General features: G+C 60.5%; 44 protein-coding genes (2 of these 44 running past the window's edge). 12 read left to right on the top strand and 32 right to left on the bottom strand.

Annotated features, from left to right (window positions below; genetic code table 11):
• On the top strand, nt 1–793 hold the 3' portion of the coding sequence (locus ABIA90_RS30290; protein ID WP_354119083.1) for an AAA family ATPase. The gene continues 371 nt to the left of window position 1, outside the view; only the last 793 of its 1,164 coding nucleotides appear in the window; the start codon falls outside the window, past its left edge; its stop codon occupies nt 791–793.
• Between the two features lie 4 nt (nt 794–797).
• Complete coding sequence (locus ABIA90_RS30285) at nt 798–2,255, top strand: hypothetical protein (protein ID WP_354119082.1); 1,458 nt, start codon at nt 798–800, stop codon at nt 2,253–2,255.
• A 220-nt stretch (nt 2,256–2,475) separates the two neighbouring features.
• Here ABIA90_RS30285 and ABIA90_RS30280 read toward each other — a convergent pair whose 3' ends face one another.
• The 7 genes from ABIA90_RS30280 to ABIA90_RS30250 all read right to left on the bottom strand — a co-directional run bounded on the left by ABIA90_RS30280 (nt 2,476) and on the right by ABIA90_RS30250 (nt 14,296).
• Entirely contained in the window at nt 2,476–3,294 is an 819-nt protein-coding gene (locus ABIA90_RS30280; protein WP_354119081.1) for a hypothetical protein, read from the bottom strand.
• A gap of 433 nt (nt 3,295–3,727) precedes the next feature.
• The gene (locus tag ABIA90_RS30275; protein WP_354119080.1) at nt 3,728–7,147 is read right to left on the bottom strand and encodes a DEAD/DEAH box helicase family protein; all 3,420 of its coding nucleotides are present in this window, start codon (nt 7,145–7,147) and stop codon (nt 3,728–3,730) included.
• 12 nt (nt 7,148–7,159) lie between these two features.
• Nucleotides 7,160–8,347, bottom strand: a complete 1,188-nt coding sequence (locus ABIA90_RS30270) for a restriction endonuclease subunit S (protein ID WP_354119079.1) — start codon at nt 8,345–8,347, stop codon at nt 7,160–7,162.
• Nucleotides 8,344–9,885: a type I restriction-modification system subunit M gene (locus ABIA90_RS30265; RefSeq protein WP_354119078.1), complete on the bottom strand. Its 1,542-nt coding sequence runs from the start codon at nt 9,883–9,885 to the stop codon at nt 8,344–8,346. Before ABIA90_RS30265 ends, ABIA90_RS30270 begins: the two co-directional genes overlap by 4 nt.
• Before the next feature lie 1,606 nt (nt 9,886–11,491).
• Nucleotides 11,492–12,460: a hypothetical protein gene (locus tag ABIA90_RS30260; protein ID WP_354119077.1), complete on the bottom strand. Its 969-nt coding sequence runs from the start codon at nt 12,458–12,460 to the stop codon at nt 11,492–11,494.
• Nucleotides 12,461–12,880: 420 nt separating this feature from the next.
• Complete coding sequence (locus ABIA90_RS30255; protein WP_354119076.1) at nt 12,881–13,261, bottom strand: hypothetical protein; 381 nt, start codon at nt 13,259–13,261, stop codon at nt 12,881–12,883.
• A 45-nt stretch (nt 13,262–13,306) separates the two neighbouring features.
• Nucleotides 13,307–14,296 carry a site-specific integrase gene (locus ABIA90_RS30250; protein ID WP_354119075.1) on the bottom strand — a complete coding sequence of 330 codons (990 nt, stop codon included), beginning with the start codon at nt 14,294–14,296 and terminating at the stop codon, nt 13,307–13,309.
• 318 nt (nt 14,297–14,614) lie between these two features.
• On the opposite strand from ABIA90_RS30250, the gene ABIA90_RS30245 reads away from it, so the two are divergent.
• The gene (locus ABIA90_RS30245) at nt 14,615–17,230 is read left to right on the top strand and encodes an NB-ARC domain-containing protein (RefSeq protein WP_354119074.1); all 2,616 of its coding nucleotides are present in this window, start codon (nt 14,615–14,617) and stop codon (nt 17,228–17,230) included.
• 343 nt (nt 17,231–17,573) lie between these two features.
• On the opposite strand, the gene ABIA90_RS30240 is transcribed toward ABIA90_RS30245, so the two are convergent.
• From ABIA90_RS30240 to ABIA90_RS30225, 4 genes are all read right to left on the bottom strand, one after another.
• Entirely contained in the window at nt 17,574–19,394 is a 1,821-nt protein-coding gene (locus tag ABIA90_RS30240) for an AAA family ATPase (RefSeq protein WP_354119073.1), read from the bottom strand.
• Nucleotides 19,395–19,985: 591 nt separating this feature from the next.
• Nucleotides 19,986–20,885 carry a plasmid partitioning protein RepB C-terminal domain-containing protein gene (locus ABIA90_RS30235; protein ID WP_354119072.1) on the bottom strand — a complete coding sequence of 300 codons (900 nt, stop codon included), beginning with the start codon at nt 20,883–20,885 and terminating at the stop codon, nt 19,986–19,988.
• Nucleotides 20,882–21,796: a plasmid partitioning protein RepB C-terminal domain-containing protein gene (locus tag ABIA90_RS30230; RefSeq protein ID WP_354119071.1), complete on the bottom strand. Its 915-nt coding sequence runs from the start codon at nt 21,794–21,796 to the stop codon at nt 20,882–20,884. Before ABIA90_RS30230 ends, ABIA90_RS30235 begins: the two co-directional genes overlap by 4 nt.
• A complete protein-coding gene (locus ABIA90_RS30225) occupies nt 21,793–23,361 on the bottom strand; it encodes a recombinase family protein (RefSeq protein WP_354119070.1) in 1,569 nt (522 codons plus the stop codon). Before ABIA90_RS30225 ends, ABIA90_RS30230 begins: the two co-directional genes overlap by 4 nt.
• A gap of 68 nt (nt 23,362–23,429) precedes the next feature.
• Between ABIA90_RS30225 and ABIA90_RS30220 the strand changes: the two genes are divergently transcribed.
• Both ABIA90_RS30220 and ABIA90_RS30215 read left to right on the top strand, forming a co-directional pair.
• Nucleotides 23,430–23,801, top strand: coding sequence for a hypothetical protein (locus tag ABIA90_RS30220; RefSeq protein WP_354119069.1), 372 nt, complete (start codon nt 23,430–23,432; stop codon nt 23,799–23,801).
• An 87-nt stretch (nt 23,802–23,888) separates the two neighbouring features.
• Entirely contained in the window at nt 23,889–24,677 is a 789-nt protein-coding gene (locus tag ABIA90_RS30215; protein WP_354119068.1) for a CBS domain-containing protein, read from the top strand.
• Between the two features lie 27 nt (nt 24,678–24,704).
• Here the strand turns inward: ABIA90_RS30215 and ABIA90_RS30210 are convergent, their stop codons facing one another.
• The 4 genes from ABIA90_RS30210 to ABIA90_RS30195 form a co-directional block, all read right to left on the bottom strand.
• Nucleotides 24,705–25,631 carry an HNH endonuclease gene (locus ABIA90_RS30210; RefSeq protein ID WP_354119067.1) on the bottom strand — a complete coding sequence of 309 codons (927 nt, stop codon included), beginning with the start codon at nt 25,629–25,631 and terminating at the stop codon, nt 24,705–24,707.
• A 323-nt stretch (nt 25,632–25,954) separates the two neighbouring features.
• Entirely contained in the window at nt 25,955–26,674 is a 720-nt protein-coding gene (locus ABIA90_RS30205) for a metallophosphoesterase family protein (protein WP_354119066.1), read from the bottom strand.
• A 25-nt stretch (nt 26,675–26,699) separates the two neighbouring features.
• Nucleotides 26,700–27,611: a hypothetical protein gene (locus ABIA90_RS30200; RefSeq protein ID WP_354119065.1), complete on the bottom strand. Its 912-nt coding sequence runs from the start codon at nt 27,609–27,611 to the stop codon at nt 26,700–26,702.
• 1 nt (nt 27,612) lies between these two features.
• Nucleotides 27,613–28,755 carry an MBL fold metallo-hydrolase gene (locus tag ABIA90_RS30195; protein ID WP_354119234.1) on the bottom strand — a complete coding sequence of 381 codons (1,143 nt, stop codon included), beginning with the start codon at nt 28,753–28,755 and terminating at the stop codon, nt 27,613–27,615.
• Here ABIA90_RS30195 and ABIA90_RS30190 point away from each other — a divergent pair.
• On the top strand, nt 28,648–29,097 hold the full coding sequence (locus ABIA90_RS30190; RefSeq protein WP_354119244.1) for a hypothetical protein: 450 nt from the start codon (nt 28,648–28,650) through the stop codon (nt 29,095–29,097). The two genes, ABIA90_RS30195 and ABIA90_RS30190, sit on opposite strands and share 108 nt — an antisense overlap.
• A 35-nt stretch (nt 29,098–29,132) precedes the next feature.
• Here ABIA90_RS30190 and ABIA90_RS30185 read toward each other — a convergent pair whose 3' ends face one another.
• The 10 genes from ABIA90_RS30185 to ABIA90_RS30140 all read right to left on the bottom strand — a co-directional run bounded on the left by ABIA90_RS30185 (nt 29,133) and on the right by ABIA90_RS30140 (nt 43,254).
• Entirely contained in the window at nt 29,133–30,194 is a 1,062-nt protein-coding gene (locus tag ABIA90_RS30185) for a sensor domain-containing diguanylate cyclase (protein WP_354119064.1), read from the bottom strand.
• Nucleotide 30,195: 1 nt separating this feature from the next.
• Nucleotides 30,196–33,306: a bifunctional diguanylate cyclase/phosphodiesterase gene (locus ABIA90_RS30180; protein WP_354119063.1), complete on the bottom strand. Its 3,111-nt coding sequence runs from the start codon at nt 33,304–33,306 to the stop codon at nt 30,196–30,198.
• 174 nt (nt 33,307–33,480) lie between these two features.
• Nucleotides 33,481–34,566, bottom strand: coding sequence for a branched-chain amino acid ABC transporter permease (locus ABIA90_RS30175; RefSeq protein ID WP_028149341.1), 1,086 nt, complete (start codon nt 34,564–34,566; stop codon nt 33,481–33,483).
• Nucleotides 34,563–35,573 (bottom strand): branched-chain amino acid ABC transporter permease, encoded by a 1,011-nt coding sequence (locus ABIA90_RS30170; RefSeq protein ID WP_354119062.1) that lies wholly within the window; start codon nt 35,571–35,573, stop codon nt 34,563–34,565. Before ABIA90_RS30170 ends, ABIA90_RS30175 begins: the two co-directional genes overlap by 4 nt.
• A complete protein-coding gene (locus ABIA90_RS30165) occupies nt 35,570–36,292 on the bottom strand; it encodes an ABC transporter ATP-binding protein (protein WP_354119061.1) in 723 nt (240 codons plus the stop codon). The genes ABIA90_RS30170 and ABIA90_RS30165 overlap by 4 nt, the downstream gene beginning before the upstream one ends.
• On the bottom strand, nt 36,289–37,053 hold the full coding sequence (locus tag ABIA90_RS30160) for an ABC transporter ATP-binding protein (protein ID WP_028155337.1): 765 nt from the start codon (nt 37,051–37,053) through the stop codon (nt 36,289–36,291). Before ABIA90_RS30160 ends, ABIA90_RS30165 begins: the two co-directional genes overlap by 4 nt.
• A 64-nt stretch (nt 37,054–37,117) precedes the next feature.
• A complete protein-coding gene (locus ABIA90_RS30155; RefSeq protein ID WP_014491078.1) occupies nt 37,118–38,302 on the bottom strand; it encodes a substrate-binding domain-containing protein in 1,185 nt (394 codons plus the stop codon).
• Nucleotides 38,303–38,648: 346 nt separating this feature from the next.
• Complete coding sequence (locus ABIA90_RS30150) at nt 38,649–40,088, bottom strand: sigma-54 interaction domain-containing protein (protein WP_071908991.1); 1,440 nt, start codon at nt 40,086–40,088, stop codon at nt 38,649–38,651.
• A gap of 257 nt (nt 40,089–40,345) precedes the next feature.
• On the bottom strand, nt 40,346–42,082 hold the full coding sequence (locus ABIA90_RS30145) for a putative bifunctional diguanylate cyclase/phosphodiesterase (protein WP_354119060.1): 1,737 nt from the start codon (nt 42,080–42,082) through the stop codon (nt 40,346–40,348).
• A gap of 206 nt (nt 42,083–42,288) precedes the next feature.
• The gene (locus tag ABIA90_RS30140) at nt 42,289–43,254 is read right to left on the bottom strand and encodes a sensor histidine kinase (protein WP_071908993.1); all 966 of its coding nucleotides are present in this window, start codon (nt 43,252–43,254) and stop codon (nt 42,289–42,291) included.
• Nucleotides 43,255–43,433: 179 nt separating this feature from the next.
• Here ABIA90_RS30140 and ABIA90_RS30135 point away from each other — a divergent pair, with 179 nt between their 5' ends.
• On the top strand, nt 43,434–44,273 hold the full coding sequence (locus ABIA90_RS30135) for an SDR family NAD(P)-dependent oxidoreductase (protein WP_354119059.1): 840 nt from the start codon (nt 43,434–43,436) through the stop codon (nt 44,271–44,273).
• A 118-nt stretch (nt 44,274–44,391) separates the two neighbouring features.
• Here the strand turns inward: ABIA90_RS30135 and ABIA90_RS30130 are convergent, their stop codons facing one another.
• The 3 genes from ABIA90_RS30130 to sthA form a co-directional block, all read right to left on the bottom strand.
• Nucleotides 44,392–45,765: a cytochrome P450 gene (locus ABIA90_RS30130; protein WP_085404075.1), complete on the bottom strand. Its 1,374-nt coding sequence runs from the start codon at nt 45,763–45,765 to the stop codon at nt 44,392–44,394.
• Nucleotides 45,766–45,904: 139 nt separating this feature from the next.
• The gene (locus ABIA90_RS30125) at nt 45,905–47,140 is read right to left on the bottom strand and encodes an LLM class flavin-dependent oxidoreductase (RefSeq protein ID WP_014491084.1); all 1,236 of its coding nucleotides are present in this window, start codon (nt 47,138–47,140) and stop codon (nt 45,905–45,907) included.
• A gap of 271 nt (nt 47,141–47,411) precedes the next feature.
• Nucleotides 47,412–48,803 carry a Si-specific NAD(P)(+) transhydrogenase gene (gene sthA, locus ABIA90_RS30120; protein WP_354119233.1) on the bottom strand — a complete coding sequence of 464 codons (1,392 nt, stop codon included), beginning with the start codon at nt 48,801–48,803 and terminating at the stop codon, nt 47,412–47,414.
• A 148-nt stretch (nt 48,804–48,951) separates the two neighbouring features.
• Between sthA and ABIA90_RS30115 the strand changes: the two genes are divergently transcribed.
• Both ABIA90_RS30115 and ABIA90_RS30110 read left to right on the top strand, forming a co-directional pair.
• Complete coding sequence (locus ABIA90_RS30115) at nt 48,952–50,364, top strand: MFS transporter (RefSeq protein ID WP_354119058.1); 1,413 nt, start codon at nt 48,952–48,954, stop codon at nt 50,362–50,364.
• 139 nt (nt 50,365–50,503) lie between these two features.
• Complete coding sequence (locus ABIA90_RS30110) at nt 50,504–51,676, top strand: extracellular catalytic domain type 1 short-chain-length polyhydroxyalkanoate depolymerase (protein ID WP_354119057.1); 1,173 nt, start codon at nt 50,504–50,506, stop codon at nt 51,674–51,676.
• Between the two features lie 22 nt (nt 51,677–51,698).
• Here ABIA90_RS30110 and ABIA90_RS30105 read toward each other — a convergent pair whose 3' ends face one another.
• Entirely contained in the window at nt 51,699–52,001 is a 303-nt protein-coding gene (locus ABIA90_RS30105; RefSeq protein WP_354119056.1) for a hypothetical protein, read from the bottom strand.
• 200 nt (nt 52,002–52,201) lie between these two features.
• On the opposite strand from ABIA90_RS30105, the gene ABIA90_RS30100 reads away from it, so the two are divergent.
• Nucleotides 52,202–52,570, top strand: coding sequence for a winged helix-turn-helix transcriptional regulator (locus ABIA90_RS30100; RefSeq protein ID WP_354119055.1), 369 nt, complete (start codon nt 52,202–52,204; stop codon nt 52,568–52,570).
• A 3-nt stretch (nt 52,571–52,573) separates the two neighbouring features.
• Here the strand turns inward: ABIA90_RS30100 and ABIA90_RS30095 are convergent, their stop codons facing one another.
• Nucleotides 52,574–53,254: an MBL fold metallo-hydrolase gene (locus ABIA90_RS30095; RefSeq protein WP_166347747.1), complete on the bottom strand. Its 681-nt coding sequence runs from the start codon at nt 53,252–53,254 to the stop codon at nt 52,574–52,576.
• A 167-nt stretch (nt 53,255–53,421) separates the two neighbouring features.
• Here ABIA90_RS30095 and ABIA90_RS30090 point away from each other — a divergent pair, with 167 nt between their 5' ends.
• Both ABIA90_RS30090 and ABIA90_RS30085 read left to right on the top strand, forming a co-directional pair.
• Nucleotides 53,422–55,026 (top strand): alpha-amylase family glycosyl hydrolase, encoded by a 1,605-nt coding sequence (locus ABIA90_RS30090; RefSeq protein ID WP_354119232.1) that lies wholly within the window; start codon nt 53,422–53,424, stop codon nt 55,024–55,026.
• Nucleotides 55,027–55,110: 84 nt separating this feature from the next.
• Nucleotides 55,111–55,602, top strand: coding sequence for an MmcB family DNA repair protein (locus ABIA90_RS30085; protein ID WP_354119054.1), 492 nt, complete (start codon nt 55,111–55,113; stop codon nt 55,600–55,602).
• 126 nt (nt 55,603–55,728) lie between these two features.
• Here ABIA90_RS30085 and ABIA90_RS30080 read toward each other — a convergent pair whose 3' ends face one another.
• Both ABIA90_RS30080 and ABIA90_RS30075 read right to left on the bottom strand, forming a co-directional pair.
• Nucleotides 55,729–56,283 carry an ActR/PrrA/RegA family redox response regulator transcription factor gene (locus ABIA90_RS30080; RefSeq protein WP_014491094.1) on the bottom strand — a complete coding sequence of 185 codons (555 nt, stop codon included), beginning with the start codon at nt 56,281–56,283 and terminating at the stop codon, nt 55,729–55,731.
• A gap of 102 nt (nt 56,284–56,385) precedes the next feature.
• A protein-coding gene (locus ABIA90_RS30075; protein ID WP_028149359.1) for an ActS/PrrB/RegB family redox-sensitive histidine kinase crosses the window boundary here: on the bottom strand, nt 56,386–57,671 show its 3' portion. It continues 37 nt past the right edge of the window; the window shows 1,286 of its 1,323 coding nt (coding positions 38–1,323); the start codon falls outside the window, past its right edge — the gene reads right to left on this strand; it ends in the stop codon at nt 56,386–56,388.

Below are 57,671 nucleotides of genomic sequence, written 5' to 3'. Positions count from 1 at the left end.
GCTAGGGTTTTCTGCCGCGGGAAAGCTGCCCAAATATGATACGTTGTTCGTGGACGAAGCCCAAGACTTGGTAGAAGAAGAGGTCGAGCTATTGTCGCAATGGGCAAACACCGTTTTCTACGTCGGGGACGCGAGGCAACAAATCTATAACCATTCGAACGGTTTGACCGCTATCAGAGCGCTTCAGCAGACAAAGGAATCGGCTTTGTCGTTCCACTACAGGTTAGCTCCCGAGATCTGCAGGATGGCTGACCGCATACTCGTTGCCCAAGGCGGAGCCGGGTTGGAAGCAACAAGTCAGTATAGCGGACCACGGCCCGGGCGGATCGGTGTCTATGGACCACTCGCTCGAGACGCGATCGTCGCGGCCGTGAAGAACACCTTGATAGGTCAGCTTCGCGCTTATGCGGACATGATCGCACAAGGAGACCTACTTGGGATTATTGTGGCGCGCAAAGAAGATCGCGACTTTATGCTTATGCAACTCGAAAACGACCCCGATCTGTCAGGGAAATCACAAATTGTAAGGGCGCGCGAGGGTAGCGATGACGATCATGATCCAGCCTTTAGCCGGGATCGTCCGATTTGCATTCTAACGGTCCAGGGCTGCAAGGGCTTGGAGTTTCGTTCCGTCCATTGGCCATTTTGTGAGGAGCTTCAATTTTATCACCACCCTGAACACTACTACACCGTGGTAACTAGAGCGAAGACGTCCCTAGACATCTACCACGTAGATCAGTTGCCGCAGACGCTAGCTCGCGCTTATGCGCCCCCCGATGAGAGACTCTGGTGAACCGATGCTGCCTGTTGTGAATTACAGCCGCGTCACAGATGACGAACTGAATCTTCTCGTTGTGGGAGCTGCGCCCCAACATTCAGTGCCCTGGACCATGCGCGACACGCCGACGCGCCTAGGAAGCAATGAGTTTGGCGTGGTATGGGTAGCCACCCGGTCGGAAATATCGATTGCCCAGCCTCTAGTCATAATCGTTCGCAAAGAAGATCAGCGACGCTTATTTGGTCGCTTTTCACAATTGCGGAGTGACTTATCGCCGCTGTCAGCATGGTGTCACATTACGACGCCAGACCGGATCGACTCTGTTGACGACCTTGTGCGCCCCGCTGATCTAGGCGACTACACAGCTGCGTGGGCTGGCTTAGTTGTGGCCGAAGCAATGCTTCTCGGAGATCGGCCGGTTTCTCGAATAAAAATCGCTGGCTGCATGGCCACTCAGACCTTTAGCGTCGCGCGCACGGCCGCTCTATGGTCTCCGACCTCCATCTCCGACACGATGGAGAAATATGATGCGGCCTACAACTTGTTTCGCTCCGAGACGAGGAAGTCCGCGGGGGTCCGGATCGCGCTTGAACCGATCTGGAGCATACTAACAACGCTCTCCGGCGCCCTTTTGCGGCAGTCTGATAGTCGCCTTCTGCCGTTGGTAGAAGCCATTCATTTGCTTCATCTCGCGCGGCTTCACAAGGACAACCAAGAAGCAGAGGCCTTCCTGAGACCCCTGGCCTACCTAATGCCCGCAGAGTTGAAAGCTGACTTAGAACGCCTTTCCTCTCTATCACCGGAGGACCGGGTTCGAACGTTCGACAAAGTCTTGTCGTATCTCGAAAAAGTGCCACCGACCGAAAGAGAACGTCATATCTTCGCTGCGTTAGCTGGATATTTGGCCACCGTAGCTGCCGGTGGCGCACCGAGCCTGGCCTTACTTTCTGCTAGTGCGCAGCGATGGCCCGAAATTACTGCTTGGGCATACGCTCTGGGGGGCGTGGGCGAACCTGTGTTGTGGACTTCGAGTTTCGACGGATTGGGGCGGCTCGTCGCTAGGGAACTGCTTCGTCCGTTGCGCCTTGACGAACCGCCCACCTCCGATTTTGCTTTAGACGAAGCTACAATTTTGTCGGATCCGCAGTTGGCGGATCCACTCGTTCACTTGCGGCTCAAACAATCACGGATCGCGACCGTCGCTTTACACCCCGGTGTCAATCTTTCCGTGCCGATGAATGATCAGGCGAGCTCCGAGGGTCGGGACACTCCGAAACAAAGCAGCTCGGTGAATCGCGGTGCATCTTCTGCGTCCGTCCAAAACCCTTTAGCTTTATTTGCCGAAGCGATTTGGCCGTATCTAGAGGAAAAGCTCGCGGAACGAGGTGTCGTCGACGCAGGGAGCAGCAAGGGGAGGGCAAGTAGACGCGGGTCAAATCAAGGAAGATTACCATTGAAGCCCCCTCCCAAATACTAGCTGGCGTGAATATGTCCCGATTTCGTCCGCCTAAGCCGGCGCAACAATGAGAGACTGCCGCACCGAAGGCGAACAATCGCGGTCGGTCTTCACGCCGTCAGCTTCGGAAGAACGGGATTCCATTCGAATTGGTGGGCCGATTGATTGCTGACGAGATATTTCGGTCTAATCCAATCCAACTTTCGGAAATTCTTCGATCGCCCGCCGCGCGTTGCCAACGTCAATCAGGCCAAGTGGGTTGCGGTTGATGTCCTCCCGCCCAAGAACTGGCGAGATCCTCCGGCCGTTGTATCCAAGCTTTCTGAAATGACGGAATATCGGCTATTCTTTCAAAAAAGCCGCGCTCCGTGGCCACGATTAGAGCTGGCAAGGCTAGGTAACCGTAGAGCCCGAAGTCGATACCGTCGTTACGCTTTTTCGGAGCGTCTGCGTTATAAGGTTCGCGTTCTTTTTTGCTCCTAACGAACTGACGCCAAAAATATCTTAGCTGAAGATCATAGCGGGTTGAAAGCGGGGGGACCGTATTTGCGTCCGCATTAAAACTCTCTAGCACGCGGCTTAAAAGTGGGTGACTGTATTCGTCAAGCTCGCCAGCATGTTCGCGCGCGGCATAAAGCGCTTCAGTTTTGCGAAATAGGTCAGACCACATGGCTCTATCTTCGTGCAACACATGCTCGATAAGATCATCTGAGCTAATCTCGCATTCACGAAGCATGGACCAGGCCTGGCGTGAAACATCAGAAGCATCGGGTTTGTTGTTTTCTTGAGTTGCGGCACCGATCATCACACGTATGTCTTTAGTGCCCAACATGACCGGCATAGCTGGATCCAGAAAAGTCTCCAAGCAATCGATCATGGCTCCGAAGTCGCGATCGTTAATCGACCCCCTACTCCGCTGGTTGATCAATTCACCGCAAGCGTGATCAGCCAGGGAAAATTGATAACCATGGGCCTTCATCGCCGAGAATGAGGAGACCCAATGTGGGGCCCGAGGGCTATGGGCAAGCTCCCGGACCGGCCCGGTATCGAGCACGACCATGCAGTTTTCTGCCATTTTTGAATTTAACTCGCGCCTAATGCCGCTCAAAAGCGGCTCCAGATAGTTCCAGCTTCGATTCTGACCCACGGGACGCAGACTGACTAGAGCCGATCGCGCTGCGCTGCGAGTATCTAGACAGGCTTCAGATTCCCCTTTCGTGCGACTTCGAGGTCTCCTTTTCGTGATACAGCAAAGGCGCAGCCGATGCCGGTTCCGCGATGACCTGCAGTGAGCAGCTCGCCCCGAAAGGCCCCGACTCTTCCTTTGATTTCGAAATGTTAATGAGCGGTCTCTCGGCACCGCGGACCAATGATTGCGCCAGGAAGGCCAGTGCCGGGTGCGCCGGGAGCGTGCCGCCCCCTCTGAGGGCAGGTCGTCAGCGTGCCCCTTGAGGTTGCTCGCGGGCCGCGCCGCAGGGGATATTCAGACGTAGCTAAGCCACCGCACTCGCGTTGATCGCTTCGATCTTGGCGAAGATCTGCGTGACCCGCGCTTCATCGAAAAGCTGCTCCGGTCCCGTTGGTGCGATGTCGCGGAAGGGCGGCTCGTAGAGCAATGCCGGGTCCATGACGCCCTGGTGGGTCAGGTGCTCGATGATCATTTCGATAAAGGTGATCTGGGTAGCCGAAGCCGTTCCAGATGAAAGGAACACTCCGAAGGCTTCACTAACGGCGGCGCGATCGAGGCCGACCAGCGAGCGGACGAAGCGCCCGAAGCCGCGACTTGCGGATCGGGCGCGCTCGATATCGCCCTGCTCGCCGACACCGGCGTCCAGCAGCATCTTTTCGAGCTCGCTAAGGTCTGTTGGCGTCAGTGGCCGGCCCTGCCGCAATTTGTGCAGCACAATGTGGTCCTCGTGCGCTTTCAGGAAATGCCGGGCCTTAGCCTTGAAGCGGGCGAAGTTGGCTTCGCCAACCTGTGGTAATTCGTGTTCGACGCCCTCGCCGATTTCATCAGCGAAATTCGAATAGACCACCGCCTTCTTCGACTTTTCGATGTGCTGGACCAGATCGCGCAACCGCAGGCGCACCAGCTCGAGCAGGGGAACGGTGACGCCCTCCCACCAGTAGTCAGTCTGGATCGCCTCGAGCAGCACGGCCTGATGGGCGATCGCCGGAATGCCGGTCTGGTCTTCAAGTGCCGAGGCGATTTCCTTTAATTGCTTGCGCAGCGCGTCGAAACGCTTCGATCCGTTGAGAAGCGCAAGCTGCAGCGAAAACATCAGGAGGTCGAAGCGCTTGGCCTCTTCGGTGCCGAAGCTGCGCGCCGACGGCAGCGGCGCGATTTCGTTGAGCAATTCCTGGTGCATCTCATCGTCGATCGCCTGCCAGGCCTCCGGCTCGCGATATTTTTCGACGGCACGGCGATGCTGCCGGACGACGAAATTGTCCGGATTAAGCCCGGCAATCGTGTCCTGCAGAGTCGCCAAGGCGTCAGCGCGGATATCCTCCTCGCTAGGCGGCTTGTCATCCGCTTCGCCTACCTTATAGGCTTCTTGTTCGTTCGCGGAAAAGCCGTCCGCCTTCTGTGTCTTCTTTTCGAGGGCAACGATGAGATCGAGTCGGGCCGCGAACAGCCGCTCCGACAACGATTTCGCCGTGCTGGCTTCCTTCAGCTCCGGATTGGCACCGAAAAATTCGAGATTCTGGCAATAATCGAAGACGCGGAAGAATTCCTTGTCTTGGCCGGGGCCGAACAGGTCCGGGCACAGTCGCGTGCCGCGACCGATCATTTGCCAGAATTTCGTCTTCGAGCGGACCTGCTTGAAGAACACCAGGTTGACCACTTCGGGCACGTCGATGCCGGTGTCCAGCATGTCCACCGAGATGGCGACGTGCGGCGCCTTGGTCTTCTTGGAAAAATCGTCGATCAGCGTCTGCGCATAGTTGGTTTGATGGGTGATGATCCGTGCAAAATGTCCGGCGAGAGCCGGATAGGCGGCATTGAAGCGGTCCTGGATAAACTCGGCGTGGGCCTGGTTCTTGGCGAAGATGATGGTCTTGCCGAGGCGGTCGCCGCCTTCGACCTTGATCCCACTGGTCATCAGATGCGCGACGACGTGATCGACCGTATCCTCGTTGAACAGCCGCTTGTTGACCTCGGCGGCATCGACGCTATCGGGGACCTCGTCCTCGCCCCATTCCAGCATGTCCCACTGGTCTTTTTCTTCGGCGGTGAGATCGTCGTAGCGCAGGCCGGAGCGCACGATTTTCAGTGGCACCGAGATCGCACTCGGCGGCACGAGATATCCGTCCGCCACCGCCTCATCGAGCGAATAGGCGTCGGTCGGCACCCCATCCTCGAGATCGAACAGCGAATAGGTATTCTTGTCGATCTCGTCCTTCGGCGTCGCGGTCAGGCCGATCAGGAAGGAGTCGAAATACTCGAAAATGGCGCGGAAGCGTTGGTAGACCGAGCGGTGCGCCTCGTCGATTACGATCAGATCGAAATGGCCCGGGCCGAACTTGAGCTTGCCCTCCTGCTTTCCGTCGATCAGGTTCATCATCGTCGGGTAGGTAGAGAGAAACACCCGGCCCTGACCGGTGCGGTCGGTGACGAGGTTCACCGGTGCGGCATCGGGCAGATGTTCCTTGAAGGCCTTCACCGCTTGATTCACCAGCGCGACGCGATCGGCGAGAAACAACACGCGCTTTGCCCAGCCGGCGCGCATCAAGAGGTCGATCAGCGCGATCACGGTGCGTGTCTTACCGGATCCAGTCGCCATCACCAGTAGCGCCTTGCGCTCGCCGTCCGCCTCGAAACTCCGCGCGACATTGCGGATCGCCCGATGCTGATAGGGGCGTTCGACGATCTTGCGGCTGATCGGCTCCGATCCCAGCGGCTTGCGGGCGGTGCGGCGCTGGATCAGCAGCTCCAGCTCGTCGCGCTTGTAGAAGCCGCCGATCTGGCGCGGCGGATAGCGGGTGTCGTCCCAGATCCAGTGCTCATAACCGTTGGAATAGAAGATCACCGGCCGCTGGCCATAGCGCGCCTCCAAGCAGTCGGCGTAAAGTTTGGCTTGTTGCTGGCCCTGCCGGGCGTCCTTGCGGGTGCGTTTGGCCTCGATCAGCCCGAGCGGCTTGCCGTCGGCGCCCCACAACACGTAATCGACGAAGCCGATGCCTTCGTTGTTCGGCATGCCCTCGACGCGGAATTCGGTGTCGTCGGCCTCGTCCAGCGCCCAGCCGGCCTCGCGCAGCAACAGGTCGATATAGCGGTCGCGGGTCTCAGCTTCGTTGTAGTCGTGCTGGTCGGCTTGTGCCTCGGCTGCCTTCCGCGCCGTGGCGACCTGCGCCCGCAGCGTCTTCAACTCGTCGTCGAGATTTTGCCTGTCGGCGAGCAGCTCTGCCAGCTCGCCGTTTTTGGCATCAAGCTCGGCCTGCTGCGCTTTCACATAGGCAAAGGTCTTTTTCAGCACATCGTCACGGCGAGACATTTGCGAGGCGTCGAAAGTGAGGCCGTCTGCCGGCTTGCCTTTCCGGGCATAGGTGCGGGCCAGCCAGAAGCAGACGTGAAACAGTTCTTTCACCGCGCCTGCGGCATCGCCTGGGCTGGTCTTCCGCTCCTCGTGCACCGCGCGATTGCGCAGCGAATTGATGTATTTCGCTTTCGCGAACACCGCTTCGCCTGTCGCTCTTCGAAAAGTCGGCTCGTGCAGCAATGCGGCGATATTATCCTGATAGGGCAGCTTCAGGTTGGGATCACTGCGAAACGCCCATTTCACCGCGATTTCCACCGCCTTGCCAGCAAAGAATGCTGCCGCGGTCGGCGATGCCCCCGCCTGGCGCTCCGCCTCCACCGCCGCCTCGTGCACGGCAGGGAATTCGGTGGCGAGGAAGGCGAAATTGGACATGCGGCTGCCCGATTAGAGTTGGCCGGAGAAGGCGCGGGATTGGAGGGAGGAGAAGAGAGATTCCGTGTTGTCCGAAGACGAAAGCAAACGCTTTGCCTGGATAGCCGCTTGTTCGGCCAATCCAACAAATCTGTATTGTAGATCGACCGGCGGCAAAATAGCGGGGAACGCCGAAAGCTGAGTCTTGTTTATCGAAGCGATTCCCGTGGTCTGCTTTGCCACGCTCAGAAAGTATCTTTTCCCATAGGGACTGCTTACCAGCCAATTCAGGAAAAGAGGCAAGATAGCTTCAGATTTAATCCGCACTCTGAAGATGTGGTTCTGATGGATTGCTTCGTCCAATTCTCCACCCCACAAAGTGCCGCGGCCAAGTTTGTCAGGATCGCCGCCCTCTGTCAGCAGCAGATCGTCTTTTCTTAGACGATAGCGAGCGATTTCATCTTCTGTCGCCTCGATGGATTTGACGCCCCCAAGTTCAAGCCTGCGATCTTGCACGTTCGCTACCGCCAGATAGGGGACTTGTCTCGTGGCCTGCCCGGTGAGTTTTCTTCCCTTCGTTATTCCGGAACCGATTTCGGCGAATTCAGACAGAGCGACGGGTGCGCCCCACTTGGAAATGTCATCCCCCGTATGGCCAAACAAATCAAAGAAGATCGATTCAGTAAGGCCATCGAGCATATCGAGCGCGCGTTTGCGCTTGCGTCGCAATGCATCCGCCTTGTCCAGGATTGCCGCGATCCGCCGCTGCTCCTCGAGTGGGGGAAGGGGGATTTTTGTTTCTTTGACTATGCCCTGCGAGATGTTCGGCTGTGCCCCGCCAGCAGCACGGCCCAAAAAGTGATTTATCTGCGATTGAAGGCAATGAAACACGTAGCGCGAATCCGCGCGCTTGGGATCCGGTCGAATGTTGCACACGGCTTGATTAGTAGCAGCATTAATGCCCAGAAAAGCCATACGTCCGACGGTTGCGCCATACATGGCAAGCAATATTGCGCCCTTAGGGACGATCTTAGCGCTGCTCTCCTTGACGGCGCGCTCCGTGATCTTTTCCTCTGTGTCAGTTATTACGCCTTCGCGGAGCTCTCCGGATTTCACCCAAGGAATGCCTCCCCTGTAAAAGTCCGCGTTTGCCCGACTGGGTGTTCCGCCGCTTCCTGTCTCGCAAAACTCGCCTAACGATAGTTCAGGATAGGCGCTCATAACATCGCCTCCAACTCGTCCAGCCCTTCCGCGATCTCCAGCTCCAGCGCCTTCAGCTCTGCGATGATCTCTTTTGGCGGACGATGGGCAGAGGCCTCGTGCACAATCTCCTTGTAACGATTGATCGAGAGATCGTAGCCGGCCGCTGCAATTTCGGCCTTGGGCACGCAGAAGCTTTGCGCCGTGCGTGGGCGTTCTTCTTCAGCTGCATGCCGCTGCTTCCAGCGGGCGGCGATGTCGGGCAAGTTGTTTTTCGTTTGCTCGTCATCGGTGAGCTTTGCCTTCGGCCCGATCTTCTCCGAAGGCAGAGATGGATTGCGCTTGTCATCCAGCGAGAAGCCATCGGCCTGCAAATCGTAGAACCAGACCTTATCGGTGCCGCCAGAGTTGGTCTTGGTGAAGAGCACGATTGCGGTGGAGACGCCGGCATAAGGCCTAAACACACCGGATGGCAGCTTGACGATGCCATCGAGCCTTTGATCCTCGACCAGCATGCGGCGGATTTCCTTATGCGCGGTGGAGGAGCCGAACAGCACGCCGTCTGGAACGATCACCGCCGCGCGCCCGCCGGGCTTCAGCAACTTGATGAACAGCGCCATGAAGAGCAGCTCGGTCTTCTTGGTCTTAACAACCGTGAGTAGATCCTTCGCAGTCGTCTCGTAGTCCAGCGAACCCGCAAACGGCGGATTGGCGAGCACCAGACTGTAGCGGCCTTCGTCGCCGGCATGTTCCTGCGCCAACGAATCCTTGTAGCGGATATTGGGATTTTCAACGCCATGTAGCGTCATGTTCATCGAGCCGATCCGCAGCATGGTGCCGTCGAAATCGAATCCGTGGAACATCTCCTCATTGAAATGGTCGCGGCTCGCTACGTCGTGGAACAGTTTTGGATGATTTTCACGCAGATATTCGCCAGCCGCGACCAGGAAGCCGCAGGTGCCGCAGGCGGGATCGACGATCACGTCCTTCGGCCCCGGCGCCATCATCTCCACCATCAGCGCGATGATGTGGCGCGGGGTGCGAAACTGGCCGTTTTGCCCGGCGCTAGCGATCTTGCCGAGCATATATTCGTAGAGGTCGCCCTTGGTGTCGCGATCCTCCATCGGGATGTCCGCCAGAAGGTCGACCACCTTGGCCAGCAGCGCCGGCGTCGGGATGGTGAAGCGCGCGCCCTTCATATGGTCAGCGTGGGCGGTGCCGGCCTCGGCCATGTTGCGCAGGAAAGGGAAGACGTGTTCGGAAACCAGCTCGAACATGGTCGCCGGGTCCTTGTTCTTCAGTTTGGACCAGCGCATGTCCTCATAGGCGACGCCCTTGCCCTTGCCGAGGCCATCCTTGCCCTCGGGGAAGATCCGGCGCTCCATCGGCTTACCGAGCCGGTTCGCCTTGTTTTCCTCGCGGGTATGGGCCTCGTCCAGGCCGCGCATGAACAGCAAATAGGTGATCTGCTCGATCACCTCGAGCGGATTGGCGATGCCCCCCGCCCAGAACGCATTCCATACCCCGTCGATCTTCGACCGAAGTTCACCCGTCAGCATGCCACCCCCCAAATCTGGGAGGCAACCTAATGGGTTGGCGATCAATAGGAAAGACGCCAACAGCGCCCGGCTTGGGAGCTTCTGGTGGACCTACTGGATCGTCAGCCGCCCTCTGATTTGCCGCTGGGACGACGAGGACTGAGACAAAGAGCCACCGGTTGAGGTCGATTCGACGTCCAGCGACGACGACGTCGAGGACGTGAGCTCGCAGTCGATGAAGGCCGCCTTGGAATCCTGGTCTATAAAGCGACGGCCGGACCGCAGGGAGGAGACGAGCTGCGAGAGCCGAAATCTACATAGATCGACCGCTTCTAACCGCGACGATGTCTGCGACAGGCGAAGCGTTCTTCTAGCTCAAACCCAAAGCAACAAAATTGCGCCATTGGACCGTGGGATGAAACATTGATTCTAAGATTATGCCGGCTCGTTTGAACAAGCCCCAAGGGTAAACGAAAGGACTCCGCCGCGTTAGGTCTCAGCAGCTGATCTAGCGAAGTTCGGTCATTTTGCTCGGACCCGTTTTCAGTTTTGTCGCTCGTGATGAGCTAGCACATTGATTTGGAGCGTGTGACCGCCGGAATGGTGCCTCGCGGCGGCAACAATCTGCGCCTGCTACCCGAGCAGCGAATATACATTCAAGCTTGTGAGAAAGCGTTTCTGGAGATTGTCAGGCTAGCTCCAGGCTGATCCGCTACTAAAAATCTGAACCTATTTTTCAGCGGGTCATTTTCGGCAACAAGTGCGTTCTGTCTGCCTGGGACGTCTTCAACCCTGCCGCCCACTGGGAACAGAATGCAAAATTTTCTCCGTGTGATTCGTGCTCAGTTCGCGAATTTCAGCGGAAAATCGCGTGTTGCGTTTCTATAACATAGAAATGTAACTGCGTTTTTCTCGTCACTTCGCACAGATTTTGGCCTCCAGAACTGTCAAAGCGCACAGGACTTCTGTGCAGAACGAACAGAAATTCTGTTCAATGGAGCAGCGTGTGTGCGTGTTCATGTGAAGCGTCCGCTCGTTTAAGGCCTTACTATCGTATTCCGGATCCTTGTCTAAGCGACTCAAGCGCCGATTGGTCTACGAATGAAAATTGACGTCGCAGCGATACGCAATGGATCGAGCTGACTGGAGCAAATCGGCCAGCGCAGTTCGTGGATTACCCTGGCCGACGAGCTTAGGGGCTGATCTGCCCCATCGAGGAGCTGACTCTCTAATCTGGACGCGAGCCATTTGTAGCCAATGGGCTCCAGAATCAGATTAGGAGGCCGCTGGTGAGCTAACTGGAAACGCTAGTCGGTCGAGCCGAAGAGGCCTCCCGATGAATCCGCGGGCTTCTCTCAGCCAGGTAACATGGAGGGTCGAGCAGACCTGCATGCACGTAAAGTTGGTGAATGAAGCGGCGGAGCCGCCTGCGTCACCGCGAGCTCTTTCGATCCAAGGAAACCTTCTAACCGGAGTATCCTCAATTCCGGAGACATCACCCATGTAACGCCTCCCATATACTCTATTACTCTTATAAGAATATAGAGATATGGAAGGCGTTACATCCAAGCATTTCAAGGCGCCGATTTCACTGCTCCGGGGGTAGAGGGAGCCGCTAAAGCGACAGCTACGGAAAAGGTGAAGGTAACTTCCTGCGCTGGCGGAGCCGACGGACACGATCCCGAGTGAGGCTGCGTGTTCTTGCCCGGACTGGGTCTGTATCGCCACATTTTTGCGCAATGTGCTTTCCAAGTTTTTCGGTCACTCTTTCACAATGTTCAGCGAAGGGGCACTCTGCACAGGTTTGGTTTTCGCGAGCAAAAGCGTGCAGAATGGCAAAACAACTTGGTCGCAGCTCCTGCGTTTTCAGAGCGGCGGCCACGGCGGGCGCTGTGACGGCTTCTTCGAGGGCCAGTTCGACCCTCCGAGGCCCGAACTCGAAATAGGCTCGATCGAGAGGTAGAAGTTTCAGTTCCTGGCAAACCCTCGCGATCAGTGCGGGCTTCATGTGTCGTTCCCTGACGACCCGGACTACCCAGTCTTGGTGCGCGTATTGGTTCAGGTGGGCGCTGAAGTTTGAAAGGTGATACTGCGGTAGATTGGACACCATGAAGTAAGCTTCATTGTGAGCAGTCCAGACTTCCGCGATGTATTCCGCGAGAGGAGGGGCGTTTCGCTCGCAGTAGAGCTGGTTCGGCCGGGGTGGCTTCTGATAGCCCCGTCGCAGAAAGAACTCGAGGGCATGCTCGCAGAAGAAATCGTATGGAAGTCCAAGTCGATCGACAAACTGACGTGCTTTCCAGCAAGCCGTGAATTCGGTCTTGCTGCTGCGCCAATTACCCCGATGAAATGCCAGTTTTTCGGCGGCTTCGTTGGTCGCAAAATTTCTGGCCCATTTGCGGCGATAAGCCTGCAGATACTGCTCAGCGAATAGGTTGGTCGCGTCCATTGGATGCATAAATCTATAGCCGAACCACTTTGTAGTCATCAAGGAATGTTCCTGGCTTCCCTCTTTGGCCGAAAGCTTCAGCGCGGCTTCAAAGCACTTTTCGACGAAGGTGCGGTCGATCGGAATAGATGATTGAGATCGGGGCATAGCTTTTCATTCAGCCAAAACGATATCTTGGCTGTCTCTTGGCTTGAGTGAGATTGGTAAGTCCCATATAGCGGCCAGCTCTGGAATTGATCGAAGATCTTTCGACCAAGATCAAAGAATCGATGGCGCACAGTAAGCCCGACGGTTTGAGTCTGTCGCGCTGCTACAGCAGCTGGATATGAACAGGACAGCCGGTCCGACGGATGGAACCCGAACTGACGTCGGAACTGCTCCGCCCATCCACGGCTACATTGCCGCTGCAAGTCCCACAGTGGATGTGACTGGACTCGTGGTGATAGTAACGGCCAAGGATAGCCCGAAAAATTCCGGTGGCCCCAATACGCAATGGATTGGACTTCCGAAAATAGTTCTAGGACTTCGCTTCTCGCAAAGCCCTAGAGGGTAGCTTGAGACGGCAGGCTATTCAAATTTGTAGCCGCCGATCGCGCAAAATTCGCTTGCTGTATCATTCATCATCGAACTGCTTTCGGCGCCCATTTTGAAGCGATAGCTTACGACAGTGCCGTTCCGCTGCGTTACGGAGCCCAAGACGGTCTGAAAACCTACATAGCCACCGTAAGAGTTCTTCGCGTTGACTTGGAAGCAGTAGTCGGGCGCGTCAGCCTGAGCCTTGATCAGATTGGGCCATCGATATTGAGCGGATAGTGGATCCTTTAGCCGGCTCCCATACGTGCTCGTGATGATCTTCTTCTCAGCATCCGTCAGCGGGCGTTGTTGGGCGTAGCTAGTGCCGACCGAAATGGTAGCTAGGACGACGAGCGTAAGTGTAGTTCTGAGCATTCTCTCTTTTCCTGTTTGCTGGGGTGATTTGAGTGGATGGGGGCGCTACCCAAGGCGTGCGACCAGATCGACCGCGCGCAGGTGGGTGTAGCGCTGCAGCATCTTGAGCTCGCGATGTCCCGAGATCGCGCTGACCTCGGCGATGTTGAGACCCTTCTCGAAGAGCCGAGAGATCGCCTCATGTCGCAAGTCGTGAAAGTGCAAATCCGACATCGCGGCACGGACTCGGAGATGCTCGAACGCCAGTCGCACCGAATTCCCGGTCACGGCGAACACTCGATCGCATCTGACGCCGGCGCTCCGGAGATCCTGCAGAGTTTGAACAGCGCGGCGTGACATGGGAACGTCGCGGCTGTCGCCGTTTTTGGTCAACGGCAGGTGGGCGACCCCTCGTTTGAGATCGACGTGTTCCCACTTGAGATCTAAGAGCTCGCCTCGCCGCATTCCTGTTTCTATGGCGAGGATGATCAGCGGCTTGAGCAGCGGGGTGCGCCCGCGGTCGCAGGCGTCGAGTAAACGCTGCTCTTCGCCGTCTTTGAGCCTTCGCGTTCGACCACGTGGGACTGGCGGGCGTCTGACCAGTTTGACCGGGTTGCGGGGCACCCAGAGTCCCCACTCGCGGGTCGCGATCTCGATCGCGTGCGATATCGTGTTGAGCTCTCGGACAACTGTCGCCGGAGCCACGATCTTGAGCCGCTCGTCCCGATAAGTTGCGACGTCCGAGCTGGTCAGCTTGGCGAGTGTCCGGTGCGAGATGGGGCAGCGCGAAATTGAGTTGATCCGCGCTTTCTCGGAGACGGCCCCACGCTTGCCAGGTGTCACCTCATTGGCGTAACGGGAGAGAAGCTCCCCTAGCGTCGTCTTCTCGGCAGCTCGCGTATCAGCGACCCAGCCAGACCTATCGGCTTCCGCTTCAAGGTCGCGGGCCCAACGTTCGGCTGCAGTCTTCGTATCGAACGACTTGGCGCGGGGTGGGACTCCGCGACGACGCACCTGCGCCTGCCAACGCCCTCTGAGCTTTCGAATAGTTGCCACAGACCGTGCTCGGATCACCTTGTTTTCTCGATACAAGGACGCCGGTGACTCGGTGCCAAGGATTATCCCGGCGCTGTGTGGGAAAAGTGGGGTGTGCCGCGTCTGTGCCTATTCCCAGCCACCGTCGGAGCCAGGACGCGAAAACGCCTATGGGAACAATGGGGACCGGACAGGGGCAGCTGCGATCGCGATCGAGCTGCGTTGCCGTGATGAGGCAACGCTCTACGATGAGCGAGAAATGCGGCTCCGCGCAACCGAGCGTTGACATCATGTTCGCCTCCTCTAGGGTGCGCGCAATGCAGACGTTCGAGGAAACCCATGATCATAAGCCAACAGCGACTCACGCTATTCGTGTTGATCTCTGCCGTGGAAACTGACGTGCGACAGCTGATAGTCAAGTCAATCTTATCCCAAAAGAAATTTGCCGAAGTGTTTCCTGCCGCTCTTATTGCGGAATCTCAGCAGCGAATGCAAAAGTCGCCGGAGCTTGTTCAAGGTCATTCTGATGAGATCGATCTTCTGGATTTCATGAACCTAGGAGACCACTTCCAAACTCTGAATCGATCCAAGGAGTTTATTCCGACGCAGACTGCGAGACTGGTTGCAAAAAATAAGACGATCGAAACTTTGGTTAATATCAGAAATCGAGTGATGCATGGGCGCCCCCTTGATTTCGATGATTTGCCCTTCGTCAAGAACTTCTGTCAGGAGTTGACGTCTGCTGATCAGAACAGCTGGAACACCACTGCGGAGCTATTGAAGACACTTAGGCGCAATCCGGCTTATGTCTTCGAGCACGAGGATGAATTCGAGCTGGAGGTTCGGGACACTATTCTAAACAACTTGCCATCGCCCGACTTCGATGACACGGGTTTTGTCGGCAGAGCGGATCACCTGGATCGACTCAAGAAGGCGATAAAAGGTAGTTTTCCGATCATCACAATTCTGGGCGATGGAGGACTGGGAAAAACTTCATTGGCGCTGAAGGCGCTTTACGACATCCTTGATGAGTCTTCGAACCAGTTCGATGCCATCGTTTGGACCACCGCCAAGACCACGGTCCTGACCGCCGATGCAATAAAGGACATAGAAGGGTCTATAAAAGATTCCTTGAGTATCTTCTCTGCTGCGAGTGCTGTGTTGGGGGGCGCGCCTGGTTCCGACCCGATGCAAGGCCTCCGTCAATGGTTGGAGACCTTCCGCATTCTGCTTGTTATTGACAATCTCGAAACGGTGCTCGATGAGCGCATTAGACGCTTTGCTGCTGATATTCCACAAGGGAGCAAGATACTCTTTACGACGCGCGTCGGGCTTGGAGCACTTGATTTTCCGGTCGAGCTGCAACAGCTGAGCGAACGGGAAGGGGTAGAGTATTTCAAACGCATCTGCGATGTATACGGGCTGCCGGAGCTTCAAAATAAGAAGAGAGACTACATTCTAGATACCTGCGCGCGGCTCAATTTTAGCCCGTTAGCCATCAAATGGTTTGCGCAAGCGATACGAGCCGGTGGCAGTCCTTCATCTTTGCTCGCTGATCCTAAGCTTGTGCTGAGATTTTGCGTTGCGAACGTGGTCGACGGTTTGTCTCAGTCTGCGAGGACTGTGCTGGATGCACTGATTATCTCTAGTCGACCTCAAACGCTTTCATCTCTGCATTTCTTACTCTCGGAAGAGCTTATCGCGTTGTCCAACGCGCTCAGAGAGCTAAGAGCCGCAAACTTGATTTTGATCACGCCAAGTCAGCTGCTTGGCGGTGACGATTTCTACATGGTGAAGCCGCTCGCGAACTTTTACGTGAGAAACTACTTTTCTCCATCTCTTGAGAGACAAAAAGAGCTCCGCGCCAAGCAAAGCCAGCTCTCATTTGCGCGCGATCGACTAATGGCAAGGCGCAAAGGAAAGCCGAATATTTACGATCCGAACCATATCTTCATCAGAGAAGAGCATGCTGGGAGCGACTTCATTGTCGCTGACTACCTTTCTTCAGCTTTAACTTCATTGAGAAAGGAGCAGCGAGAGCAGGCTGAAGCGCATCTTGCAAAGGCGATGAATATGTCGCCAAATTACTTTGAGGTGCACCGCGTAGAAGCATTTATGTCATTCGTTATGCAAAATACGTTTAGAGCGGAAGATGCCTACGAGCGTGCAATCTCACTCTGTGGCGACTATGCCCCATTGCGCTATTTTTATGCTGGCTTCCTCATCAAGATCGATGAGCCTGAACGTGCGGTAGCACAACTGGAGCAAGCGGCAAAGCTCGATACCCAAGAGGCGAGCATCAAGATTCAGCTGGCGAGAGCTTATACTAGGACGCGTAATTTCGAACTGGCAGAGCAGAAATTGCACAAGCTGGTAACGAGCGACCTTTCCAATAAGGCCAAAAAGCTGGTCGTTGAGAATTGGTTTCAGCTCTATTCACAGCGATTGAATGCCTCGATTAGTCAAATGGATCTGAATGAGGCGTTCTTGGTGATAGAGCAGCTAGGCGATTACGTTTCCAATCTGAATCCGCAAATCCTGGACTCAAAACATCGCGTAACAGCATTTCGCATTACCGGTCTTATACATCGATTTATCTCTGACGAGAGAGGTAGTGAGCGTTGTTCGCTGGCTCGCTCGATAGCAGGTGCGATTGAACGGCTTTTCGAGAATCAAGCATCGCCTGTCGCGTCTGATGAGCAGGACGTGGACGTTACTCCCCCTTCCGCAAGGCAAAGGATGGGCACCATCAAGAACATCGTTCGCGAAAAGAAATTTGGATTTATACGGGAAGATAACGGCTCTGAATGGTTCTTCCATCGAAACCATATGCGGGCCATGGCCGCGTTTGAGACGGTAACGCAGGGAGATAGAGTTTTGTTCGGTCTCGGAGAGAACGAGCAAGGACCATGTGCCGTTGGGGTAGAGCTTGCCTCAAAGCACGCAGTCAAATAGCTGCTGGTCAGCAGGAATGCTTAAGCAACCGCTCCGGCTTTGAAGGGCAGCGGTCCATTGGCTGCGCCGCCACTGTGACGGATCGTGACTCAGCTAGGTCGCTGAAGCAAGCGGGCATTGATTTAGAAGGAGAGTTCCACGGCAGAGCTTTGCCCTGCCAGAGCCATGGTCTATTAGAATTGCTCCCATCGGAGTGCCGACCGCTCGAACGTCCGTCACTCCAATCTGTTGCTGCCGCCAGCGAAAGCTCGCCGACCTAATGGGCTCCCCGGGTTCGGCACCATCCGCATCACGATTGCTTCGCCTCAATGTTGGGACGGAACGTCGGGCCTCGGACAACTAGTCAGGCTCGCTCTACGAAGCTGTTGACGACAGCTTTCGTGCCCGCGCGTTCGAAGTCCACCAGCAATTTGTTTCCATCAATCGAAACTATCTTCCCGTATCCAAATTTCTGGTGGAACACTCGATCATGAAGGTCGAGCTCGTAAGAGTCGCACTGTGCAAACTCAGAGCCCCATATCTCCATCTCGTCATCCAAAAGTGAATCGGAAAAGTCCACGTCTGCCTCAGTGAGGGTCGTTAGATCATAGTCGCCTGGATCTCGAAGCGCCGCTATTCTATCTGCGTGGCGCACCGTTGCTCTCTCAAACGTATTTCTAACGCCGCGACCATTGCCAAATCCGTCGTCTCCCTCAACCAATGAAAAATACTTCAGGAGCGCGTCAGCGGCGGCGGGGGTCAGGCGAAAACCATGTTCAGCGGCCCGCTTCTCGAAAATATGCAGCATCTTATCCGCAGAATAATCTTCGAACTCAATTCGTCTCGTGAAGCGGCTTTGAAGCCCGGGGTTCGAAGCGATGAAGGCGGCCATGGGATCGCTGTATCCCGCGACGATCACCACGAGGCGATCACGATTATCTTCCATTAGCTTCAGTAGGGTCTCGATAGCCTCCGGACCGAAATCCCACGGCGCATCCTTCACGAGACTATAAGCTTCATCAATAAAGAGAACGCCATTTAGAGCGCTCTCGATGACTTTTTTTGTGTTCGTCGCGGTCTGACCAACATAACCGACAACCAGACCACTCCTGTCGGTCTCAACGAGGTGCCCCGACGAGAGAATACCGAGGGCCTTATAGAGCTTGGCTACAATGCGCGCGACGGTAGTTTTACCAGTGCCTGGACTGCCGGAGAAGACGAGGTGAAGCGAGATTGGGGACTGTTTCAAGTTCCTAGCAGCACGAAGCCGTTGAACCTTTATAAAATTGGTGAGGGAAATGATTTCCCTTTTAACGGCATCGAGGCCGATCATCTCGTTCAGCTCAGCTAAGGCTTGAGCGAGCTCGCTATCTGATGCTGCAGCCTTTTGCTGGACCAATTCACGCTTAGCTGATTGGCGAGGGTCAGCATGACCTTCATAGCTAGTCACGGCCTCGCGCATGGTGCGAATAATTTGTTCGCCCCTTAGAAGTTCAGGTCGCTCGAATCCAATTTGGTTGATCCGGCTTGCCACCTCTGTGAGCGCGTTGGTCGCAGCGAACGCACGCAATCCTGCTGATTTCAACGTCTCTGTTATGAAGGCGTTTGCCTGCATGTTGAAGCGATCGCGCTCAAACTGTCCGAAGGCGGCTAAAAGTGTTATCGCAACAGAGAGCAGCGGCAGTAGGTATCCATCACCCAAAGGCGAGGCCGCTAGCAAGGCTGCGAGTTTGTCCGATGCTACAAATGAGATGTATTCCTCTTCTCGGCCATTCTTGGCAAGAGTCTCGAGCATAAGGGGAAAGTGATCTGTAACCTCGGTCAATCTACGAATTGCCTCACGTTTCGACTCCGCAAACTCGGGAATTGATCCAAGCGCGGCAGCGAAGCCATCCAAGACGGCATCGGCAATCGCATTTTGCCCTATATTGATAAGGCCGGGCGACATCAGAGCGCAAAAATACCAAGCGAGCTGGTCACAGAATTCGTGAATAAACTGTTCCCGGTCAGGAGGAGTGTTCGCGATCTGGCGCTCGATCCACGCAACCATTTCTACTTGCTCGACTCCGGCCGTGCTCCACGCTCGTCTGAAAGTTGGGCTTGATTGGTAGTCTAGCCAAGATTCTTCACTTAATGCACTGAGTTGCTTGGCAAGCGTGTCTTTCCAATCAGAGCGAGCAGTCATTTTAGGTTTGCTTCCATTTTTCGTCTGTCCGCCCCAGCCTCGAATGGGCAGCGGGCTCTGAATAGAACATCGCTGACAACAAGGCAAAATGGTCGCGCGAAGGAGAATGTTGAAATCGGGGGGAGAGCCGATTTGGGTGGGTCTCGCGAGCTTCGCCATTAATTTTGAGCGCTGGCAGGCGTCGCTCGTGTGCCTTTGATCGCAGGCATCATATTGATGGCCGCACTCTCGGTCCGCCGGGGGTGGTGGTCTCGTAGGCTTCGGGGGGACTCGCCAAGAGCATAGCGATCTGTGCAGTTTCAGGCCGCAAATTGCGTTCGTCTAGCAAATTCTTTTGGAGCTCGTTGCCCGGCCAGAGCCACGGTCTACCTGACCTGCTCAGACCGGAGTGCCGGCCGGTCGATCGACCACCACTCCGGCCTGGTTGCCCTAGCCAGCGAAAGCTCGCCGGCCTAATGGGCTCCGCGCGGGTTCGCCGCCATCCCCATCGCCACGATTGCTCCGCCTCCAGGTGCGGCTTCTCCCGTGGTCCCCGCGCTTATAGGGTCCGGGTCCCCTTAGACAAAAACGGGGCTCCAGCATGTCTCGCCGTCATGCCGTCGTCTCAACGAGAGTCTTGAATTCGCTGAAGAACTCGGGGTGGCGTCTTTCGAGATATTTAGCGACCTTCGTGTTGTCGATGAGTTTGGCCAAGTAACCTTTAAGCACCGTAAAGTGCAGGTGATCTTGGCCGTAGGTGTCTTGGATCGACGTTATCGCCTGCTGCAGCTTTGAGAGCTCGCTTTCCATCCGTGAAAGAGCTTCCGCAGTCATGCCCTTCATTCGCTTCGGCGCGGACGAGTTTACCAGCTGCGCTTGAGGTGTGCCGGCGAGTATGGCCGAGGCATACCCCACCGAATAGTTGTTTGCGTTGGTCAGAAGCTCTGCCGTCTCAATTTGCCGTATCGGAATCATCTTTCGCAACACGTCGAAGACGGCCATCGGGCACATCTTATCCTTGAGAAGCGCCACAGCCTCTTCGCAGATGCCTTCGACCAGCGTTGCCTTACGGACTAAGCTACGCACGTTGATGTCGAGTGCTCTAGCGATCTTCTCCTTTGGAACGTTGCGTTCGATCGCTTTCGCTATCATTCGCTGTTCCTGAATGGCTGACAACCGGCTTATCCTCTTATTGTAGGTGAAAGCCTCATCGTCGCTAGACAACAAGCATTCCACTTGCGCTTCTCCAAGGTCTTTTAGGACTTCAATCCGAAGGTGGCCGTCGAGCAAAAGAAATGCACCCGTCCCCTGCTTGTCGCGGCAAACAACCGGCGGTTCGACAAGGCCAATCTCCCTGATAGAACAGGCAATTTGTTGGTATTTGCGGCTAGACTTTACGGTCTTGCCTATTGCGCGCACGGGCAGGATCGCAGAGATATCGATATGGACGGTATCTGAGCTAAAGGCCTGCATTACCTCGGGCAATGCACCCGGATCGACGTATCGATTCATTGATTTGGCCTCGCTGCGAGTCGCTCTTGCAAGATTGCGGGCATCAACGCGAGGTCTTCGGCCTGCAATAGTCTGACGAACTCAGTGTCTTCGCGCAGGGCTCGGATTGCCTCGACCACAAACAGCAATCGGTTCTGAGTTACTTCGGCTTTCTTGATCAATAGGCGCTGGCGATCGGCCTCCTTCCTGTAAACCCTAATCATCGATTCGCTCGTGAGGGGCCTCTTGGACGTCTGTCGTCCAAAGCTCTGACCGTGCAGGTGCTTGCCTCGCCTTTGGCGCTGTTCGATCACGCGTCTGACTGCAACCAATTTTGCGCCTCGCAACTTCTTTTCCGTATAGGCCTGTGTCAAAGCGCGCTGCACCTCATTGTCGTCGCATCGGGCGATTTCGATTGCCATGTTTAGAGGCAGAATACCGGTTTCGACGGCATGGACGAGGCGTTCTTCCCCTTTTGATAGGAGCGTGCTGATCATCCGAACATAGTCAAGGCTGACGCCAATCTTGCTGGCAATCTCTCTTTCATCGTAACCGCGACCTCGTAAGGTGCTGATGTCCTCTAATAGATCGATTGCGCGGTGGTGACGACGAGCGCAGTTCTCGACTAGGCTCATAACGAGACAGTCGCTCTCCTCTGCTTGAATTACGATGGACGGAATCTGTTGCTGGCCCAGTTGAAGGAATGCTTCTATTCGGCCCTGCCCACATACCAGATCATATCGATAAGAATCCCCTTCAGAGGTGCATGGGCTGACCGTAATAGGACGTTTCAGGCCAACCTTCGCTATGCTCTCCACAATCTCGCGAAAATTTCGTTGATTGCGCGCGCGAGGGTTTAGGATGCGAATCTGGTTGATTGGTATATTCCTAATCTCTAGGCGAGGACCGCCTGTTGTGCTTCGCGTATTCATGCAGCCTCCTCAAAGGGACACTGTCTAGCCAGCGAATAAAGCGAATCTAGTTCATCAAATCGATAGGCATCCAAATGAAGTGCGTTGTCTTGAGCGAGCTTTAGCCGCGATGTCGTGAGATCGAGTCTAGGAAAGACGTAATAGTCTAATATGTCGGTGTTCGACGTTGATAATCGGACTGCGATGGTAAGATCTGGGACGAGACTCGTATCAAACCTCACGTGCCAGCGATAACCGGTGCCAGAAATGCAGGCTCGCGCGATCACGACGGCTGCCGTGAATTGGTCGTTTATAGTTAGAAGCTGATTTTGATCCACCACGATATGACCGCCCGCTAGCTCGAAGCCGCGAACTATCGTGGCGACAATTGCGGGATGGTGATCCCTGATCCGGCGGTTGATCTCGATATATGAATAGTCTCGATCTGGAATATATCCGATCAGGCTATATGCCCGGATCAGACTCCCAAATCGATGCCGATAGGCGCTTGCCGATGGCATGTCGTCTCGCTCGTCGATGATAAGCCCAGAAAGATAGCCTTCATCTTTCAAAACCTCCTGCAGCAGACACAGAAGGTCCTCGTCGGTATAGTGAGCGCTGCGAGCATCGATGATCGTGCGAGCTCGCTCAAATAGCTCGCGGCTGACCACGGCGGGAAATGCGCCCTCCGCTCTAACCCAGGTATCCGGACTGTTTACAACGCGCCTCTGCTTGAGCTTGAAAGAGACGCGGTTGAAAACATTGTTCCCAATATACTTTTCGTTGGTGAGGATCTGATGGACCGAAGCCCGCGTCCAAGGATGCCCCAAGTCGGTGAGACTGCAGGCTATGTTTAGGCGTTCGGCAATCTCTTTCTCGGACAATCCTTGCTCGACAAACATTGCATAGATTCGACGAACCTGTTCCACTTCCTCAATCGGCCCGAGAGTAAGCACAACTCGATCTGTCTGAAGGCTCTTCCGATCTCCGCGGTTAAGCATTGCCTTCGGCGTGCGATTTTCGTCAATCAGCTGACGCCTGAGGCCAAACCCTGCAAGCCCGCCCTGCCGAAACCCTAACTCGACCAGTCTGCATTGGCCCGCAAAGACTTTGACGGAGAGTTCTCGGCTGTATTCACCGGCCATCACCCGCTTTACGTTCTTAAGCAAGACCGAACCGATGCTGCCATCGTTGTCAAATTGTTCGCCGCAATAGTGAACTCGAATTCCGGCGCGAGAGCAGACATGTTCGTAGTAAGCGCCCTCATCTGCGTCTTGGAAGCGGCCCCATCGACTCACATCGTATACAAGAATTGCCGAAAAGGTGGCTTGGCCAGTCTGCACTTCGCGCATCAGGCGTTGGAGGCCTTCTCGGCCGTAAACTGTTAGTCCGCTTCGACCCGAGTCTTCGAAGGTCTCGATAATTCGGAAACCCCGGTTTGCGGCGTATCTTTCGATCGTCTCAAGCTGATTCTCGGTCGAATATTTCTGATGGTCAGTTGACATGCGGACATAAGCAGCTGCGCGCTTTATGTCGCCATCGCGTTCTTCAACTTTGAAAGATCGACGTATCAAGCGGCGCCCCATCGTTGCTCTTTTCGCGCCGTCGCATAGCGGCCACCGGGCTCTCCGATCATAAGAAGCAGGGTGAGGGAATGTCGTTTCCAAAAAAGGGCAAGATGTTTCCTGGCGAGCAGAATGATGAACTTGCTATCGAACATGGAACTCATTCCAAGATCTTTGCTGCGAGGATTGCATCTGCCCTAAACGAGGAGCTCGGAAAGACCAGTGCGCACGTGAAGATCGTTGCGGCTTGGACTGGAGCCCATGAGCGCACTGTGAAGAATTGGTTCGCCGGTCGCTACGGGCCCAGCGGAGATCATCTGGTGACGCTTATCAAGCATTGCGACGCCGTCTTGATGGCGGTTCTTTCAATGGCTAATCGTGATCAGCTGCTCATTGGTGCCAAGATTGAGGACATCGAGCGTCGGCTAGCCGAGTTGCTCGAGATCCTCCGGCAGCGGTAGAATGTTAGTTGGGTAGTGAGTCAGATCAGCTTTGGGGGCGACATGGGCAATCGGTGGGCAAGCAGCGGGTTGTCTGGAAGTCGGGGCGTGTTCAAGGCGCTGCACAGCGGACTCACGGTGGGTCTAATTGCCACATCAGCTAGTGAGTTGAAAACTTGCACGCCTCACGAGCTCATCTCAGACGTGCTTCAGCGCAACCCCGAGGACTTTGATTTTCTTCCAGTCGTTGATGAAACGCATCGTTTTGCCGGGATGTTCCATGCCGCAGCTCACAGAGAGCGACGCACCTTAGGCACGGTGTGGCAATGCTATGTTCCTCTATCCGAGGACTATCTGCTTGGAGCCGATGCAAGCATTCTGGATTTTGTTCTAGATGCGGACGAAAAGCAGTGCCGCTTGGTGATCTCAGGCACTAAGGTCGTCGGATTGGTGAGTCTCTCTGACTTGCAAAGACTTCCAGTCAGGGCCGCGTTGTTCGCGCTGATTACTGGATTAGAGATGACGATGGCTGATCTGATCCGAACGAGACATCCAAAAAGCGAGGATTGGATGCGGTTTCTAACGAACGGGCGACAGGCGAAAATTGAGGAGGAACGCAAGAAAGCAAAGTCCGACGACGGCTATGTCGACACGCTCCTCTTTACACAATTTTGCGACAAGCGCGATATCCTAACGCAGAAACTGCCCGAACCGGAGCGGAGTGCGTTGAGTGCTGCGCTTGAGAGAATCGAAAGCCTAAGAAACAGCATAGCCCACGCGAACGAATACGCGTCCGCACCCGCCCAGGCGAAGAATGTCTGCAAAATCGCTCGGGAAATGTTGCATCTGACGGATCAGTTTCAGGACCAATTGTCGGCGACAGTTCTGGCAAAATAACGTGCTTAACCTTCGTATAAGGTCTTGCTAGGTTGAGGCGACCCTGAATATCTCATAGCGCGCCGCCAACCTATCTCGGTCCGGACGATCCCGCATTCGGTCGGGAAGCCGGATGCGGCGGCCGTCCAATTGTTTGAGGGCATCCAACATAGGGCCATCGTTTTGGTTCAGTAGCCGCTCTGAAACATGTATTCCAAAGTCCGGATCGATGCCGATCAGGTGTGCATCGAAGGCGGCATGGTGGATCTTAGACAAAGGGAGCCCGTTAGAGACCAGCGGCTGTCCCATCCGCTCATTGGCGTCCGCAACAATGTGGGCAGCATCCAATAGGAGGGGTTCTGGAAGCCCTGAAAGGGCGCACCGTCCACTGTAAGCTGCAATCACCGCCTCTCTGAAGGTGGCTTGATGCAAGCGTTGTTTTATCGTCCGAAGGGCGTATCTGCGCTCCGGCCCCTCAGATGGTGGGATCAGGCCGTGCTCGACAGATCCGAACACTACCCCAGCCTTTAACGTGCGACTATCCCAGCTCGATATGAATGCCGGAAGAAATGCTTGATAACGTCCCGGCGCCACTCCGAGAAAGTATATGATCGGAACGGCGTTTTCACATGCCTCCCTTAGCCAGCGGTTGTCAGCCGAGTTGGGATCCTCGCCCATAAAGGCGTAATCTACCGTCTCGTCACCTTCGAATATCTGACGATGAACCTCCCTTTGATCGTCATACCAAACCCTGGCTCCCGGCTTTGGAAAGACGGTCTTGATAGACAGCAGATGGTGCATTTGGCGAGGCTTAAAGATGCCGCGGCGCTCATTGAGCAGGGGCACTCGTTCACCGTGGAATATGAAGCCGGGCCTCAATTCCGTTGCTGTCAGATGCGAGTGGAGCTCAGTTAGCCGTCGGACGTGCTCAAAGGCAGCAACCCGCATCGATTTGTCGAACGTTGCTGCTTCCATAGAGGGAATCACCGAGGAGACGATCGGAGCATACCGCTGAGCTTGCCATAGCTCATGCCGAGTTCGAAAGAGAAAGTCCTCGAGCGAACTGTGGCCCGCGTGTGCCTGGCAGCAGGAAATGCTGCACCGGAAGCAAGGAAACCCTTTATCTATGGAGGGATATGCCCGTTCTTATTCCAGCTTCGGAGGGCAACGCTCTATCCAGCTGAGCTACGGGTGCTAGTCGAGGTTCATTTAGCCGATTGGCGGGGGGTGGGCAACCTCCGCTTTGCCCGGGCCCGGACGCCCGGCATCGCCCAATTCCTGGTCTTATGCTTCGCTCTTCAATCCCGGAGGGCGGCCGGTCCCGAGATCTCGCCGGAATCGGTCACGAACATCAACGGGCCCGTCTCCGAGGTGGCGAACACGGCCGCGGTGAGCGGGCCGCCAAAGCAGGCGCCGGTATCCAGGTTCAACCGGTTGGCCCGCAGATCGGGTGTCCCGGTCCGGACCGGCGTATGGCCATGGACAACGAAAAGCCCGTGGTCGTGATCCGACGACAGGAAGGGTTCCCGGATCCACAGCAGGTCCCGCTCGGATTGTGACGCCAGCGGCACGTCCGGCCGTAGCCCAGCGTGGACGAAAACTCGTCCATGCTCGATTTTCATCAGCGGAAGCGCACGTATCCAGTCGAGATGCTCGCTCGGCAGGTCGGCGGGATCGTCAATCCCGTAACTGTCGAGCGTCTGCTCGCCGCCGTTGCCCCACCAATTCATGAGGTCGCGGTCGGTGCGCTCCATGTCGGCTGCGCGAAGCAGCATCTCCTCATGGTTACCCCGCAGACAGACGAAGGGGCGGTCCTGCTTCCCTTCGCTGCCGACGAGAAAATCCATCACCTCGCGGCTCTGGAGGCCCCGGTCGATATAGTCTCCGACAAGGACAAACTGGGCGCTCCGCTGGCCGCGAATCTGGTCGCATGCGGCGAGAAGCGACGTCAGCTTGTCAAAGCAGCCGTGGATGTCGCCGATCGCGAAGGTGAGCTCTTCGTGCTCGGGAAGATGCAAAGCCAGGTTTCTCCCGCGTGCCAACTTAGATGGTGAGACCCTTTGTCGTGCCTTTGAACCTAATCCGCTCCGGACCCACGCCCACCTTCGCGAGCGATTCAATCACTCTGTCGTTCAGCGTCTTGCCGTCCTTGTCCTTGCGATCGCGTTGAACCGCGGTGAAATCATACACGAGCAGCCCGACATTGGCGCTGCTCACGTTGAGCTTGGCCCCGTCCGCAACGGCGCTGATCGCCGCAGCCACATTGCGGTGTCCGTTGCTCCATTCCGCCATCTCGGCCAGATTCTTCGCAACGCATCGATAGCTGTCATCGAACTCCGTCTTGTGAAGGTCGATCACCTTCTGATAGTCCGCGATCTGACCGACAATGTCGCCGTTCTCCAGCTCGGGGTTGCTGAACGTCTTGGCCTCCCAGAACACTAGATCCACGCCGGTCGCCGTCGTTTCGAAGTTCGCCAGGTCCATGCGGAGGAGGTTCCGCTTGATGCCGGGGACGCCGGATGCGTTGATCGCAATCTCGACGTCGACGACGGAGAGATTGGACGTCGCGATCTCGTGGACGCCTTCCTTCTCCTGTCCGGAATAGAGCGATGCCGCCCTTTTGAGCTTCGCCAGCGTCTCTGTGCGCTTGTATTCGCGCGTCAGCATTCTTGGCTCGGCGCTGCCGAAGGCGAACTTCCCCTCGACGAGCGAAACCTGATCCTTGAGGTCCGGATTCAGCAGATATTTTTCATGCGTCGAGGCGGTCACTTTCCCGCCCTTGAATGACACTTTGAAGATGGATTGTCCCTGCCAATAGACGTTCAGGTACTCGTCCCGAATGCCGATGATGAGTGTGGGATCGGCGAGAACGTCTTTCCACCAGCCATCCTGCTGGGCGAGTGTCTCGAGTGCCTTGCGAAAGTCGTCGCCCCGGATTCCGCGTCTGAAGCTCATCTCATACCTCCCACCATTCGCCATCGCTGCGTCGCGTGACGTTGTCAAAATATCTGGAGAAACTGTCGCCTTCGAATGTGTGAACGGGCACCAGCCTGTCCGGCTGTATTGCGTTCGCGAGCCGCTTGAGATCCAGGATGCTGGCGTGGCCCGAGGTGTGGATGATCTCGATGGGAACGCCGCGTGTCGCGAGATCCGCCTTCAGTCCGGCGCCAGGACCGTCCTTCAGGTATCCGTCCCATTGCGACCAGATCGCTCTGGTGCCGGGCCAGAGATTTGCGGCCTCCACGTCGTGGGCCATTGCCGGACGAAACAGCATCACGGTGCGATCGGCGATCTCGGTGATGCGCTCGCGGTAGATCCGTGCGGATTTGTAGGGATCCAGCAGGTCGAAGCGCTTGTTCCTTGCGATCTGTCGCCGCTGATATTCCGGCACATAGACCGACAAATTGGGCCAGCCGGCGTTCGGCAAGCGCTCGTTGCCGGTGGCCCGCAATATCTCCATCGCATAGAGGTCCAGCAGCAGCGTCCGGCCGCTGCGCTTGCAGGCGCGATAGATACTGACGATGCGATCGATGTTCTGCGCGGACGCCGAGAGGATGACGAAGCCTGGCTGCTCAAAACTCTCGGTCAGCCGCGCCTCGATCTCGTCCTCCGTCGGGAATTGCGTGTGCTCGTCGAGACGGCCGAGGCTCGACCCCTCCATCAGCATCGTGTCGATATCGCGGGGCGGATGGCTGACCAATCGCTCGAACAGACCGCCCTTGCGACCGTGGGCACGGATGTCGCCGCTGTAGAACAGACGCCGGCCGGCCGCCTGGATCAGCAGCGAATAGGCATCATAGGCCGAGTGATCGACGAGATAGGGCGTGATACTGAACGGACCGATCTGGAAAGTCCTGCGATCGTTCAGCTCGAATGAAACATTTGGCACGAAGCCGTTAGGCACGAAAGGAGCCGCCGCGCGCATGATACGCGCCGTCGCGGCGCCCATGGCGAGGGGGACGTCGGGTTTGCACAGGGGAAGCAGACCCCAATGATCGCCGTGTCCGTGCGAGAGGACGACCGCACGCAGGGTTGGATCTTCGACGCGAAGCCCGGCCACAGGCGGGAGAAGATCGTCGGACGCGCCGTCGGCATCCAGCGGAAGGCCAAGGTCGAGCAGGATTCGCTCGCCCGCGGCCTCGAGCTCGATGCAGGTGCCACCAATTTGCTGCGTTCCGCGGTGGACACGTCCGCGAAACGAACCGGCTGCTTCGGTCATCAGCGGTTGGTCTTGGCGGCCGAGCCGGGTTCGGCCGTCACTTGCGACCAGGCGATGGCGTTTTTGGCGGAGGGGAGGGCACTGCGAGATGGGCGGGGAAATTTCAAAGCGAATACGGCTCCAGGCAACGACTTATCTATATTCAAACGAGCGCCCGAGAAATTGCGGCTTTTCGAGAAGAAAATGTCCGTGTTGTTCCGGCGCAACATCACCTGCTGGTGAGGCCGAACGCAATAGAACCTTCGGGGGGATGAACGTCAGCCCCGGCTGGACCGGCGATTGGCGGCGACTTGAATCCCGGGCGAGCCGCGATCGGCGCGCGCGAACTCCGCAAGCAGGCGTTCGGAGCAGATGACGCGGTTGCGGCCGAGCCGTTTTGCCGCATAGAGCGCCTCGTCGGCCGCACCCAGCAGCCGGTCGGGGCTGCCGTCTGCCTCAGTGGGAATATGGCTGGCGACGCCGACGCTGAGGGTGACGTGGTCGCCGGCGCCAACAGCTCCATGAGCGATCCGCAAGGCCATGACGGCACGGCGGATCTCCTCGGCTATGGCGCAGGCGGCATCGCAATCCATGTCGGGCAGGATCAGCGCGAACTCTTCTCCGCCATAGCGGCTGGCGAGGTCGAGCGGGCGGACGGCATGGCGGCTGACGACGTCAGCGACCGCACGCAGGCATTCGTCGCCGCTCTGGTGGCCGTGCCGGTCGTTGAACAGCTTGAAATGATCGACGTCGACGAACAGCAGCGCCATCGGCTTCTGCGTCCGCTGGGCGCGAGCCCATTCGCTCATCAGCATCTGGTCGAAGGCGCGCCGGTTCGACAGGCCGGTCAGCCCGTCCTTGGTGGCGAGCTCCTTCAGCGCCATCTCGGCGCGCTTCTGATCGGTGAGGTCGCGCAACGTCTCCACCACGGCGATCAGATGGCCGGCCTCGTCGTGGATGGGGCCGGCGTCGATCGCGAGATAGAGCTGGCTGCCGAGCTTGGGCATCACGCACCAGTTCTCCGCCGAAAAGCCGAGCCCGTTGTGGCCGCGCGCGGCATACTCCGAATAAAACTCCGGCAGCTGTTCGGGACGGTCGAGCGCGACCAGGTCGGCGAGGCAGGGGCGCCGGGTCTCGTAGAAGGCCTGCCAGTGTTTCGTCGTGCCGATCACCTCCGCAGCGGGGACGCCGGTCAGCCGCTCGCAGGCTCTGTTCCAGATCACGACGCGGCGCTTGGGGTCGATCACGAAGGTCGGCACCACCAGATGCTGCATCAGCCGCACGGCATAGGAATCCGCGACGTCGACGGCTTTCGCTGGAGTTTTCCTCGGCTTCGCCATCTCAGGCCACCGCCGCCACCGGCGCGGCATCGTTCGGACCGAACAGCTTTCGCACCTCGGCGGCCGGCTTCGGTTTGCTGAACAGATAACCCTGCATCTCCGTGCAGCCGAGCGCGCGCAGCATCTCCCGCTGCGCCTCGGTCTCGACGCCCTCGGCGACGGTGGTCATGTGGCTCGCCGCGGCGATGTTCACCACCGCCTGCACGATCACGGGCGCGCCACTGGTCTCCGCGATGTCGGCGACGAAGCAGCGGTCGATCTTGATCTTGTCGAACGGGAAGCGCTTCAGATAGCTCAGCGAGGAATAGCCGGTGCCGAAATCGTCGAGCGCGATGCGCACGCCGATGGACCGGAGCTGGTGCAGGATCGAGAGCGCGGCCTCGTCGTCGCGGATCAGCACGGCCTCGGTGATTTCGAGCTCGAGCCGTGAGGGAGAGAGTCCGGAGGCGGCGAGTGCGCCGGCAATCCGCAGCGCCAGCGTGTCGCATTTGAGCTGCACCGGCGAGACGTTGACCGCAATCCGCACATGCGCCGGCCAGGTCGCGGCCTCGTTGCAGGCCATGCGCAGCACCCAGTCGCCGAGCTCGTTGATCAGGCCGGTATCCTCGGCGATCGGAATGAACTCCGCCGGTGACACCCAGCCGCGTTCGGGATGCCGCCAGCGCAGCAGCGCCTCGCAGCCCGACACGTCGTTGGTGCGCAGGTCGACCAGCGGCTGGTAGTGGATCTCGAAGCCGCCGTTCACCAGCGCCTGGCGCAGATCCTGCTCCATGGTCAGGCGCGCCTTGGCGCTCGCATCCATCTCCGGCTCGAAGAAGCGATGGGTGCGGCGTCCTTCGGCCTTGGCGCCGTACATCGCAAGATCGGCGTGCTTGATGAGCTGGTCGAGATCGGTGCCGTCCTGCGGCGCCAGCGCGATGCCGATGCTGGCGTCGGTGGAGAGCTGATGGCCGAGGCAGTGATAGGGCTGGCGGATCGCCTCGTAGATCCGCGTCACGAATGACAGTACGTCCGCAGAGGACTGGATTCCGGTCTGGATCACGGCGAATTCGTCGCCGCCGAGCCGCGCGATCAGGTCGCTCTTCTTGAGGCAGCCGCGCAGCCGGGTCGCGATCGCCTTCAGCAGCTCGTCGCCGACGTGATGGCCGAGCGAATCGTTGATGCCCTTGAATTCGTCGACGTCGATATAGAGCAGCGCGAACTGCTCGCCGCTGGCGACCTTCGCCAGCTCGCGCTCGATCTGTTCGCGGAACAGCGTGCGGTTCGGCAGGTCGGTCAGCGCATCGTAATGCGCCATATGCGCGATCTTCTCGTGGGCGCACCGCCGCTCGGTGACATCCTCGACGACGCTGATGAGGTAGCGCGGCTCGCCGGACTTGTCGCGAATGCCGATCCGGGTCGAGGTGATGTAGCGCGGTCCTTTGGTCTGGCTCTGCCAGGCGTGCTCGTCCTTGAACAATCCCCCGGGCGCCTGCAGCGCCTTGCTGTCGTCGTCGTTGACGATCCTGGCGGCGGCCTCCGGATACATGTCGAAAGGAGTCTTGCCGACGATGACGTCACCCGACTGGCCGAACTGCTCCTCGGCGGTCCGGTTGACCAGCAGATATTGCCGCGTCAGGGCATCCTTCACCGTGATCTGCGAGGGGATGTGATCGATGATCTCGCGCAGGAACACGTAGTTGCGGTCGCGCTCCTGCTCCAGATTGCGCCGCTCGGTGATTTCCTCGATCGTGGCGACCCATCCGCCCTGCGCCAGCGGGGTGTTGATGACCTGGAAGGCGCGGCCGTTGGGCAGTTCGTGGATCCTGCTGGAGACCTTGCCCTCGGCGACGACCCGCATCACATCGGTGCAAAACGTCTCGACGTCGCCGCCGAACGTGCCACGCTCCTTGCGATGCTGCATCGCCTCGCGGATGTGACAGCCGGGCTTGATGATGTCGTCGGACAGGCCGAACATCTCGGAGTAGCGGCGGTTGCAGGTGACGATAAATCCGGCGGCGTCGTACAGGATCAGCCCTTGCGACATGTTGTTCAGGGCGGTGTCGAGCCGCAGCCGTTCCGCTTCGATCCGCTCCTGGGCTTCCCGGTTCTGCCGGCTGATCTGGCGGATGATCAGGAAGAGGATCAATGCGATCACGATCGCCGAAAGCGTTGCCGTGGTGACCATGAAGCCGGTCTGCTGACGCCAGTCGGCCAGCGCGGCGCTCGTGGTGTTGGTCGCGACGATGACCAGCGGGAAATGCGACAGCGAGGCCCCCGAGCCGAGGCGGTCCTCGCCGTCGATCGGTCCCTTGACACGCAGCGTGTGCCGGCCGCCCTCGGCCAGCATCTTGCGCATCAGCGGCGCGTCCTTGAAATTCCTGCCGATCAGCTCTTCGACATGCGGATAGCGCGCCAGCATCTTGCCTTCGCGATCGAACAGCGAGATCGCCGTACCCTCGGCAAGCGCGACAGATGCGAAATACTGCCGGTAGCTGTCCGGATCGATCCGCCGGACCATGGCGCCGAGGAAGGTGCCGTCTGCACCGCTCAGCCGCCGCGCGACGATCGTGGTCCATTTGCCGATGATGAAGCTGCGGACCGATTCCAGGATGACCGATTCGGCCATCGGATCGGATTTGAACGTCTGGAAATAGGCGCGCGAGGAGACGTTGATCTTGGGCAGCGGCTCGGCCCGCGACCAGTTGATCAGCTCGCCGTCGGCATCGTAGATCGCGATGTCGCCGAGATAGGAGACGGAGCTGATCTTGCTCCGCAGCATCTGATTCGTCGCGAGCCCGGACATGCGCTCGCGGAACATCGCCGGCGAGGTGATCTCCGGCAGGTTCATCTGCCCGATCAGGTCGGCGGCGACGACGTCGGAATCCTGGAATTGCTGATCGAAGTGCCGTGCGATCAGCTGCACCGTGTTTTCCAGCTCGCGCTCGCGGTTGGCCAGGGTCCGCTCGCGGAATTCGCCGACCGCCATGGCGGTCACGGCGAAGATCCCGGCGACCAGCAACACGCCGCACAGGGTCAGCCAGAGGACAGGACCACGCCGCGCCAAGGCCGCCCAGCCGTTGGTCGCGGCTGATGACATTCCGGCTGTCACCGTGGAAAAGACCTGGCGCATTCCCCCTCCCTGGAAGGACAGGAATACACCGCACAAATGGCGCAAACCTTAGGAAAGCCAGTTACCTAAGCATTAATCCGGTTGTGCAGTCGCGCCCGTATGCAGTGGGGCGGGAATCACGTCGCGGTTGTGCCGTGCCCATCACAACCGCTGCGCTGCATCATTAACCGCAGCTTAATGCGAAGCGCCCGCGCTCTTGTCGCGGCCGGCATTGCGCAAACGTCCGACGACGCCGGTCGGGAAGAAGTAGACGCTGGCGATGAACAGCAGCCCGAGCCACAGCAGCCAGCGATCGGGATGCAACAGCCCCGGCAGCAACGGCAGGCCGGCTTCGCTCGCCGCCTTGGAGGCGACGCCCATCAGCGATTGCAGGTAGTTCTGGGCGAGGATGAAGATGGTGGCGCCGATGATCGCGCCGTAGATCGTGCCCATGCCGCCGATCACCACCATCAACAGAATGTCCAGCATGATCGAGAAGCTGAGCGAGGTGTCGGGACCGGCATAGCGCAGCCACAGCGCGTTCAAAATGCCGGCGCTGGCGGCGACCAGCGCGGCGAGGCAGTTGGCGTAGGTCAGATGGAAGACGGTGCGGAAGCCGAGCGCCTCGGCGCGAAAGCGGTTCTCGCGGATCGCCTGGAGCACGCGTCCGAACGGCGAGTTCACGACACGCAACAGAGCGAGGATCATCAGGGCCGAGACGGCGAACACCAGGTAGAAGGTGAGGATGCGGCCGTTGATCTCGAATCCGAACAGGTTCTTGGAGATCAGCACCGTGCCGGGCCGCAGCAATTCCGGCAGCTGGAAGCTGCGCCCGTCCTCGCCGCCCGTCAGCCAGGAGAGCTGCGAAGCCAGCACCTGGAAGGCGGAGGCGACCGCGAGCGTGATCATGGCAAAGAAGATCGCGGCGACCCGCAGCGAGAACAGGCCGATCGCGAGCGCGAGCAGCGCCGCGAGCGGCAGGCCGACGACGATGCCGGTCGCGACCGCCGCCCAGTTCGGGCCCATCCCGTACAGCGCGATCGCGATCGCGTAACTGCCGATGCCGTAGAACATGGTGTGGGCGAACGACACCGAGCCGGTATAGCCGAGCAGGAGGTCGTAAGAGGCGACGAGCGCGGCGAAGACGCAGATCTTGGCGGCGACGTTCAGCGCCTTGGCACCCGGGAACAGGAACGGCGTCGCCGCCAGCGCCAGGATGATGACGATGAGGAGAAGCGTGAGCACGCGGCTCTTCGGCGGATCGCCTGACAGGAGCATCATCGGCTGGTCACCGCATAGAGGCCGCGCGGCCGCCACATCAGAATGGCGACCATCAGCAGGATGTTGGAGACGAGGGCGAGTTTCGGCACCAGGAAGCCGCCGTAATTGGCCACCATCGCGACCAGGATGGCGCCGATGAAGCAGCCGCCGATCGAGCCGAGGCCGCCGATGATGACGACGATGAAAATCAGGACGGTGAGGTCGTCGCTCATGGAGGCATGGACCTGCTCGCGATAGAGCGCCCACATCACGCCGCCGAGGCCGGCGAGCGCCGATCCTGTCATGAACACGCCGAGGAACAGGCGGCGGATGCGATAGCCGAGCGCCTCGACCATCTCGCGGTTCTCGACGCCGGCGCGGATCAGCAGGCCGAGCTTGGTGCGGTTGAGCACGAGCTGGATCGCGATGAAGACGGCGAGGCCGATCAGCATCGCCAGCACGCGGTATTTGGCGATCGCGACGTCGCCGAGGATGAAGGAGCCCCGCAGCGATGTCGGCAGCGGCGTCGGGATGATCTGCGGTCCCCACAGCGCATAGAGCGTCTGCTCGGCGACGATCAGGCCGCCCGTCGTCATCAGGATCTGCTTCAGGTGCTGGCCGTAGACGGGCAGGATCAGCACGCGCTCGACGACCAGGCCGAGCGCGCCGGACACCGCCATCGACAGCAGTGCCGCCGGCGCCAGCACCGCGAGGTTCATCCACAGCGAATCCGCCTGCATCGAGGCTGCGAATGGCGCCAGCACGAGGGTTGCCACATAGGCGCCGACGGCGATGAAGGCGCCGTGGCCGAAATTGAGCACGTCCATCAGGCCGAACACCAGCGTCAGCCCCGAGGCCATGATGAAGATCATCATGCCCATGGCGAGACTCGCGGCGGTCAGCGTCAGCCAGGTGCTGGGTGACCCCACCAGGGGAATCATCGCAAGCGCCAGCGCGACCGGCAGCAGGATCGGCGCGAGATCGCGCTTCGGCTTCGGCAGCGGATCATTTGCGGCGAGTTCAGTCACTGATGCGCCTCCAGGCTCAGGCCGAGCAGCCGCTCCTGCAGCGGCACGTCGGTGGCGAGCGCCGCCATCTCGCCGCGATGGACGATGGTGCCGTTGTCCATGACCAGCACGTTGTCGCCGAGCTCGCGGGCGGCAAAGAAATTCTGTTCGACCAGCAGGATCGTCGCGCCCTTGCGCTTGATCTCCTTCAGGCATTCGATCAGTGCCATGACGATCGCGGGCGCCAGCCCCTTGGTCGGCTCGTCGATCAGCAGCAGCTTGCGCGGCTCGACGATGGCGCGTGCGATCGACAACATCTGCTTCTGCCCGCCCGAGAGGCTTCCCGCGCGCGACAGCCAGAACCGGCGCAGCGCGGGGAAGAAGCCGAAGATCCAGTCGAGCTGGGTATCGTCGAGCGGCCCGTCGCGCGCCGCCAGCACCAGGTTTTCCTTCACCGTGAGGTCAGAAAACACCGCCATGCTCTCCGGCACGTAGCCGACGCCGAGCCGCGCGATGTCGGGCGTGGCGCGGCTTTCGATGCGCTCGCCTGCGAGCGTAATTTCGCCGCTGGAGGCCTGCCACAGGCCCATGACGGTGCGCAGCGTCGTGGTCTTGCCGGCGCCGTTGCGCCCGAGCAGCATGGTGGTCTGGCCCTGCGGGACCGCGAGGTCGATGCCCTGGAGGATGTGGTAGCGGCCGATATGCGTGTGCACGCCGGAGAGTTTGAGCAGATCGGTCATGCGGCACTCTTTGGAGCAACGCCGAGATAGGCTTCCTGCACGATCGGCGAGGCGATCACCTCGGCCGGCGGACCGTCGGCGACAAGTTGTCCGTTGTGCAGCACGATGATGCGGTCGGCGAGCGAGCGCACCACGTCCATCTTGTGCTCGACGAGGAGGATGATCTTGCTCTTGTCCTGCTTGAGCTGGGCGATCAGGTTCAGCACGACCGGCACCTCGTCGATGCTCATGCCCGCGGTCGGCTCGTCGAACATGAACACTTTGGGTTCGAGCGCGATCATCAGCGCGACCTCGAGCTTGCGCTGGTCGCCATGCGACAGCGCAGTGGCGGCGACGCCGCGGCGATTGCCCAGTGCGACCTGGTCGAGGATGGCATCGGCGCGGGCGATCAGGTCGCGGCGGACCATCCAGGGCCGCAGCATGTCGTAATGGGTGCCGCTGGCCGCCTGCACCGCGAGGCGGACGTTCTCTTCCACGGTGAGGTTCGGAAACAGGTTGGTGAGCTGGAAGGCGCGGCCGAGGCCCGCGCGGGTGCGCAGCGGCGCGGAATGCTGGGTGATGTCGGTGCCGTCGAACAGGATGCTGCCGTGTGAAGCGCGCAGCTGGCCTGAGATCAGGTTGAAATAGGTGGTCTTGCCGGCGCCGTTCGGCCCGACGATGGCGGTGAGCTCGCCCGGGCGGAACGTGCAGGTGACGTTGTTGACCGCGACATGGCCGCCGAAGCGGATGGTGAGGTCGCGCGTCTCTAGCGTCAGGGCCATCGGGAGAACTCTGGGAATGTGGAAGAAGCCTCTCCCCGCCGATGCGGGGAGAGGAGATTTGATATCAACGCTTGTTGCGGACCGGAACGTCCATGTCCTCGATCTTCAGCTCGCGCACCGGCTCGAGCACGGCCCAGGCGACGTTCGGATCGACCTTGACCTTGAAGTGATACATGCTCTGCAGCGCCTGATGGTCCTCTTTGCGGAACACCATCTTGCCCTTCGGCGTGTCGAACTCCAGGCCTTCCATCGCCGTGATCAGCTTCTCGGTGTCGGTCGACTTCGCCTTGGTGACGGCGGCGACGACGGACATCGCGGCGGCGAAACCGCCCGCGGTGAAGAAGTCCGGCGGCGCGTTGAAGCGCTTCTGGTGCTCGGCGACCAGCCAGTCGTTCACCGGGTTCTTCGGGATCTCATAGTAGTAATAGGTGGCGCCTTCCATGCCGGGCAGGCCCTTATACGCCGCGAGCGCCGGCAGGATGTTGCCGCCGGTGGAGAGCTCGATGCCGTAGCGCTTCGGGTCCATGTCCTGCAGCTTGGCCAGCGGATTGCCGGCGCCGGCCCAGATCACCCAGATCACCTTGCGGCCGGGCTTGTCCTTCAGCGCGTCGAACAGGCGCTGGCCGACCGCGGTGAAGTCGGTGGTGTTGGTCGGAGCGTATTCTTCCGCGGCGAGCGTCGCGCCAGTCTTGGCGAGCGCCTCCTTGAAGGCGGCGACGCCGTCGCGGCCGAAGGCGTAGTCCTGCGCCAGCGTCGCCACGGTGACGCCCTGCTTGCCGATCGCGACCGCGTTCGAAATCGCGTCCTGCGACGAATTGCGCGCGGTGCGGAAGATGTAGCGATTCCACTTCTCGCCGGTAATCTGGTCCGCGACCGCCGGCTCGACGATCAGGATCTTCTTGTTCTCCTCGGCGACGGGGAGGATGGCGAGCGCCGCGGCCGACGAGGTCGTGCCGATCGCGATGTCGGCCTTGTCGTCCTGATAGGCTTCCGCGAGCGCGGCCTTCGACAGGTCGGGCTTGCCCTGGTCGTCCTTGGTGATGACGACGATCTTGCGACCGTCGAGCGTCATGGTGCCCTTGGTGGCGTATTCAAAACCCATCTGCAGGCCGGTTTCGGTCTGCTTGGCATAGGCTTCGAGCGGGCCGGTCTTGCCGTAGATCAGCGCGACCTTGAGGTCGTCGGCCTGCGCGGAGGTGTTCGCGGCCAGGCCAAGGATGGCTGCCGTGAGAATGAGCGATCGACGCACGATGATTTCCTCCTTGAATGAACTGCCTTGATCACAGCGATTTGCACAAGTGTGCATACATTGCAATTCCACCTTCCGGCGGAGCTTGCACGAGGCTCATGTGACAGTCTCTTGACGTGCGCGTGCCGGATCGTCGCAGGTCGCGATGCGTTCGCGTTAACGATCCTCTGGCTTCACATCAGCCCATGCGTTTCCTCAGGCCGCCTCAGAGCAAGCCCTGCGCCAGATCCGGAGCTTTGCGCGGGAATGCCTGAAATTGCGTCGGATCACGCGCGAATGCCACAGGCGAGCGCCGATATGGCGGTGTCAGGAGTCCGAGACTCCGGACACGTGCCCGTCTCGAAAGTCAGACAGGCGGCGATCCCGACGCCAGTCCGAACTTGGCGAGCTTCTTGTAGAACGTCGCGCGCGAGATGCGCAGCATCCGCGCGGCTTCCGAGATCTGGCCGTTGCTGGCGGCGAGCGCATGCTCGAGCGTTTGTTTCTCGAACTCCGCCTCGGCTTCGGCATAGGGGACGACCGAGCCGGTGATCTGCGGCGCCGGTCCAGGGCCGGCATCCGCGCTGACCGGCAGGATGTGAACGAAATCGTCGCCGGTCAGGCGCCCGGAATCGCTCAGGATCAGTGCGCGTTCCAGAATGTTGCGGAGCTCGCGGACGTTGCCGGGCCAGTCGTAGCGCGCGAGCGCCGACAATCCGCTCGGCGTGATCCTGGCATTGAGGAAGTCGCCGGAGGCACTGATGTCCTCGATCAGCCGCGCGCAGATGTCGGGCAGGTCGTCGAGGCATTTTCTCAGAGGGGGCAGGTCGATCGAGAGCACGTTGAGGCGGTAGTAGAGATCGGCGCGGAAGGCGCCGTCGCTGACGCGCTTGCGCAAATCCACATTGGTCGCGGCAATGACGCGCACATCGACCTTGCTGATCTTGTCCGAGCCGAGCGGCTCGATCTCGCGCTCCTGCAGCACGCGCAACAGCTTGGCTTGCAATTGCAGCGGCATTTCGCCGATCTCGTCGAGGAACAGCGTGCCGCCATCGGCGATCCGGAACTTGCCCTCGCGTCCCCTGCGGTCGGCGCCGGTATAGGCGCCCGGCGCAGTGCCGAAGAATTCGGACTCGATCAGCGTTTCCGGGATCGCCGCGACATTGACGCTGACGAACGGTTTTTCCGCGCGCGAGGACGCATTGTGGATCGCCTGCGCCAGCAGCTCCTTGCCGGTGCCGGTCTCGCCGGTGAGCAGCACGGTCACGCTCTGGCGCGCCGCGCGCTTGGCGAACTCCTTGGCCTGCGCGATCGCCGCTGTCGTGCCGACGAAATCGGCAAGGGTGAAGCGCGCCGCGCGGGCGTTGGACAATTGCCGCCGCGCCAGCCGCAGATCGCTCTCGAGCTGGGTGACGCGGGCGAGCAGCGGCTTGAGGCTCTCGAGGTGGTCGTAGAGCACGAACCCGATCGCGCCGATGACGTTGCGGTCCTCGTCCTCGATCGGCATGCGCGTCACCACGAGCTGCTCGCCGCCGAGCTCCATGATGTCGAGCAGGATCGGCTCGCCGCTCTCGGCGACGTTCCGCATCAGGCTGTTCGGGATGATCTCCTCGATCGGGCGGCCGATCGCTTCGGTGGTGTGCTTGAGGCCCAGCGAGGCCAGATATTTCTCGTTGACGTAGATCACCCGCCCGCCGCGATCGATCGCGATCGCGCCCTCGCACAGATGCTCCAGCCGCTCGAACAGCGTCACCATCGCCCGCGCGCGGACATAGGCGGGATCGCTGACGTCGGGGGAGGAGGGCATGGCGTACCTCAGGGAAGTCCGCCTGTGTATTAGCAAAAGGGCAGTAATTTCAAAGGGGGAAATGGCACGTAAGCAGCTCAGCAATTGCCGTCGTCCCGGGGCGCGAAGCGAACCCGGGACCCATACCCACAGGGAGAAGTTTGGCGAAGACTAGGAGTGGGAGCCTCACTCCACAACTGCTCCCTGGGGTTATGGGTCCCGGGCTCGCGCTTTGCGCGCCCCGGGACGACGGCGGTGCTTGTTGCGCCGTTGTCGCCCTATCGCCGGTACCCGCTCGCCCGCGAATAGCCCTGCCGGTTCTGCTGCGTCGGGCGGTTGGACACGCCGGGACGGGATTCGCTGGAGGCGGGGGTCGCGAGCTTCAGCTCCTCCAGGAAGATCGGCCGGGCGAAATAATAGCCTTGCGCGTAGCGGATCTTGGTCGCGGCCTGGAGATAGGCCAGCTCCTCGTAGGATTCGAGGCCTTCGGCGATCACGGTCATCCCGAGCGCTTCGCTCAGGGATTCGATCGCGCGCAAGATGCCCTGGCTGCGCGGACGCTTATGGATGTCGGTGATGAACGAGCGGTCGATCTTGATCTCGTCGGCCGTGATGTCGGCGAGCGCCGAGAGCGAGGAATAGCCGGTGCCGAAATCGTCGATGGAGATGCCGACGCCGAGCTTGCGGAACATCGGCAGGATCTCGGTCTGGAAATGATTCTTGGCGACGAAGGCATCTTCCGTCACCTCGATCATGAAGCGCTGCGGAAAGCCGGTCTCGTCCAGCGCCCGCGCGAAACTGCGCATGAATTCGGGGGTGCCGGCCTGCTTGGCAGCGACGTTGATGCTGATGGTCGCTTCCGCGCCGAAGCTGTCGTTGATCAGGTCGATCGACTTGACGATCTCGGCGAGCACGAGATGGGTGAGCTCGTCGATCAGTCCCAATTCGCCGGCAAGGTTGATGAACGAGCCCGGCGCCTGGATCACGCCCTCGTCGTCGCGCAGGCGCACCAATGCCTCGATGCCGGTCACGGCCTGGGTGCGGATGTCGACCTTGGACTGGAACGCGCAGCAGAAGCGCTTTTCGAGGATGGCGAGCCGCAGCGACTGCTCGATCTTCATCCGCGCCAGCGCCTCGCGCTCCATGCTGGCGTCGAAGAAGGCCGCCGAGCCCTTGCCGCTGTTCTTGATGCGGTACATCGCGATGTCGGCGTTCTGGCGCAGCGTCTCGAAGCTGCGGCCGTGGTCGGGATAGAGGCTGACGCCGACGGAGGTGGAGGCGAAGACTTCCGAATTGTCGATGAAGAATGGTGCGGTCAGCCGCTCCAGCGTCGCTTGCATGAATTCGGCGACTTCCTCCTGGCTCTGGATCGGGGAGAGCAGCAGCAGGAATTCGTCGCCGGAGATGCGCGACAGCATGTCGGAATCGCGCAGGTCGCGCCCGAGCCGCTTCGACAGCTCGACCAGCAGCGCATCGCCGACGGCGTGGCCGTAATAGTCGTTGATGTGCTTGAAATTGTCGACGTCGAGAAAGGCGAGCGCGAACCGCTCGCCTTTGCCGTCGCGCGCGAGCAGGCTGCCGGCGCGATGCTCGATCACGCGCCGCGAGGGCAGGCCGGTCAGCTCGTCGAAATAGGCCGAGCGGAACAGCTGGTCCTCGAAGTTCTTCTGTTCGGTGATGTCGGAGGACGCCGAGATCAGCAGCTCGCGTCCGGCAACGCGGACGGGGCGATGGGTGGTCAGCAGCACCTGGCGTGCAGCTCCGTCCTGGAGCGCTTCCTCGGAGATGACCGCTTCGCCGGACCTCAGTGCCCGCTGGCAGGCTTCCCGGCGCGGCGTCAGATCGGGCGACGGACGGCTGCCGTCCATGCCGAGCTGGGCGGCCGCGACATCGTTAACCAGGAGAAGCTCGCCCTGCGCGTCCTGCACGGTCAGACCGGCAGGCAGCATTCTAACGATTTCCTTGAGAAATCCGAGCTCGGCTTCACTCGCGCCGGAATATCTGTTGTCGTTCATAGAAGTCATGAATCTTGTTGTTTCAGCGCGCCTTTGCAATGAGCGCGATCTTGCGCAGTTCCCTCTTAGGTTTGGTTAAGGGGTGCGGAGAAATACGGGGGTGTTTTGCGGCGATGCGACGCGCCCGACCCATCGTCATTAACGGAGCGTCAACGCGCGCAGCGAAACTGCGAGCGGAGCGTGCGTCTCTTGCGCTCGTGTCGCGTCTAACCGTTCTGCGGGATGCGGCATTGCATGATGCAATGCAGGCCGGTCTTGAGATACGAGACCTCGGACTTGCCGTCGAAGGCCGACAGCGCCGACTTCAGCAGCTTGGTGCCGAAGCCGGGCTCGGAGACCTTGTCGATGCTCGGGCCCTCGGTTTCATCCCAGGTGACGGTCAGACGGTCGCCGCTGACGGTCCACGACACCTGCAATAATCCGCGCGGCGCGGAGAACGCGCCATATTTACCAGCGTTGGTGGCGAGCTCGTGAAACATCAGGGACAGCGTGACCGCGAGCTTCGGCGGCAGGAACAGCCGGTCGCCGTTGAGCGTGAAGCGGACATGGCCGTAAGGTCCGAGCTCCGCGATCAGGAGATCGCGGATATCGCAGCCGCCCTTGTCGATCCGCGAGATCAGATCGTCGGTTGCAGCCAGCGACCGTAGCCGCGGATCGATCCGGGCCCAGACCTGCGGCTGGTCGTGCAGCACCTGGTGCAGCACGGCGTGCGCGGTCGACAGCTTGTTCTTCAGCCGGTGCTGGAGTTCGTCGACCAGCAGCTTGCGATAGTCTTCCTCCTCGATCAGGCGTTTGGAAATCCGGCGCTGTTCCGCCAGCATCCCGCGATAATGCTCGACGCCCCAGATCGTTAGCGCGGAGACGCCCCAATAAAGGGTCAGCAAGGTGAACCTGGAGCGATCGGCAAGAGCGTCGCTGAAATTGACGACGACGCCGAGCACGCCGCCGACCAGCGCGGTGATGATGCCGATCCGCAAGCCGCCGAATGCGGCGGCAAAGAACACGGCCGGAAAGTACGGGGTGAAGTAGACGTCGGGCCGCACATGCGCGAGACCCCAGCGCGCCACCGTCGCAACCAGCAGGCAGGCGACCGCGAAGCCGAGGCTCAGAGCGAGCGATGGCGCTGCCACGCCCTGCCAGCCCTTGCGGAATTCGTCGATCAGCTTCTCCATGCCCGGCCCGGTTGCGCTATGCGCGCGTAAATCGAGAAAGGAGCGGGAATGTTACGCATGTCGCATGCACAAGCAAAGCTTGCCTTGTCGCAGACCGGCAGGAATAGTGACCGTCGCGGCGCCGAGATCGATCGGCGTCCGCCATTTGACATCAAATCATTCGAAAACAGGAACATTCCATGGGTAGGTTGGATGGCAAGGTTGCGGTGATTACGGGCGCGACGAGCGGGATCGGCCTGCGTACCGCGGAAGTCTTCGTTGCCGAAGGTGCCAAAATTGTGATCGCGGGGCGGCGCATACCGGAAGGCGAGGCGCTGGCGAAGCAGCTCGGGGTCAATTGCATCTTTCGCCAGACCGACGTGACGGTCGAAGCGCAGATGCAGGCGCTGATCGCGCTCGCGGTGGAGAGGTTCGGCCGGATCGACTGCCTGTTCAACAATGCCGGCGGCCCGGCGCAGACCGGGGGCATCGAAGGCCTCGATGTCGAGCGGTTCGACGCGGCGATGGCGACCCTGGTGCGCAGCGTCATGCTCGGCATGAAGCATGCCGCGCCCGTCATGAAGAAGCAGGGGTCTGGTAGCATCATCAACAATGGCAGCATCGCAGGCCGTCTCGCCGGCTTTTCCTCCTCGGTCGTCTATGGCGCGGCCAAGGCGGCGGTGATCCATCTCACCAAATGCGTGGCGATGGAGCTCGGCGAATCCAACGTGCGCGTCAACTCGATCTCGCCAGGCGCGATCGCGACCGGCATTTTCGGCAAGGCGCTGGGGCTCACGACCGATGCGGCGGAGGCGACGCCGGCCGTGATGCGCGAAGTCTTCAAGACCGCACAGCCGATCCCGCGCGCGGGCCTCCCCGATGACATCGCGCAGGCCGCGGTGTTTCTGGCGAGCGACGAATCCAGCTTCGTCAACGGCCACGATCTCGTCGTCGACGGGGCCGTCACCGGCGGCCGCAACTGGAGCCAGCAGCAGCAGGGCTACGTCGCCATGCGCAAGGCGTTCGATCAGGGGGCGTAGAAGCGGCAGGCGACGGTGCCGTAGGGTGGGCAAAGCGAAGCGTGCCCACCAATTCTTTATTCGCGAGGAATGGTGGGCACGGCGCTGCGCGCCTTTGCCCACCCTACGGGAGCGGCGCCTACACCGCCTTCACCCGCACCCGCAAGCCATCCCGCGGCTTCGGGATCGGCCACATCTGCCAGTCCGGCTTGTAGCCCGGCTCCAGCGATACTTCGAGGTTCTGCAAAAAGTGCCGGGCAAAACACTTCGCCTGCATGTAGGCGAAGTGCAGGCCGAGGCACATATGCGCGCCGCCGCCGAACGGCACCCAGGCGAAGCGATGCCGGTTGCGCTGGGCTTCCTCGGTGAAGCGCAAGGGATCGAAGCGATCCGGCTCCGGCCAGATGTCCTTCATGTGGTGGGTGTAGAGCGGATTGACGCCGACCGCGGTGCCGGCCGGAATTGTAAAACCCTTGAAGGTGAAATCGCGCATCGCGCGGCGCGGCATCGACGGCACCGGCGGCTTGATCCGCAGGGCCTCCTTGAACGCCATCTCCGACAGCGGCATTTTTTCGAGGTCGTCGAAGCTGCTCGGCGAACCCGGTGCGAGCCCCAGCGCAAGAACCTCCGCGCGCAATCTATCCTGCCAGTCCGGATTGGCGGCGAGCTCGCCGATGAAGGAGGTCAGCGACGAGGTCAGCGTGTCGTGCGCCGCCATCATCAAGAAGCTCATATGGTCGATGATGTCCTGCTCGGAGAGCAGGGCGCCATCCTCGTGGGTGGCGCGGCAGAGCTGCGAGAACAGATCGTCGCCGCCGTGATTGCCGCGTCGCAGCGGGATCTGCTCGCGGAAATAGGCGACGATGCGCTTGCGTCCCTTCACGCCGGCGGCCATCTGCGTGCCCGGCAGCGGCCGGCGGATCGGGGCGACGGCAGCCGCGACCATGTCGACGAACGCGCGGTTGATCTCGTCGACCTCCGGCCCGATATCGGCGCCGAGGAACGACGCCGCGGCGAGGTCGAGCGTGAGCTGCTTCATCGCCGGATAGAGCTTCATCTCGCCAGGCTTCGCCTTCCACTGCGCGACGCGCGCGGCGATGCCGTGGTCGAGATCGCTCAGGTACGACTTCATCGGCCCCGACTTGAACGCGACCGACAGCGCCTTGCGATGCAGCCGGTGCTCGTCGAAATCGAGCAGCATCAGGCCGCGCGGAAACAACAGGCCCAGCACCTTGTTCCAGCCATGCGTCGAGGAGAACAGCTTTTGCTGGTCGAACAGCACGAGCTCGTTGGCTTCGGGGCCGAGCAGCACGACATTGGTTTCGCCGAAAATATGGGTGCGGTAGACCGGGCCGTATTTGGCGCCGTTCGCTTCGATATGTCCCTTGGGATCGGCGAGCACCTGAAAGGTCTTGCCGATGATCGGCCAGCCCTCGTCGCCGGGGATGTGCGTCAGCTCGTTGCGCCTGGGTGCGGTGAACGGAAGCGCAGGGGCGACATTCTGCATCGACATGACGATTGCTCCGGTTGACCGACCGAACAGGCGCGCGAACACAGATGACTACGACCCGCGCCAGCTGACCGGGGTCAGCATAGCACAGGCCGGCATGTCTTTCTTGTGAACGTCGTTACAAGCGTAATTCCGACGAAGCCTACCGCTTCGCCGCTTCCTTCTGCAAATCCGGGGCGTTGACGGCGGGAATGGCGACGCGGCCGGCGCCGGTCACCTTCAGGGCCTCTGCAGCCTTCTCGTTCTCCATGATCTTCGCCATCACGGCCTGCCCGGCGCGTTCGAAGATCGCGCGGTTCTCGATCACGAACTTTTGCGACTTGCGCAGTCCGTCGATATAGCCGTTGATCTCCGGCACGACGTAACGCGCCACCAGGTCCCAGCTTCGGCGGGTATTTTCGGGATTGGCCCAATCGTGCACGAAGCCGATCACGGCGCCGACGCCGCCCGACACCTGCATCACGTTCTTGATCATCTTGACGAGGTCGTCGGGCGTACCGATCACGGAGGCCGCACCGTCGACGAAAGCGGTCTTGTCCACGGCCTCGTCGGGCGAGGCGAACGCCGTCAGGCCCGGCCGCTGCAGCGTGCCGACATTATATTCGTTGTGCCAGCGCATCAGGCCGGCGCCGGCTTCGCGGCGGGCCTGCTCGCGGGTCTCGGCGAGGTGCCAGGTCAGCAGCACGCGCCAGTTCGCCCGATCCACCTTGGTGCCGTGTTTCTTGGCGGCGTCCTCGGCGAACTGCCATTGCTGTTGCAGGGACATCAACCCCTGCGTCGTCATCGAGCCCAGCGAGATGATGCCGATGCCGTATTTGCCGGCGAGCGTCATGCCCGAGGGCGAGATCTGCGAGGCCACCACGAACGGCATCTCCTCCTGCAAGGGCAGGATCTGGAGCGCGGCGTCGTTCATGGTGAACCAGTCGCTCTTCGCGGTGACGCGCTCGCCGTTGAACAGGCGGCGGATCACGCCGATGGCCTCGTCCTGGCGGTCGCGCTGCGTCATCGGGTCGATGCCGAGCGTGTGCGCGTCCGACGCCAGCGCGCCGGGGCCGGAGCCGAAAATGGCGCGGCCGCCGGTCATGTGGTCGAGCTGCACCATGCGCTGGGCGACGTTGAAGGGATGATGATAGGGCAGCGACACCACGCCGGTGCCGAGCTTGATCCGCTTGGTGCGCTCGCCGGCTGCGGCCAGAAACATCTCGGGCGAGGCGATCATCTCCCAGCCGGAGGAATGATGCTCGCCGCACCAGAACTCGTCATAACCGAGCGCGTCGAGCTGCTCGACCAGGTCGAGATCGCGCCGGAACTGGAGCATCGGATGCTCCCCGATCGGGTGATGCGGGGCAAGGAAGGCTCCGAACTTCAGGCGCGCCATGGCGTTCTCTCCGGCTGAATTTTTTGTTTGTTGGGTGTGCGGAGGCTACGTGCTGGGGGCACTGAACGCAATCGCGCGATGTCCCGCGCAGCGGAATGCAGGCATGCGCAGCGAAGACCACTCTCTTCTCTTTCTCCCCATTCTTGCGTGCAGACGCTTCCACACCGTCATGGCCGGGCTTGTCCCGGCCATCCACGACCTTTGCGGCGCTACGAAGAACGTGGATGCCCGGGACAAGCCCGGGCATGACGAGAAGAGGGCGAGGAGAAGATTACCGCGTCATCCTGTTCCACGCATCCAGCCCGGCGATCTTGTACGCCTCTGCCAGCGTCGGATAGTTGAACGTGTTCTGGATGAAATAGTCGATGGTGCCTTTGAGGTTCAGCACGGCCTGGCCGATATGGATCAGCTCGGTGGCGCCTTCGCCGAGGATGTGCACGCCGAGCAGCCGGCGTGTCTTGGTCGAGAAGATCATCTTCATCATGCCGCTGTTCAGCCCCATGATGTGGCCGCGCGAGGTCTCGCGGAAGCGTGCGATGCCGACCTCGTAGGGAATGCCGCGCGTGCGCACCTCTTCCTCGGTCAGCCCTGCGGTCGATATCTCCGGCACCGAATAGATGCCGTAGGGGAAGAACTCCGGCGGCACGAGCGGCTCCATGCCGAGCGCGTGGCAGGCGGCGACGCGTCCCTGCTCCATCGAGGTGGAAGCAAGGCTCGGAAAGCCGATCACGTCACCGGCGGCGTAGATGTGCGGCACGCTGGTCTGCAAGGTCACGGGATCGACCGAGATGCGGCCGCGATGGTCGACGACGATACCGGCCGCCTCTAAGTTGAGCCGATCGGTGGCGCCGACGCGCCCCGCCGCGAACAGGAGCATTTCCGTGGTGACGTGCCGCCCGTCCGACAAATGCGTGACGATGCCACCCTGCGCAGTCTTCTCGATCGAGTTGACCTTGGCGCCGAGCCGCAGCGCGACGTTGCGGTCGCGCAGCTCGTGCACGAACTCGTCGATCAATTCCTTGTCGATGAAATCGAGGAAGGTTGGCCGCGGTTCGATCAGGGTCACCGGCACGTCGAGCGCGCTGAAGATGGTGGCGTATTCGACGCCGATCACGCCGGCGCCGATCACAGCCAGGCTGCGCGGCAGCTTTGGCAGCTCGATGATCTCGTCGCTGTCGAGCACGGTGGTGCCGTCGAATGGCACGTAGTCGGGGCGAAACGGGCGCGTGCCGCAGGCGATCAGGATGAAGGCGGCCGACACCACCTTTACCTCGCCAATTGAGCTCGTGATCTCGACCTCGTGCGGTGAGACCAGCCGCGCCTCGCCATTGGCGGTGCGCACCAGGTTGCGGCTGAACTGATGCTCGAGTACCTCGACCTCATGGTCGAGCGTCTTCTGAAGACGGATCATCAGGTCGCTTGCCGCGATGTCCTGCTTCACCTTGTAGGAGCGGCCGTAAAAGCCGCGCTCGCGCCAGCCGGAGAGATTGAGCACGGTCTCGCGCAGGGTCTTTGAAGGAATCGTCCCGGTATGGACCGAGACGCCGCCGACCCGCCGGCCCTTCTCCACCACCAGCACGGCCTTGCCGAGCTTGGCACATTGCACCGCAGCCCGGCGCCCCGACGGGCCCGAGCCGATCACCACCATGTCGTAGTCGTACATCCGGAAAACTTCCGAGCCCGCAAAACCAGCGGGAATTGCCATGCAGCAATCGGGCCAAAGCGGCAAGTCCTACCTCGGAGGTAATCGCGCCGATGACGCCGATCTGCGAGTTTTGCGCGCAAATAAATCGCCGAAGGCTCGCGCGAAAATGCATCAAACCGTCACAAAACAAGTCGATTCGTCGCGCCGCTGGGGCGTGTTGGCGATCGTCGTCGCCGCGCAGTTCATGTTCGGCGTCGATGCCTTCATCGTGAACGTCGCCATTCCCACTATCGCGGTGGACCTGCATGCGACGCCGGCGCAGCTCGAATCCGTCATCGCGATCTACCTGATCGCCTACGCCACGCTGGTCGTCACCGGCGGCCGCCTCGGCGACATCCACGGCACGAAGAACGTCTTCCTGGCCGGCGTGCTCGGCTTCACGGCGACCTCGCTGTGGTGCGGGTTGGCGCAATCGGGCGCGGAGCTGATCATCGCGCGGCTGGCGCAGGGCGCGACTGCAGCGCTGATGGTGCCGCAGGTGCTGGCGACGCTGCATCTGCTCTTCACCGACGAACAGCGCAGCCGCGCTTTCGCCATCTACGGCATCGTGCTCGGGCTTGCGGGCGCCGCGGGCTTCCTGCTCGGTGGTCTCCTGGTCACGATCGACCTCGCCGGTACCGGCTGGCGCTCGGTGTTCTTCGTCAACGTGCCCTGCGGCCTCGTCATTGCGGCCGCCGCCTGGCGCATCATGCCGTCGGTGCCGCGCCGGGCGGGCACGCGGCTCGACATCAAAGGGAGCATGGTGCTGTTCGCGGGGCTGTTGTGCCTGATCGGACCGCTGCTGTTCGGTCACGATGTTGGCTGGGCGCCGTGGTTATGGGCCGTGATGGCGAGCGGCGGCGCGATCCTTGTCGCGTTCCTGAAGCTCGAGCATGCGGTGGCGCGCGCCGGCGGCATGCCGCTGATCGATCTGACGCTGCTGTCCGACGCAGCCTTCCTGCGCGGGCTCGGCGCGGCGTTCTTTTTCTTCGTCGCCAATCTCTCGTTCTATCTCGTCATGACGCTGTTCATGCAGCGCGGCCTGAAGATCCCGCCGCTCGCAGCCGGCATGGCCTTCATTCCGCTCGCACTGGCTTTCGTGGTCGCGTCGCGCCACAGCGGCGCGCGGGCGCGCCATCGCGGGACCAAGGTGTTGATCGAAGGCTGCATGTTGCAGATCGCGGGCCTCGCCGCACTCGCGCTGGTCACGGGCTATATCGATGCGCCGGCGCCGATCCTGCTCGCACTCGTCATGATCATCTTCGGCTACGGGCAGGGGCTGGTGATGGCGCCGCTATCCGGTGCGGTGCTCTCGACGGTGAAGCCTGTCGCCGCAGGGTCCGCGTCCGGCATGTACGGCACGACAGCGCAGATCGGAAATGCGGCCGGAGTGGCCGCAATCGGCGCGGCGTTCTTCGCGGTTGAAGCGTTGCAATCGGCGCGCGCAGCCTTCTTCGTTTCGCTCGCCGCGTTTGCGGCGTTAATCACGATCTGCGCCGCATTTCTGGCGTGGATGCGCCGCGTCTCTGCACGAAGTTGAGGCATTGCGGTTAATTCATGCGTATTCCTGCGGATTTTTGCGTGATTTCGGGTGATAGACAGCACACGGGCTTTTTATTTTGCACCGCAGCAACTATTTGGTTTGGGTGAACGTTGAACGTCGCCTGCCAGGAGTTGCCGTGTCGCTTGCCAAAAATCTCGCTCTCTTGAGACATCTGCCAAAGGTGGATGGTCTGCGCCTTGCCGAATTCGGCCGGAGCGCGGACGTATCCAGCCCGTTGGAAGAAGTCATCGGCTTTGGCGACAATCCCGGAAACCTGCGCATGTTCGCGTTCGTGCCGACGCAGCTTCAGAAGCCGCGCGCGCTCGTCGTCGTGCTGCATGGCTGCGGCCAGACCGCCGCTGCTTACGATCTCGGCGCGGGATGGTCGACGCTCGCGAGGCATTACGGCTTCGCGCTGGTGATGCCCGAGCAGCAGCGCGTCAACAATGGCAACACCTGCTTCAACTGGTTCAATCCGGAGGACACTGCGCGGGACGGCGGCGAGGCGCGGTCGATCCGCGAGATGATCGCGCATATGGCCGAAGCACATCGCATCGACCCCAAGCGCGTCTTCATCACCGGTCTCTCCGCCGGCGGCGGCATGACGTCGGTGATGCTCGCGACCTATCCGGAAGTCTTCGCGGCCGGTGCGGTGATCGCTGGACTTCCCTACGGCATCGCGTCGAATTTGCGCGAGGCGCTCGACGGCATGTTTCATTCGCCGCAGCGGCCGGAGCGCGAGCTCGGCGATTTCGTGCGGCGCGCCTCGAACCATCGCGGGCCCTGGCCGAAGATTTCAGTGTGGCACGGCAGCGCCGACCGCACCGTCAATCCCGGCAACGCCAGCGAGATCGTCAAGCAGTGGCTCGATTTGCACGATCTGCCGGCCGTGCCGATGGCGGAGACCATTGTCGACGGCTATCCGCGCCAGGCCTGGTGGAACAAGGACGGCGAAACGCTGGTCGAGTCCTACGCCATCACCGACATGGCCCACGGCACGCCGCTCGGCCTCGCCGACAATGATCAGCGTTACGGCATCGAAGGCGCGTTCCTGATCGAGGCCGGTATCTCCTCGTCGTATCACATCGCAAAGTTCTTCGGCCTCACCGGCTGGATTCCGGACGCGGCCGGGAAGAAGGCCGGGCCCGGGACGTTGAAGCCGGCGCTTTCAGCCGCGCCGCATCTCGCCCGCTCGATCCGCGCCGCCGTCGCCGAAGAGCCGGCCGAGCCGAAGCGCGAGGCGGCTCGCGGCTTCGATCTCGGCCAGATCATCACGCGCGCACTCACCGCCGCGGGATTGATGAAGTAGTTCGTCGCTCGATAGGCGACGGCTACGCCGTCTGATCGATCCATTCGATCGGCGTCACCGTCACCTCGCCGCCGGCGACCTTCCGCGTCATCTCCTGATAGGCCTTGAAGAAGTCGCGCGATTGCAGCGCCTTTTGCGCGGCCTCGTCGGTGACGCTGGCGAGGTGGAAGTAGCTGGCGTCGTCGCGGTTCTTCAGGACCCGATAGCCGATCCGCCCCTTCAACTCCGGATCGCCCTCGATCGCCTTGATGAAGCGGCCGATCTCCTGGTGCCAGGCTTCCGTCGTGCCGTTCCTGAATTCGTACCTGATCATGAAGTGCTTCATGTGACGCTCCCTGTTCGTCTTGTGCGCCATCATCTGCGCCTTGCGGGCGATCCTGCAAGTATGGACAAAATTGATAGTATGGACTTTTTCGACGTCGCTCCTATCCTTATCGCATAGCGTTTTCGAGCGAAGTGGATACCGGTTCGCGTAAAGAAAACGCGTCAAAACAAGAATCGCTGGCTGCGTATGGAGGAGGCGACATGGCAAGGGCAAACCCGGCGCGCACCTGTCCGGTTACGGCCTTTCAGAAGATGATCAGCGGCAAGTACAAGCTGCGCATCGTCTGGGACCTCAGGGACGGCCCGCGCCGCTATGGCGAGATCAGGAGCGGCCTGTTGCGCGGCATGGCCGGCAGCGCCGAGATCACCCCGCGCGTGCTCAGCCGCGAATTGAAGGCGCTGACCCAAAGCGGCCTGATCGACCGCAAGGATTTTGGCGAGGTGCCGCCGAAGGTCGAGTATCGCCTGACGCGCAAAGGCAAGAGCTTCGTGCCGGTCGTCGCCGCGATCCGCGACTGGGGCGAACGCAACCTCAGTGACACCGCGGCGTTGGCGGAGGCCGCCGAGTAACGCTTACATCTCGCCGGTGATGAACGGATTGGTCATCCGTTCCTGGCCGATGCTCGAGCCGGCGCCGTGGCCGCAGATGAACCCGACATCGTCGCCGAGCGGCAGGAGCTTGGTCTTGATCGAATTGATCAGCGTGGCGTGACTGCCGCCGGGCAGGTCGGTGCGCCCGACCGAGCCCGCAAACAGCACGTCGCCGACATGGGCAAAGCGCAAGTCCTTGTTGAAGAACACCACGCTGCCGGGCGAGTGGCCCGGGCAGTGCAAAATGTCGAACTGCAGGCCGCCGATCGACACGCTGTCGCCCTCGTCGAGCCAGCGGTCCGGCTCGAAATTGCGCACCTCCGTCATGCCGAAGCGCGCGCCGCTCTCGACCACGTTGTCGAGCAGGAATTTATCCGCGACATGCGGCCCCTCGATCGGCACCTTCAGCGCATCGCGCAATTCGGCCGCGCCGCCGACATGGTCGATATGGCCGTGGGTCAGCCAGATCTTCTCCACGGTGACGCCGGTCTGCTTGATCGCGTCCAGAATCTTCGGCACGTCCCCGCCGGGGTCGATCACCACGGCCTTCTTGCCGGGCTCGTCCCAGATGATGGTGCAGTTCTGCTCGAACAGCGTCACGGGGACGATGATCGCGCCGGCCTTGGCTTGCTGTGATTCTTGGGTATTGTTTTGCTCGGTCATGGCCTCACAATGCCGATTTTTGCCATGCCGCCAAGCAAAAGATTTGTGTCGTAGACCCGGGAACAGCCGGTCGTCACACGGCCGTCCCAATTAGCCTGCTGGTTTGAACCGGGGCGTTCCTTTCGCGTTTTCTCGCGCAGGGTAGATTAGTGAGTGGTATTCCGGCCATGGCTCAGGGCGGCGACAATTGGTGGCGCGACGGCATCTTCTATCAGATCTACCCGCGCTCCTTTCAGGACTCAGACGGTGACGGCGTCGGCGATCTCGCCGGCATCTTGCGCCAGCTGCCTTACGTGAAATCGCTTGGCGTCGACGCGATCTGGCTGTCGCCGATCTTTCCCTCGCCGATGGCCGATTTCGGCTACGACATCTCCGACTATACCGGCATCGACCCGCTGTTCGGCACGATGGCGGATTTCGATGCGCTGCTCGCGGCTGCGCATGACAACGGGCTGAAGCTGATCCTCGACCTCGTGCCCAACCACACATCAAGCCAGCATCCCTGGTTCGTCGAGAGCCGGTCCTCGCGCGACAATCCCAAGCGCGACTGGTACGTCTGGCGCGATCCGGCCGCCGATGGCGGTGTCCCGAACAACTGGCTGTCCGAATTCGGCGGCAGCGCCTGGCAATTCGACGAGACGACAGGTCAATATTACTACCACGCCTTCCTTGCCGAGCAGCCGGACCTCAACTGGCGCAATCCGGATGTCCGCGCGGCGATCTACGACGCGATGCGGTTCTGGCTGGAGAAAGGCGTCGACGGCTTCCGCGTCGACGTGATCTGGCACCTGATCAAGGATGCCGAATTCCGCGACAACCCGCCGAACCCGCATTTCGTCGAGGGCCGGCCGCCGAACGAGAGGATCCTGACGCAATACTCCACCGACCAGCCGGAGGTGCATGACGTCATCGCCGAGATGCGGCGCGTCACCGATGCATATCGCGACCGCGTGCTGATCGGCGAAATCTATCTGCCGCTGCACCGGCTGATGGCCTATTACGGCAACGATCTCACCGGCGCGCAGATGCCGTTCAACTTCGCGCTGCTCTCGACCTTCTGGAGCGCGCGCTCGATCGAGACAATCGTCGACGATTACGAAAAGGCGCTGCCGAAGGGCGCCTGGCCAAATTGGGTGCTCGGCAATCACGATCGTCCGCGCGTCGCAAGCCGCGTCGGGCCGCAGCAGGCGCGCGTTGCCGCGATGCTGCTGCTGACGCTGCGCGGCACGCCGACGCTCTATTACGGCGACGAGATCGGCATGCATCAGCTCGCGATTGCGCCCGAGGACGTGCGCGATCCCTTCGAGAAGAATGTGCCCGGCATCGGCGTCGGCCGCGACGGCTGCCGTACGCCGATGCAGTGGGATGCGTCGCCGGCCAGCGGCTTCTCCGGCGTAAGGCCCTGGCTGCCGCTGCCGGAGGACCATATCCGCGAGAACGTCGCCGATCTTGAAGCCGATTCGCGTTCGATCCTCAGTCTGTACAAGCGGCTGATTGCCTTGCGGAAGGCATCTCCGGCGCTGGTCGAGGGCGACTACCATCCGATCGCCGCGCAAGGCGATCTCCTGATCTATCGCCGCGAGGCCGAGGGCGTGGCGATGATCGTCGTGCTCAATCTCGGGCCCGACCCGATCGCCGTGACCTCCAGCGCGATCCGTTTCGGTAGCGAGATCTTGCTGTCGACGTTTCTGGATCGCGAGGGCGAGAGGCTGGAAGGCGTGCTGGATCTGCGCGGCAATGAGGGCGTGGTGGTGATGCTGCCATACATCTAGCCGCTCGCGGGGACGACAGATGAGCGTGTGGTCGCGGTTCATCGGACAGTGTCCGCGCCTACCGGAATCGGCTAAGCTCCCCCCATGGACAGCTCCGCCCGCAACATCGCCCTGGTTCCGCCGCCCGACCGCCGCCAGTCCGAGACGGCGCTGGCGATCGCGCGCGGCACGGCGCGGCTGCTGCGCTCGCTCGGCTTTACCTGCATCAGCGAACTGCCGCTGCCGTCGGGCCGGCGCGCCGATCTGGTGGCGCTCAACGAGCGCGGCGAGATCTGGATCGTCGAGATCAAATCGTCGGTCGAGGATTTGCGCGCCGACCAGAAATGGCACGAATACCGCGCCCATTGCGACCGGCTGTTCTTCGCTTTCACGCAGGATCTGCCGTGCGAGATCTTTCCGCAAGACACCGGCCTGATCATTGCGGATGCCTATGGCGCGCACATGCAGTGCGAGGCGCCCGAGCACAAGATCGCCGCTGCCACGCGCAAGCAGATGACGGTGCGTTTCGCGATGGCGGCGGCGCTGCGGATCAACCGTCTGGTCGACCCGCAGGGCCACGCGGATTTTTGGGAGTAGCGGCGCGGCGAACGCGGACGCCGTAGGGTGGGCAAAGCGAAAGCGTGCCCACCATCCAAGCCGATCAGGATTGAAGTAGAAGCGGTGGGCACGGCGCTACGCGCCTTTGCCCACCCTACGAGACCGTTACCGCGGCGCGCGCTTCGCCAAAATCCGCTGCAACGTACGCCGGTGCATGTTGAGCCTGCGCGCCGTCTCCGAGACGTTGCGGTTGCACATCTCGTAGATGCGCTGGATGTGCTCCCAGCGGACGCGGTCGGCGGACATCGGGTTGGTCGGCAACTCGGATTTCTCCGAGCTGGTCGAGAGCAGCGCGGCGACGACGTCGTCGGCATCCGCGGGCTTCGACAGATAATCGATCGCACCCATCTTCACGGCGGTCACGGCGGTGGCGATGTTGCCATAGCCGGTCAGCACGATCGCGCGGGCTTCGGGGCGCTTCTTCTTCAGCGCGGAGACGACGTCGAGGCCATTGCCGTCGCCGAGCCGCAGATCCACGACGGCGAATGCGGGCGCGGCCTTGCCGATCTGCGCGAGGCCATCCGAGACGGTGTCGCACGACGTCACCGCAAAGCCACGGGTCTCCATCGCGCGCGACAACCGCTCCAGGAACGGCTTGTCGTCCTCCACGATGAGAAGCGAGCGGTCGGTCTGTTCGTTCAGTTCGGCGATGGCGTTCAAGGTGTTGTCCTCTCTCTGCACATCTACATATGGCGTCGCAATCAGGCGGTGCCAAGGCCGCAAATAGTCGATCGGCCCTGCTGTGCGACGCAAGGTCGCGGCCTATCCTATTGTTTCTTCGAGCGTCTCGATAGTCTCAAAACGCTCTCTCGGCCAATTGATGTGAACCACAGCACCGTGTTCCGGAAAGGTCCGGTTGGTAAACGAGACCTTGGCCCCGGTGCGTTCCAGCAAGGTGCGCGCGATGAACACGCCAAGCCCGAGCCCACGCCGCTCGCCGCCGCCATCATCCAGATTGCGCCGCCGCGACAAATAGGGCTCGCCGATCCGGTTAAGGATATCGGGCGGAATGCCCGGGCCGTCGTCGGAGATCACGAGCTCGATCGTGTCCTTGTTCCACCATGCATTCACCTCGACGGTGGTGCGGGCGAAATCGACCGCGTTCTCGACGATGTTGCCGACGCCGTAGAGGATCGCCGGGTTGCGCGAGCCGATCGGCTCGGCGAAGGCCGCCACCGCGATCCGCACCTTGATGTCGACGCCGAAATCGCGGTGTGGGGCCACCACCTCCTCGATCAGCTCAGACATTTTCATGCGGTCGAACGGCGCGCCTTCGGAGGAAAGCTGGGTGATCTTGCTCAAGATGTCGCGGCAGCGCTGGGTCTGCTCGCGCAGGGTTTTCAGGTCGGCGGCGAAACTTGGGTCCTTCACCGTCTTTTCCAGCTCGCGCGAGATCAGGAAGATGGTCGCGAGCGGCGTGCCGAGCTCGTGCGCGGCTGCGGCAGCCAGGCCGTCGAGCTGGGTCAGATGCTGCTCGCGAGTCAGCACCAGCTCGGTCGCAGCCAGCGCGTCGGCGAGCTTGCGCGCCTCCTCCGTCACCTGGAACGAGTAAAGACTGGTGACGCCGATCGCGAGCACGATCGAGAGCCAGATGCCGATGAGATAGATCGGCGGCAGCACCAGCGGATCGTCGGAATCCCAGGGCAGCGGCAGATGGAAGAAGAACAGGACCGAGGCACAGGCCACCGCGAGCAGGCCGAGGCCGAAGGTGAGGCGGGCCGGCAGCGCCGTGGCCGAGATCAGCACGGGCGCGAGGAACAGGAACGAGAACGGGTTCTGCAGTCCGCCGGTGAAGAACAGCAGCCCCGCCAGCTCCACGATGTTCAGCGCGAGCAGTCCGGCTGCCTGCATCGGCTCCAGCCGTTGCAGCGGATTGGACACGGTCTGGAGCGCCAGGTTGAGCGCCGCCGACAGCGCGATGATGCTGACGCAGGGGACGATCTCGACGTTGAACTCCAGCCCCTGCGCCACGATGAAGATCGCCGCGAGCTGGCCGAGCACCGCCAGCCAGCGCAGCCGCAGGATCGTGTCCAAGCGGATATGCCGCT

The organism is Bradyrhizobium sp. LA6.8 (assembly GCF_040547935.1).
Lineage (GTDB): Bacteria > Pseudomonadota > Alphaproteobacteria > Rhizobiales > Xanthobacteraceae > Bradyrhizobium > Bradyrhizobium barranii.
The sequence above is the reverse complement of the archived record's forward strand: the minus strand, read 5'-3'. Positions and strand labels throughout refer to the sequence as shown.

Excerpts from the sequence above, each read along its gene's own strand:
- ABIA90_RS30115 (WP_354119058.1), top strand. The coding sequence starts at position 48,952 with ATGCATCAAACCGTCACAAAACAAGTCGATTCGTCGCGCCGCTGGGGC.
- ABIA90_RS30285 (WP_354119082.1), top strand. The coding sequence starts at position 798 with ATGCTGCCTGTTGTGAATTACAGCCGCGTCACAGATGACGAACTGAAT.
- ABIA90_RS30200 (WP_354119065.1), bottom strand. The coding sequence starts at position 27,611 with ATGAGCTTCAGACGCGGAATCCGGGGCGACGACTTTCGCAAGGCACTC.
- ABIA90_RS30175 (WP_028149341.1), bottom strand. The coding sequence starts at position 34,566 with ATGATGCTCCTGTCAGGCGATCCGCCGAAGAGCCGCGTGCTCACGCTT.
- ABIA90_RS30190 (WP_354119244.1), top strand. The coding sequence starts at position 28,648 with ATGATCGCCGTGTCCGTGCGAGAGGACGACCGCACGCAGGGTTGGATC.
- ABIA90_RS30240 (WP_354119073.1), bottom strand. The coding sequence starts at position 19,394 with ATGACTGCTCGCTCTGATTGGAAAGACACGCTTGCCAAGCAACTCAGT.
- ABIA90_RS30255 (WP_354119076.1), bottom strand. The coding sequence starts at position 13,261 with ATGCTCAGAACTACACTTACGCTCGTCGTCCTAGCTACCATTTCGGTC.
- ABIA90_RS30230 (WP_354119071.1), bottom strand. The coding sequence starts at position 21,796 with ATGAATACGCGAAGCACAACAGGCGGTCCTCGCCTAGAGATTAGGAAT.
- ABIA90_RS30220 (WP_354119069.1), top strand. The coding sequence starts at position 23,430 with ATGTCGTTTCCAAAAAAGGGCAAGATGTTTCCTGGCGAGCAGAATGAT.
- ABIA90_RS30135 (WP_354119059.1), top strand. The coding sequence starts at position 43,434 with ATGGGTAGGTTGGATGGCAAGGTTGCGGTGATTACGGGCGCGACGAGC.
- ABIA90_RS30125 (WP_014491084.1), bottom strand. The coding sequence starts at position 47,140 with ATGGCGCGCCTGAAGTTCGGAGCCTTCCTTGCCCCGCATCACCCGATC.
- ABIA90_RS30265 (WP_354119078.1), bottom strand. The coding sequence starts at position 9,885 with ATGCTGACGGGTGAACTTCGGTCGAAGATCGACGGGGTATGGAATGCG.
- ABIA90_RS30235 (WP_354119072.1), bottom strand. The coding sequence starts at position 20,885 with ATGAATCGATACGTCGATCCGGGTGCATTGCCCGAGGTAATGCAGGCC.
- ABIA90_RS30095 (WP_166347747.1), bottom strand. The coding sequence starts at position 53,254 with ATGACCGAGCAAAACAATACCCAAGAATCACAGCAAGCCAAGGCCGGC.
- ABIA90_RS30225 (WP_354119070.1), bottom strand. The coding sequence starts at position 23,361 with ATGGGGCGCCGCTTGATACGTCGATCTTTCAAAGTTGAAGAACGCGAT.
- ABIA90_RS30090 (WP_354119232.1), top strand. The coding sequence starts at position 53,422 with ATGGCTCAGGGCGGCGACAATTGGTGGCGCGACGGCATCTTCTATCAG.
- ABIA90_RS30280 (WP_354119081.1), bottom strand. The coding sequence starts at position 3,294 with ATGGTCGTGCTCGATACCGGGCCGGTCCGGGAGCTTGCCCATAGCCCT.
- ABIA90_RS30085 (WP_354119054.1), top strand. The coding sequence starts at position 55,111 with ATGGACAGCTCCGCCCGCAACATCGCCCTGGTTCCGCCGCCCGACCGC.
- ABIA90_RS30150 (WP_071908991.1), bottom strand. The coding sequence starts at position 40,088 with ATGCCCTCCTCCCCCGACGTCAGCGATCCCGCCTATGTCCGCGCGCGG.
- ABIA90_RS30180 (WP_354119063.1), bottom strand. The coding sequence starts at position 33,306 with ATGCGCCAGGTCTTTTCCACGGTGACAGCCGGAATGTCATCAGCCGCG.
- ABIA90_RS30145 (WP_354119060.1), bottom strand. The coding sequence starts at position 42,082 with ATGAACGACAACAGATATTCCGGCGCGAGTGAAGCCGAGCTCGGATTT.
- ABIA90_RS30105 (WP_354119056.1), bottom strand. The coding sequence starts at position 52,001 with ATGAAGCACTTCATGATCAGGTACGAATTCAGGAACGGCACGACGGAA.
- sthA (WP_354119233.1), bottom strand. The coding sequence starts at position 48,803 with ATGTACGACTACGACATGGTGGTGATCGGCTCGGGCCCGTCGGGGCGC.
- ABIA90_RS30270 (WP_354119079.1), bottom strand. The coding sequence starts at position 8,347 with ATGAGCGCCTATCCTGAACTATCGTTAGGCGAGTTTTGCGAGACAGGA.
- ABIA90_RS30275 (WP_354119080.1), bottom strand. The coding sequence starts at position 7,147 with ATGTCCAATTTCGCCTTCCTCGCCACCGAATTCCCTGCCGTGCACGAG.
- ABIA90_RS30245 (WP_354119074.1), top strand. The coding sequence starts at position 14,615 with ATGATCATAAGCCAACAGCGACTCACGCTATTCGTGTTGATCTCTGCC.
- ABIA90_RS30210 (WP_354119067.1), bottom strand. The coding sequence starts at position 25,631 with ATGGAAGCAGCAACGTTCGACAAATCGATGCGGGTTGCTGCCTTTGAG.
- ABIA90_RS30100 (WP_354119055.1), top strand. The coding sequence starts at position 52,202 with ATGGCAAGGGCAAACCCGGCGCGCACCTGTCCGGTTACGGCCTTTCAG.
- ABIA90_RS30260 (WP_354119077.1), bottom strand. The coding sequence starts at position 12,460 with ATGCCCCGATCTCAATCATCTATTCCGATCGACCGCACCTTCGTCGAA.
- ABIA90_RS30130 (WP_085404075.1), bottom strand. The coding sequence starts at position 45,765 with ATGTCGATGCAGAATGTCGCCCCTGCGCTTCCGTTCACCGCACCCAGG.
- ABIA90_RS30185 (WP_354119064.1), bottom strand. The coding sequence starts at position 30,194 with ATGGCGAAGCCGAGGAAAACTCCAGCGAAAGCCGTCGACGTCGCGGAT.
- ABIA90_RS30160 (WP_028155337.1), bottom strand. The coding sequence starts at position 37,053 with ATGGCCCTGACGCTAGAGACGCGCGACCTCACCATCCGCTTCGGCGGC.
- ABIA90_RS30140 (WP_071908993.1), bottom strand. The coding sequence starts at position 43,254 with ATGGAGAAGCTGATCGACGAATTCCGCAAGGGCTGGCAGGGCGTGGCA.
- ABIA90_RS30165 (WP_354119061.1), bottom strand. The coding sequence starts at position 36,292 with ATGACCGATCTGCTCAAACTCTCCGGCGTGCACACGCATATCGGCCGC.